General features: G+C 39.8%; 47 protein-coding genes, 2 tRNA genes and 1 pseudogene. 33 read left to right on the top strand and 17 right to left on the bottom strand.

Features of this window, described 5'->3' with window-relative positions; translation table 11 throughout:
• The 10 genes from NO346_RS03120 to rpoC form a co-directional block, all read left to right on the top strand.
• The coding region (locus NO346_RS03120) for an EF-Tu/IF-2/RF-3 family GTPase (protein ID WP_256414202.1) at nucleotides 1–489 on the top strand (489 nt) is incomplete at its 5' end.
• 54 nt (nucleotides 490–543) lie between these two features.
• Nucleotides 544–619 (top strand) — tRNA-Trp (locus NO346_RS03125).
• Nucleotides 620–695: 76 nt separating this feature from the next.
• Nucleotides 696–1136: a preprotein translocase subunit SecE gene (gene secE, locus NO346_RS03130; protein ID WP_256414203.1), complete on the top strand. Its 441-nt coding sequence runs from the start codon at nucleotides 696–698 to the stop codon at nucleotides 1134–1136.
• A 7-nt stretch (nucleotides 1137–1143) separates the two neighbouring features.
• Entirely contained in the window at nucleotides 1144–1677 is a 534-nt protein-coding gene (nusG, locus tag NO346_RS03135; RefSeq protein ID WP_004659359.1) for a transcription termination/antitermination protein NusG, read from the top strand.
• Between the two features lie 112 nt (nucleotides 1678–1789).
• The gene (gene rplK / locus NO346_RS03140) at nucleotides 1790–2218 is read left to right on the top strand and encodes a 50S ribosomal protein L11 (RefSeq protein ID WP_004637639.1); all 429 of its coding nucleotides are present in this window, start codon (nucleotides 1790–1792) and stop codon (nucleotides 2216–2218) included.
• A 3-nt stretch (nucleotides 2219–2221) separates the two neighbouring features.
• Nucleotides 2222–2917, top strand: coding sequence for a 50S ribosomal protein L1 (gene rplA, locus NO346_RS03145; protein WP_005163060.1), 696 nt, complete (start codon nucleotides 2222–2224; stop codon nucleotides 2915–2917).
• Nucleotides 2918–3205: 288 nt separating this feature from the next.
• Nucleotides 3206–3712, top strand: a complete 507-nt coding sequence (gene rplJ / locus NO346_RS03150) for a 50S ribosomal protein L10 (protein WP_005163057.1) — start codon at nucleotides 3206–3208, stop codon at nucleotides 3710–3712.
• A gap of 42 nt (nucleotides 3713–3754) precedes the next feature.
• Nucleotides 3755–4123, top strand: a complete 369-nt coding sequence (gene rplL / locus NO346_RS03155; protein WP_087543097.1) for a 50S ribosomal protein L7/L12 — start codon at nucleotides 3755–3757, stop codon at nucleotides 4121–4123.
• A 309-nt stretch (nucleotides 4124–4432) separates the two neighbouring features.
• A complete protein-coding gene (gene rpoB, locus NO346_RS03160) occupies nucleotides 4433–8521 on the top strand; it encodes a DNA-directed RNA polymerase subunit beta (RefSeq protein WP_087543096.1) in 4089 nt (1362 codons plus the stop codon).
• Between the two features lie 141 nt (nucleotides 8522–8662).
• The gene (gene rpoC, locus NO346_RS03165; protein WP_256414204.1) at nucleotides 8663–12856 is read left to right on the top strand and encodes a DNA-directed RNA polymerase subunit beta'; all 4194 of its coding nucleotides are present in this window, start codon (nucleotides 8663–8665) and stop codon (nucleotides 12854–12856) included.
• 103 nt (nucleotides 12857–12959) lie between these two features.
• Here rpoC and NO346_RS03170 read toward each other — a convergent pair whose 3' ends face one another.
• Complete coding sequence (locus NO346_RS03170; RefSeq protein ID WP_256414205.1) at nucleotides 12960–13811, bottom strand: alpha/beta hydrolase; 852 nt, start codon at nucleotides 13809–13811, stop codon at nucleotides 12960–12962.
• A gap of 254 nt (nucleotides 13812–14065) precedes the next feature.
• On the opposite strand from NO346_RS03170, the gene NO346_RS03175 reads away from it, so the two are divergent.
• The gene (locus NO346_RS03175; protein WP_005163042.1) at nucleotides 14066–14425 is read left to right on the top strand and encodes a YMGG-like glycine zipper-containing protein; all 360 of its coding nucleotides are present in this window, start codon (nucleotides 14066–14068) and stop codon (nucleotides 14423–14425) included.
• Nucleotides 14426–14481: 56 nt separating this feature from the next.
• On the opposite strand, the gene NO346_RS03180 is transcribed toward NO346_RS03175, so the two are convergent.
• Nucleotides 14482–14988: a DUF4442 domain-containing protein gene (locus NO346_RS03180; RefSeq protein WP_005163039.1), complete on the bottom strand. Its 507-nt coding sequence runs from the start codon at nucleotides 14986–14988 to the stop codon at nucleotides 14482–14484.
• A gap of 93 nt (nucleotides 14989–15081) precedes the next feature.
• Between NO346_RS03180 and NO346_RS03185 the strand changes: the two genes are divergently transcribed.
• From NO346_RS03185 to htpG, 5 genes are all read left to right on the top strand, one after another.
• On the top strand, nucleotides 15082–15957 hold the full coding sequence (locus tag NO346_RS03185) for an alpha/beta fold hydrolase (RefSeq protein ID WP_256414206.1): 876 nt from the start codon (nucleotides 15082–15084) through the stop codon (nucleotides 15955–15957).
• A gap of 123 nt (nucleotides 15958–16080) precedes the next feature.
• On the top strand, nucleotides 16081–17502 hold the full coding sequence (locus tag NO346_RS03190; RefSeq protein ID WP_256414207.1) for a Na+/H+ antiporter family protein: 1422 nt from the start codon (nucleotides 16081–16083) through the stop codon (nucleotides 17500–17502).
• 501 nt (nucleotides 17503–18003) lie between these two features.
• A complete protein-coding gene (locus NO346_RS03195; RefSeq protein WP_178882925.1) occupies nucleotides 18004–18588 on the top strand; it encodes an OmpW family protein in 585 nt (194 codons plus the stop codon).
• A 132-nt stretch (nucleotides 18589–18720) separates the two neighbouring features.
• A complete protein-coding gene (locus NO346_RS03200; protein WP_050042044.1) occupies nucleotides 18721–19071 on the top strand; it encodes a lysozyme inhibitor LprI family protein in 351 nt (116 codons plus the stop codon).
• A 116-nt stretch (nucleotides 19072–19187) separates the two neighbouring features.
• The gene (gene htpG, locus NO346_RS03205; RefSeq protein WP_256414208.1) at nucleotides 19188–21107 is read left to right on the top strand and encodes a molecular chaperone HtpG; all 1920 of its coding nucleotides are present in this window, start codon (nucleotides 19188–19190) and stop codon (nucleotides 21105–21107) included.
• Between the two features lie 90 nt (nucleotides 21108–21197).
• On the opposite strand, the gene NO346_RS03210 is transcribed toward htpG, so the two are convergent.
• From NO346_RS03210 to NO346_RS03225, 4 genes are all read right to left on the bottom strand, one after another.
• Nucleotides 21198–22328, bottom strand: coding sequence for a hypothetical protein (locus NO346_RS03210; protein WP_256414209.1), 1131 nt, complete (start codon nucleotides 22326–22328; stop codon nucleotides 21198–21200).
• 194 nt (nucleotides 22329–22522) lie between these two features.
• The gene (locus NO346_RS03215; protein WP_256414210.1) at nucleotides 22523–23965 is read right to left on the bottom strand and encodes a hypothetical protein; all 1443 of its coding nucleotides are present in this window, start codon (nucleotides 23963–23965) and stop codon (nucleotides 22523–22525) included.
• Between the two features lie 11 nt (nucleotides 23966–23976).
• Nucleotides 23977–24162 (bottom strand): hypothetical protein, encoded by a 186-nt coding sequence (locus NO346_RS03220; RefSeq protein WP_004659320.1) that lies wholly within the window; start codon nucleotides 24160–24162, stop codon nucleotides 23977–23979.
• Between the two features lie 392 nt (nucleotides 24163–24554).
• A complete protein-coding gene (locus NO346_RS03225) occupies nucleotides 24555–25253 on the bottom strand; it encodes a DsbA family oxidoreductase (RefSeq protein ID WP_256414211.1) in 699 nt (232 codons plus the stop codon).
• A 176-nt stretch (nucleotides 25254–25429) separates the two neighbouring features.
• On the opposite strand from NO346_RS03225, the gene NO346_RS03230 reads away from it, so the two are divergent.
• Nucleotides 25430–26179, top strand: coding sequence for a hypothetical protein (locus NO346_RS03230; protein ID WP_256414212.1), 750 nt, complete (start codon nucleotides 25430–25432; stop codon nucleotides 26177–26179).
• 52 nt (nucleotides 26180–26231) lie between these two features.
• Here NO346_RS03230 and NO346_RS03235 read toward each other — a convergent pair whose 3' ends face one another.
• On the bottom strand, nucleotides 26232–26930 hold the full coding sequence (locus NO346_RS03235) for a hypothetical protein (protein ID WP_087537426.1): 699 nt from the start codon (nucleotides 26928–26930) through the stop codon (nucleotides 26232–26234).
• Nucleotides 26931–27219: 289 nt separating this feature from the next.
• On the opposite strand from NO346_RS03235, the gene NO346_RS03240 reads away from it, so the two are divergent.
• Nucleotides 27220–27720, top strand: coding sequence for a hypothetical protein (locus tag NO346_RS03240; RefSeq protein WP_087537427.1), 501 nt, complete (start codon nucleotides 27220–27222; stop codon nucleotides 27718–27720).
• A gap of 62 nt (nucleotides 27721–27782) precedes the next feature.
• On the opposite strand, the gene fadA is transcribed toward NO346_RS03240, so the two are convergent.
• On the bottom strand, nucleotides 27783–28955 hold the full coding sequence (fadA, locus tag NO346_RS03245) for an acetyl-CoA C-acyltransferase FadA (protein ID WP_256414213.1): 1173 nt from the start codon (nucleotides 28953–28955) through the stop codon (nucleotides 27783–27785).
• 12 nt (nucleotides 28956–28967) lie between these two features.
• Nucleotides 28968–31121, bottom strand: a complete 2154-nt coding sequence (gene fadB, locus NO346_RS03250; RefSeq protein WP_256414214.1) for a fatty acid oxidation complex subunit alpha FadB — start codon at nucleotides 31119–31121, stop codon at nucleotides 28968–28970.
• A gap of 469 nt (nucleotides 31122–31590) precedes the next feature.
• Between fadB and NO346_RS03255 the strand changes: the two genes are divergently transcribed.
• From NO346_RS03255 to pgsA, 6 genes and pseudogenes are all read left to right on the top strand, one after another.
• Complete coding sequence (locus tag NO346_RS03255) at nucleotides 31591–32562, top strand: hypothetical protein (protein WP_256414215.1); 972 nt, start codon at nucleotides 31591–31593, stop codon at nucleotides 32560–32562.
• A 311-nt stretch (nucleotides 32563–32873) separates the two neighbouring features.
• A complete protein-coding gene (gene lpxO / locus NO346_RS03260) occupies nucleotides 32874–33788 on the top strand; it encodes a lipid A hydroxylase LpxO (RefSeq protein ID WP_256414216.1) in 915 nt (304 codons plus the stop codon).
• A 71-nt stretch (nucleotides 33789–33859) separates the two neighbouring features.
• Nucleotides 33860–34180, top strand: a pseudogene (locus tag NO346_RS03265) (hypothetical protein); the annotation flags it as partial.
• Between the two features lie 106 nt (nucleotides 34181–34286).
• A complete protein-coding gene (gene uvrC, locus NO346_RS03270) occupies nucleotides 34287–36086 on the top strand; it encodes an excinuclease ABC subunit UvrC (protein WP_256414218.1) in 1800 nt (599 codons plus the stop codon).
• A 104-nt stretch (nucleotides 36087–36190) separates the two neighbouring features.
• Complete coding sequence (locus tag NO346_RS03275; RefSeq protein ID WP_256414219.1) at nucleotides 36191–36988, top strand: thioesterase family protein; 798 nt, start codon at nucleotides 36191–36193, stop codon at nucleotides 36986–36988.
• Nucleotides 36989–37093: 105 nt separating this feature from the next.
• Nucleotides 37094–37681, top strand: a complete 588-nt coding sequence (pgsA, locus tag NO346_RS03280; RefSeq protein WP_004674390.1) for a CDP-diacylglycerol--glycerol-3-phosphate 3-phosphatidyltransferase — start codon at nucleotides 37094–37096, stop codon at nucleotides 37679–37681.
• Between the two features lie 226 nt (nucleotides 37682–37907).
• Here pgsA and NO346_RS03285 read toward each other — a convergent pair whose 3' ends face one another.
• On the bottom strand, nucleotides 37908–38681 hold the full coding sequence (locus NO346_RS03285) for an IclR family transcriptional regulator (RefSeq protein ID WP_256414220.1): 774 nt from the start codon (nucleotides 38679–38681) through the stop codon (nucleotides 37908–37910).
• 416 nt (nucleotides 38682–39097) lie between these two features.
• On the opposite strand from NO346_RS03285, the gene NO346_RS03290 reads away from it, so the two are divergent.
• Genes NO346_RS03290 through NO346_RS03300 form a run of 3 tightly spaced genes read left to right on the top strand, consistent with a single transcriptional unit; the run spans nucleotide 39098 to nucleotide 42454 of the window.
• Nucleotides 39098–41191 (top strand): FUSC family protein, encoded by a 2094-nt coding sequence (locus NO346_RS03290; RefSeq protein ID WP_256414221.1) that lies wholly within the window; start codon nucleotides 39098–39100, stop codon nucleotides 41189–41191.
• Nucleotides 41184–41399: a DUF1656 domain-containing protein gene (locus tag NO346_RS03295; RefSeq protein ID WP_256414222.1), complete on the top strand. Its 216-nt coding sequence runs from the start codon at nucleotides 41184–41186 to the stop codon at nucleotides 41397–41399. The genes NO346_RS03290 and NO346_RS03295 overlap by 8 nt, the downstream gene beginning before the upstream one ends.
• 53 nt (nucleotides 41400–41452) lie before the next feature.
• Nucleotides 41453–42454, top strand: a complete 1002-nt coding sequence (locus tag NO346_RS03300) for an HlyD family secretion protein (protein WP_256414223.1) — start codon at nucleotides 41453–41455, stop codon at nucleotides 42452–42454.
• 166 nt (nucleotides 42455–42620) lie between these two features.
• Here the strand turns inward: NO346_RS03300 and ruvX are convergent, their stop codons facing one another.
• From ruvX to recN, 3 genes are all read right to left on the bottom strand, one after another.
• Nucleotides 42621–43064 (bottom strand): Holliday junction resolvase RuvX, encoded by a 444-nt coding sequence (ruvX, locus tag NO346_RS03305; protein ID WP_178882915.1) that lies wholly within the window; start codon nucleotides 43062–43064, stop codon nucleotides 42621–42623.
• Nucleotides 43057–43611 (bottom strand): YqgE/AlgH family protein, encoded by a 555-nt coding sequence (locus NO346_RS03310; RefSeq protein ID WP_004659294.1) that lies wholly within the window; start codon nucleotides 43609–43611, stop codon nucleotides 43057–43059. The genes ruvX and NO346_RS03310 overlap by 8 nt, the downstream gene beginning before the upstream one ends.
• Nucleotides 43612–43726: 115 nt before the next feature.
• Nucleotides 43727–45385: a DNA repair protein RecN gene (recN, locus tag NO346_RS03315; RefSeq protein ID WP_087547947.1), complete on the bottom strand. Its 1659-nt coding sequence runs from the start codon at nucleotides 45383–45385 to the stop codon at nucleotides 43727–43729.
• Nucleotides 45386–45727: 342 nt separating this feature from the next.
• Between recN and NO346_RS03320 the strand changes: the two genes are divergently transcribed.
• The 3 genes from NO346_RS03320 to NO346_RS03330 all read left to right on the top strand — a co-directional run bounded on the left by NO346_RS03320 (nucleotide 45728) and on the right by NO346_RS03330 (nucleotide 47928).
• Nucleotides 45728–46054, top strand: a complete 327-nt coding sequence (locus tag NO346_RS03320) for a pyrimidine/purine nucleoside phosphorylase (protein ID WP_004659291.1) — start codon at nucleotides 45728–45730, stop codon at nucleotides 46052–46054.
• Between the two features lie 182 nt (nucleotides 46055–46236).
• A complete protein-coding gene (gene rlmB / locus NO346_RS03325; protein WP_256414224.1) occupies nucleotides 46237–46986 on the top strand; it encodes a 23S rRNA (guanosine(2251)-2'-O)-methyltransferase RlmB in 750 nt (249 codons plus the stop codon).
• Nucleotides 46987–47016: 30 nt separating this feature from the next.
• Nucleotides 47017–47928, top strand: coding sequence for a DMT family transporter (locus tag NO346_RS03330; protein ID WP_256414225.1), 912 nt, complete (start codon nucleotides 47017–47019; stop codon nucleotides 47926–47928).
• Here NO346_RS03330 and coaE read toward each other — a convergent pair.
• Genes coaE through pilB form a run of 4 tightly spaced genes read right to left on the bottom strand, consistent with a single transcriptional unit; the run spans nucleotide 47925 to nucleotide 52358 of the window.
• Nucleotides 47925–48530, bottom strand: a complete 606-nt coding sequence (gene coaE, locus NO346_RS03335; RefSeq protein WP_256414226.1) for a dephospho-CoA kinase — start codon at nucleotides 48528–48530, stop codon at nucleotides 47925–47927. The genes NO346_RS03330 and coaE overlap by 4 nt on opposite strands.
• Before the next feature lies 1 nt (nucleotide 48531).
• Nucleotides 48532–49392, bottom strand: coding sequence for an A24 family peptidase (locus tag NO346_RS03340; RefSeq protein WP_256414227.1), 861 nt, complete (start codon nucleotides 49390–49392; stop codon nucleotides 48532–48534).
• The gene (locus NO346_RS03345) at nucleotides 49392–50618 is read right to left on the bottom strand and encodes a type II secretion system F family protein (protein WP_004659280.1); all 1227 of its coding nucleotides are present in this window, start codon (nucleotides 50616–50618) and stop codon (nucleotides 49392–49394) included. The genes NO346_RS03340 and NO346_RS03345 overlap by 1 nt, the downstream gene beginning before the upstream one ends.
• 24 nt (nucleotides 50619–50642) lie before the next feature.
• A complete protein-coding gene (gene pilB / locus NO346_RS03350; protein WP_087547941.1) occupies nucleotides 50643–52358 on the bottom strand; it encodes a type IV-A pilus assembly ATPase PilB in 1716 nt (571 codons plus the stop codon).
• 342 nt (nucleotides 52359–52700) lie between these two features.
• On the opposite strand from pilB, the gene tpiA reads away from it, so the two are divergent.
• The 3 genes from tpiA (at nucleotide 52701) to NO346_RS03365 (ending at nucleotide 53976) form a co-directional block, all read left to right on the top strand.
• Nucleotides 52701–53492, top strand: a complete 792-nt coding sequence (gene tpiA, locus NO346_RS03355) for a triose-phosphate isomerase (RefSeq protein WP_256414228.1) — start codon at nucleotides 52701–52703, stop codon at nucleotides 53490–53492.
• Nucleotides 53493–53504: 12 nt separating this feature from the next.
• Complete coding sequence (gene secG, locus NO346_RS03360) at nucleotides 53505–53834, top strand: preprotein translocase subunit SecG (RefSeq protein ID WP_005162938.1); 330 nt, start codon at nucleotides 53505–53507, stop codon at nucleotides 53832–53834.
• Between the two features lie 57 nt (nucleotides 53835–53891).
• Nucleotides 53892–53976: transfer RNA gene (locus tag NO346_RS03365), tRNA-Leu, on the top strand.
• Nucleotides 53977–54091: the final 115 nt, after the last annotated feature.

Below are 54091 nucleotides of genomic sequence, written 5' to 3' on the forward strand. Positions count from 1 at the left end.
GAATCTGGTATCGTTAAAGTTGGCGAATCAGTTGAAATCGTTGGTATCCGTGACACAGTTGTAACGACTGTAACTGGTGTAGAAATGTTCCGTAAACTTCTTGACGAAGGTCGTGCGGGCGAGAACTGTGGTGTTCTTCTACGTGGTACTAAGCGTGAAGACGTACAACGTGGTCAAGTACTTGCTAAACCAGGTACAATCAAGCCACACACTAAATTCGATGCGGAAGTATATGTACTTTCTAAAGAAGAAGGTGGTCGTCATACTCCATTCCTTAACGGTTACCGTCCACAGTTCTACTTCCGTACAACTGACGTAACTGGCGCAATCAAGTTACAAGAAGGCGTAGAAATGGTTATGCCTGGTGACAACGTTGAGATGTCAGTAGAGTTAATCCATCCGATCGCAATGGACCCAGGTCTACGTTTTGCGATCCGTGAAGGTGGTCGTACTGTAGGTGCTGGTGTTGTTGCTAAAGTAACTGCATAAGCCCAATATTATATTACATTCAAATCGAAAGCTTCGGCTTTCGATTTGCTTCATAGGCTAGTAGTTCAATTGGTAGAGCGTCGGTCTCCAAAACCGAATGTTGGGGGTTCGAGTCCCTCCTGGCCTGCCACTTTTTTTAAATAAAAAAGCTTAATTCTGGCTAAGTTGTCATATAATAATTCGCGAATTCTACGACGAGTAAAAAAATGTCGAATGATAAATCGCGTGACGCATTAAGCGACGCGCCAATCCCTCAAAGAAATAATGCTGCAGAAGTTATAAATGCAAATTCTCCACTTGATATTGTCTTGTGGTTAATTGCAATTGTTTTGTTAGTTGGTTCAGCATTGGTAAATCAACATTTACCAGCCTATTGGGCACCTGCAAATGATATTTGGGTGCGCGTTGGGGTAATTTTGGCTTGTGTCGTCGTCGCTTTAGGTTTATTATACGCCACCCATCAAGGCAAAGGCTTTGTGCGTTTGTTGCAAGATGCGCGAATTGAACTGCGTCGAGTGACTTGGCCAACAAAACAAGAGACGATCACGACATCGTGGCAGGTACTTTTGGTTGTGGTTGTTGCATCATTGGTTTTATGGTGTTTCGATTACGGGTTAGGTTGGTTTATTAAGTTAATTATCGGGTAAGAGTGCGATGAAACGTTGGTATATTATTCATGCCTATTCAGGTTTTGAAAAACAAGTGATGCGTTCACTTAATGACCGAATCCAGCGCAGCACTGTTGCTGATAGTTTTGGTGAAGTCCTTGTCCCTACTGAAGAAGTAGTGGAAATGAAGGATGGTAAGAAGCGTAAGTCTGAGCGTAAATTTTTTCCTGGCTATGTATTAGTCGAAATGGAAATGAATGATGATACTTGGCACATCGTTAAAGAGTGTCCAAAGGTTCTAGGTTTTATTGGTGGCACACCAGAAAAACCAGCGCCAATTTCTCAACGTGAAGCTGATGCAATTCTTGCGCGTGTACGTAATACAGGTGAAGCACCTCGTCCTAAGACAATGTTTGAGCCTGGTGAAGAATTACTCGTAGTTGATGGTCCGTTCACTGACTTTAAAGGGGTCGTGGAGGAAGTGCAATACGAAAAGTCACGTTTAACGTTGACGATTAATGTATTTAATCGACCAACGCAAGTTGAACTCGAGTTTCGACAAGTCGAAAAAACGATTTAATTTGAGTTGGTTGGTCAGCGCCCGATTTGATCGGGCATTGTTGTTCTAACACTTCGGTGTTGTTTAATTTTTTGGGGAGCCTGACGGCGTTTGTACCCAGAGGTAATTTTCAATGGCTAAGAAGATTGACGGCTATATCAAGCTGCAAGTTCCAGCTGGTAAAGCAAATCCATCTCCACCAATTGGTCCTGCTTTAGGTCAACGTGGTGTAAACATCATGGCATTCTGTAAAGAATTCAATGCTGCTACACAAAAACTTGAAGTTGGCTTGCCAATTCCTGTCGTGATCACTGTGTACAACGATAAGTCGTTCACATTCATCATGAAAACTCCACCTGCATCTATTCTTCTTAAGAAAGCTGCTGGTATTCAAAAGGGTTCTTCTGTACCTAACAAAACTAAAGTTGGTAAGTTGACTCGTGCTCAATTAGAAGAAATTGCGACGACTAAAGAACCAGATTTAACTGGTGCTGATTTAGACGCTCGTGTGCGTACCATTGCTGGTTCTGCACGTTCTATGGGCTTGGAAGTGGAGCTATAAGACATGGCAAAGTTAACTAAACGTCAAAAAGCCATTGCTGCTGCTGTAGAAGCAAACAAAGTTTATACTTTGGAAGAAGCAGTACAAGTTCTTAACAGCCTTCCAGCTGCGAAGTTCAAAGAATCATTAGACATCTCTGTAAACCTTGGTGTTGATCCACGTAAATCTGATCAGGTTGTTCGTGGTGCGACCACTTTACCTGCAGGTACAGGTAAAACTGTACGTGTAGCAGTATTTGCTCAAGGTGCTGCTGCTGAAGCTGCAAAAGAAGCAGGTGCAGATGTTGTTGGATTTGATGACCTTGCTGAAAGTATTCAAGGTGGAAATCTTGATTTCGACGTGGTTATTGCTGCTCCTGATGCAATGCGCGTTGTTGGTAAGTTAGGTACAATTCTTGGTCCACGTGGCTTAATGCCAAACCCTAAAGTGGGTACAGTGACTCCAGATGTTGCTAATGCAGTTAAAAATGCTAAATCTGGTCAGGCACGTTACCGTGTAGACAAAGCGGGTATCATCCACGCTGCAATCGGTCAACTTGGCTTTAGCGAAGAAGCTGTACGTCAAAACGTTGAGACTTTAATTGCAGATTTAAAACGTTTAAAACCTGCAACTTCTAAAGGTGTATACGTTAAGAAGATTACTTTAAGCTCGACTATGGGCCCAGGTCTTACTGTTGACGTAAACAACGTTTCTAAGTAATTAGACAGAATTTTAAAGCCCTGAGTAAAAATCAAAGTGCTGCTTTGATTTTTATGCAAGAAACGCGTTGTCGTATTTTGCGAACTTAGGCAAACTTTGAATTGGTAAATGAATATTTATCAGCGTCAAAGACCTCAGGCGAGAAGTGTTTTCGGACACTTTTCTTAAAAATCCAGTCTGAGTAGACGTGGTGGTGTGATTTGTTCCTCCTCCACGTGTAAGTCGAAAGGCTTACGAATTGGGAGTGTGCCTGTATAGGTGCATAAATCACCGTTAGGAGGTTTTACAATGGCTCTTCTTATCGAAGGCAAAAAACAGATCGTTGCAGAAGTAAGCGAAGTTGCTTCTAAAGCGTTTTCTGTTGTTGTGGCTAACTATCAAGGTTCAAGCGTAGAGCAGTTGACACAACTTCGTGTTGAAGCTCGTAAGTTGGGTGTTACAACGCGTATCGTACGTAACACTTTGGCTAAGCGCGCATTAGAAGGTACTCAATTCGATATCTTAAATGACAACCTTGTTGGCCCAACCATTCTCGGTTTCTCAACTTCTGAAGATGACATGGGTGCAGCTGCACGCTTGTTCGAAGAATTTGCGAAAACTAACAAAGCATTTGAACTTAAAGCTGCCGCATTTGACGGTAAGGTTTATCAAGGTGCTGACGTTAGCGTAATTGCAAACCTTCCGAACCAAGAAAAAGCGCTTACTATGCTCGCGTCTGTTCTTCAAGCTCCTATTTCGAAATTGGGTCGCCTCATTACGGCACTCAAAGAGAAAAACGAGTCAGAAGCGGCTTAATCCTATTTTCACACCATTCAATATCCATTTGGAGTTATTCTCATGGCTTTAACAAACGAAGAAATCTTAAACGCAGTTGCTGAAAAAACTGTTCTTGAACTTGTTGAATTAATCTCTGCTTTCGAAGAGAAATTTAACGTATCTGCTGCTGCTGTTGCTGTTGCTGCTGCTCCAGGCGCTGCTGCTGCTGTTGAAGAACAAACTGAATTCAACGTTGAGTTGACTTCTTTTGGCGCGAACAAAGTTGCTGTAATTAAAGCAGTTCGTGAAGCAACTGGTCTTGGTCTTAAAGAAGCGAAAGATCTTGTTGAAGGCGCTCCTGCTGTTCTTAAAGAAGGCGTTTCTAAAGAAGAAGGCGAAGAACTTAAGAAGAAGCTTGAAGAAGCTGGTGCTACAGTTACACTTAAGTAATGCTGTAGGGAGTCGATTTTTTCAAAATCGGCTCCAAAAAATGGCTGATGGCTCTTGGGTCATCAGCCTTTTTGCGTTACAATAATCGGCTCGTTTTTTGATAGTTTTACGCTTATTGTGCGTATTATTTAAACAAAATTCATGAAATCAAACGCTTACCAATATTTTTTTGCTTATAAAAATATTGTTAAGCGTTTTAATACCACTAAAAATTGCAGCATTTGTAAACAGTGGTGGCCATATCGGCCTGCGTAATTCCTTCTAGACCCGTTCTGCAGGCGGGTTTAGTTTACTTTCCGAGGACTCCAGATGGCATACTCATATACCGAAAAGAAACGGATCCGTAAGAATTTTGGTAAATTGCCCCACGTAATGGAAGCACCGTACTTACTGTCGATTCAGGTCGATTCGTACCGTACATTCTTACAAGGCGGTAAAACTCCAAAAAATCGCGAAGATATCGGTCTCCAAGCCGCATTTCGTTCAGTTTTTCCTATTGAAAGTTATTCTGGCAATGCTGCTTTAGAATTTGTTGAGTATAGCCTTGGTAAGCCTGAGTTTGACGTGCGTGAATGTATTTTACGTGGTTCAACTTATGCAGCACCAATGCGCGTAAAAATTCGTTTGATCATTAAAGATCGTGAAACGAAATCAATTAAAGACGTTCGTGAACAAGAAGTTTACATGGGTGAAATGCCACTCATGACCGATAACGGTACTTTCGTTATCAATGGTACTGAGCGTGTCATCGTATCTCAATTACACCGTTCACCAGGTGTATTCTTTGATCATGATAAGGGTAAAACTCACTCAAGTGGTAAAGTGTTGTATTCAGCACGTATTATCCCTTACCGTGGTTCATGGTTAGATTTTGAATTTGATGCTAAAGATTTAGTATACGTACGTATTGACCGTCGTCGTAAGCTGCTTGCAACGGTGATTCTGCGTGCCTTGAATTACAGCAATGAACAAATCTTGAATTTGTTCTATGAAAAAGTACCTGTATATCTTGATATGGGTAGCTATCAGATTGATCTTGTTCCAGATCGCTTACGTGGTGAAATGGCACAATTTGATATCTTAGACAATGATGGTAAAGCGATCGTTGAACAAGGTAAACGTATTAATGCACGTCATGTACGTCAAATGGAAGCTGCGAACTTAGCCAAGCTTTCTGTACCTGATGAATATTTATATGAGCGTATTACAGCTGAAGATATCACACTGAAAAGTGGTGATGTGATTCCTGCGAATACCGTACTTAGCCATGACATCATGGTGAAGATCGCTGAAGGTGGTGTTAAACAGTTTAACATCCTGTTCACGAACGACATCGATCGTGGTCCTTTCGTTGCAGATACATTGCGTGCGGATACAACAACAGGTCGTGAAGAAGCACTTGTTGAAATCTATAAAGTCATGCGTCCAGGCGAACCACCAACGAAAGAAGCTGCTGAGAACTTATTCAACAACTTATTCTTCTCTTCTGAGCGTTATGACCTTTCTCCAGTGGGTCGTATGAAGTTCAACCGTCGTTTGGGTCGTCCTTATGAAGTGGGTACTGACCAGAAGTCACGTGAAGTTGAAGGAATTCTGTCACACGACGATATTATTGATGTATTACGTACATTAGTAGAAATTCGTAATGGTAAAGGTGAAGTCGACGATATCGATCACTTAGGTAACCGTCGTGTACGTTCTGTTGGTGAAATGACAGAAAACCAATTCCGTGTTGGTTTAGTTCGTGTTGAACGTGCTGTTAAAGAGCGTTTAAGCCAAGCAGAAACAGATAACTTGTCTCCACAAGATTTGATCAACGCAAAACCTGTTGCTGCTGCAATCAAAGAATTCTTTGGCTCAAGCCAATTGTCTCAATTCATGGACCAAAACAATCCATTGTCTGAGATTACACACAAACGTCGTGTATCTGCGCTTGGCCCTGGTGGTTTGACACGTGAACGTGCGGGCTTCGAAGTACGTGACGTACATCAAACTCACTACGGTCGTGTTTGTCCAATTGAAACGCCTGAAGGTCCAAACATTGGTTTGATCAACTCGCTTTCTGTCTATGCAAAAGCGAATGACTTCGGTTTCTTGGAAACACCATACCGTAAAGTTGTAGATGGTCGTGTAACTGATGAAGTTGAATATTTATCTGCAATTGAAGAAGTAGGGACTGTCATTGCACAGGCTGACTCCGCTGTTGATAAAGATGGCAACCTGACTGAAGAAATGGTTTCTGTCCGTCATCAAGGTGAATTCGTACGTATGTCGCCTGAGCGTGTCACACATATGGACGTTTCTGCACAGCAGGTTGTTTCAGTTGCGGCATCATTGATTCCATTCCTTGAACACGATGACGCGAACCGTGCATTAATGGGTTCGAACATGCAACGTCAGGCTGTTCCTACATTGCGTGCTGACAAGCCGCTTGTTGGTACAGGTATGGAAGCAAACGTAGCACGCGACTCAGGTGTGTGTGTGATCGCAAACCGTGGCGGTGCGATTGAATATGTTGATGCATCTCGTATCGTTATTCGTGTCAACGAAGATGAAATGATCGCAGGTGAGGCGGGTGTAGATATCTACAACCTGATCAAATATACACGTTCAAACCAGAATACCTGTATTAACCAAAATGTTATCGTGAAATTAGGCGACAAAGTTGCTCGCGGTGATATCTTGGCTGACGGTCCATCGACTGACATGGGTGAACTTGCGCTTGGTCAAAACATGCGTGTCGCGTTCATGACATGGAATGGTTATAACTACGAAGACTCGATCTTATTATCTGAGCGTGTACTTCAAGAAGACCGTTTAACGTCAATTCACATTCAAGAATTGTCATGTGTCGCACGTGATACTAAGTTAGGTGCGGAAGAGATCACAGCGGATATCCCGAATGTGGGTGAAGCTGCTCTGTCTAAGCTTGATGAATCAGGTATCGTATATATCGGTGCTGAAGTGACTGCTGGCGATATCCTTGTAGGTAAAGTAACGCCTAAAGGTGAAACTCAGTTAACACCTGAAGAAAAACTACTTCGTGCAATCTTTGGTGAAAAAGCAGCGGACGTAAAAGACTCATCTTTACGTGTTCCATCAGGTACGAAAGGTACAGTGATTGACGTTCAAGTCTTCACGCGTGATGGTTTGGAAAAAGATGAACGTGCACAAGCAATTGAAAAAGCTCAGCTTGATGCATACCGTAAAGACTTGAAAGAAGAATACAAAATCTTCGAAGAAGCAGCACGTGAACGTATTGTTCGTTTGTTGAAAGGTCAAGAATCTAACGGTGGTGGTTCAACTAAACGCGGCGATAAACTTTCTGAAGACGTATTGTCTGGTTTAGAGCTTGTTGATTTACTCGAAATCCAGCCAAATGATGAAGCAATTGCTGAACGTTTAACTCAAATTCAAGTGTTCTTGAAAGAGAAGAGTTACGAGATTGACGAGAAGTTTGCTGAGAAGAAGCGTAAACTTTCTACAGGTGATGAATTAACAACTGGCGTATTGAAAGTTGTTAAGGTTTACCTTGCAGTTAAACGTCGTATCCAGCCTGGTGATAAGATGGCGGGTCGTCACGGTAACAAGGGTGTTGTATCAAACATCTTACCAGTTGAAGACATGCCACATGATGCGAATGGTGTACCAGTCGACATCGTATTGAACCCATTAGGTGTACCGTCACGTATGAATGTGGGTCAGATTCTTGAGACTCACTTGGGTATGGCGGCGAAAGGTCTTGGCGATAAGATCGAAAAAATGTTGAAAGAACAACGTACAGTGATTGAACTGCGTGAATTCTTAGACAAGATTTATAACAAGGTTGGTGGTGAGCAGGAAGAGCTTGATAGCTTGACTGACGCAGAAATCTTGGCGCTTTCAGGTAACTTGCGTGCGGGTGTTCCATTAGCGACCCCTGTATTTGATGGTGCTGAAGAAAGTCAGATCAAAGACTTACTTGAATTGGCAGACATTTCTCGTACAGGTCAAACAGTATTGTTTGATGGTCGTACAGGTGAACAGTTTGACCGTCCTGTAACTGTAGGTTACATGTACATGCTCAAATTGAACCACTTGGTTGATGACAAGATGCATGCGCGTTCAACAGGTTCTTACTCACTTGTTACCCAACAGCCGCTTGGTGGTAAAGCACAATTCGGTGGTCAGCGTTTCGGTGAGATGGAAGTATGGGCACTTGAAGCATACGGTGCAGCATATACGCTCCAAGAAATGCTTACAGTGAAGTCGGATGACGTCGAAGGTCGTACACGCATCTATAAGAATATTGTAGATGGTAACCATTATATGGATCCGGGTATGCCTGAATCGTTCAACGTATTGACCAAAGAGATCCGTTCTTTAGGTATCAACATTGAACTGAAAAATGGTGACTAAATCCCCCTCGATTCCCCTTTATTAAAGGGGGAAGTTCTCCTCTTTGTTAAAGAGGGGTTAGGGGAGATTCCAAATTTCAGTAAAAACAATATTTGTGACCCAGTCGGAAGAGCGTAGCTCCCCGACACACGGAGAAAAAAATTGAAAGACTTGCTCGATATCATGCGTAAGAAAACGGATTCAGAAGGTCATGCACCTGTTGAATTTGACCGTATCCGTATTGGTCTTGCGTCACCAGAGATGATTAAGTCATGGTCTCACGGTGAAGTTAAAAAGCCTGAAACCATTAACTACCGTACTTTTAAACCTGAACGTGACGGTTTGTTCTGTGCCAAAATCTTTGGTCCAGTAAAAGATTATGAATGCTTGTGTGGTAAATACAAGCGTATGAAATACAAAGGCGTCATTTGTGAAAAATGTGGCGTTGAAGTAACAACTGCAAAAGTTCGTCGTGAGCGTATGGGTCACATTGAACTTGCTTCTCCAGTTGCACACATTTGGTTTTTGAAATCATTACCAAGCCGTATTGGTTTACTGCTTGATATGACATTACGTGATATCGAACGTGTATTGTATTTCGAATCTTATGTTGTTACTGATCCTGGTATGACTCCGTTTGAAAAGTATCAACTTTTAACAGACGAAGAATACTACAATGCACTTGAAGAACACGGTGATGAATTCACTGCGAAAATGGGTGCAGAAGCAGTTCAGGATTTATTAAAAGATATCGATCTTGAAGCTGAGATTGCGCGTTTACGTGAAGAAATTCCACAAACAACGTCTGAGACGAAACTTAAAAAAGCGTCTAAGCGTTTGAAATTGATGGAAGCATTCAAAGATTCAAACAATAAGCCTGAATGGATGGTGATGAACGTACTTCCTGTACTTCCACCAGACTTACGTCCGCTTGTACCACTTGAAGGTGGTCGTTTCGCGACTTCAGACTTGAACGATTTATATCGTCGTGTGATCAACCGTAACAACCGTTTGAAGCGTCTTCTTGACCTTGCTGCGCCAGACATCATCGTACGTAACGAAAAACGTATGTTACAAGAGTCTGTTGATGCGTTGCTTGATAACGGTCGTCGTGGTCGTGCAATTACAGGTTCGAACAAACGTCCATTGAAATCTTTGGCAGATATGATCAAAGGTAAACAAGGTCGTTTCCGTCAAAACTTACTTGGTAAGCGTGTTGACTATTCTGGTCGTTCGGTCATTACCGTAGGTCCTACTTTACGTCTTCACCAATGCGGTCTTCCGAAGAAGATGGCACTTGAATTATTCAAGCCATTTATTTTCGCGAAACTACAAGCATCTGGCCAAGCAACAACCATTAAAGCTGCGAAGAAAATGGTTGAGCGCGAAACGCCAGAAGTTTGGGACGTTCTAGCTTCTGTCATTCGTCAACATCCAGTCATGTTGAACCGTGCGCCAACACTTCACCGTCTAGGTCTTCAAGCATTTGAACCTATTCTGATCGAAGGTAAGGCAATCCGTCTTCACCCACTCGTATGTGCTGCGTTTAACGCCGACTTCGATGGTGACCAAATGGCGGTACACGTTCCATTGACATTGGAAGCACAGTTAGAAGCACGTGCGTTGATGATGTCGACCAACAACATCTTGTCACCTGCAAATGGTGAGCCGATCATCGTTCCTTCTCAGGACGTTGTCTTGGGTCTTTACTACATCACACGTGATGCAGTAAATGCCAAAGGTGAAGGCATGGTGTTTGCCGATACTCACGAAGTTAACCGTGCATTAGCAACGGGTAAAGTTGCGATCCATGCACGTGTAAAAGTACGTGTACATCAAACTGTAATTGATGAAAACGGTAACCGTGAAAATCAAACAATTATTGTTGATACAACACCTGGTCGTTGCTTGTTATGGGAAGTCGTTCCACAAGGTTTAAGCTTCGATATGATCAACCTTGAGATGACTAAGAAAAACATCTCTAAGTTAATCAACTCTTGCTACCGCAAACTTGGTTTGAAAGATACTGTTATCTTCGCTGACCAATTGATGTATTTGGGCTTCCGTCAAGCGACGCGTTCAGGTGTATCTGTTGGTATGGAAGACATGTTGATTCCACCAACCAAGCATACGATTATCGATAAAGCTGAAACCGAAGTTCGTGAAATCGAACAACAGTTTGAGCAAGGTTTCGTCACTGCAGGTGAGCGTTATAACAAAGTTGTCGATATTTGGGCGCGTACTAACGACCAAGTTGCGAAAGCGATGATGGATAACTTGTCTTATACCCTTGTTAAAAACAAACAAGGTGAAGATGAGAAACAGAAATCATTCAACTCGATTTATATGATGTCTGACTCGGGTGCCCGTGGTAGTGCGGCGCAGATCCGTCAGCTTGCTGGTATGCGTGGTTTGATGGCGAAGCCAGATGGCTCGATCATTGAGACCCCAATTAAAGCAAACTTCCGTGAAGGTTTGACGGTACTTCAGTACTTCATTTCAACACACGGTGCGCGTAAAGGTTTGGCCGATACCGCATTGAAAACTGCGAACTCGGGTTACTTGACACGTCGTCTTGTAGACGTAGCACAAGATTTGGTGATTACTGAATCTGACTGTGGTACAGCGGGTGGCCTAGTGATGACACCATTCATTCAAGGTGGTGACGTTATTGAACCATTACGCGATCGCGTATTAGGTCGTGTAACTGCTGAAGATGTACGTCGTGCATCTGATGATGAAGTTGTACTTCCACGTGGTACGTTAATTGACGAGAAAATTGCTGCTCAGCTTGAAGAAGCGGGTGTCGATGAAGTCAAAGTACGTTCAGTGATTGCATGTGAATCTACATTCGGTGTATGTGCGCGTTGTTATGGTCGTGACCTTGCACGTGGTCACTTGGTGAACCCAGGTGAATCAGTGGGTGTTATGGCTGCACAATCAATTGGTGAGCCAGGTACACAGTTAACGATGCGTACGTTCCACGTGGGTGGTGCTGCGAGCCGAACGTCTGCTGCAAACAGTGTTCAAGTCCGTAACAAAGGTACTGTACGTTTCCACAACGTGAAAACTGTACAACATGCCAAAGGTCACTTGGTGTCAGTTTCACGTTCAGGTGAAATTGGTATTGCGGATGAATTAGGTCGTGAGCGTGAGCGTTATAAACTTCCTTACGGTGCAACCATCTTGTTGAAAGATGGTGAAGCTGTAGAAGCGGGCGGTATCGTGGCGACTTGGGATCCACATACACATCCACTTGTTACCGAAGTTGCTGGTAAAGCGCGTTTCAGCCAGATCGCTGATGGCGTAACTGCAACATCGAAAACTGATGATGCAACGGGTATGACCACTGTTGAAATCTTGCCTGTAACAGCTCGTCCTGCTTCTGGTAAAGATTTACGTCCTGCAATTGTGTTGGATACAACAGATGGTGGCGAACAATTCTACTTCTTACCACAAAATACGATTGTAACCGTTCGTGATGGCGCAACGATTGGTGTGGGTGATGTACTTGGTCGTGTACCACAAGAAACTTCACGTACCCGTGATATTACCGGTGGTCTTCCACGCGTAGCTGACTTGTTCGAAGCACGTAAACCGAAAGAACATGCGATCTTGGCAGAAGTGTCTGGTATCGTGAGCTTTGGTAAAGAGACCAAAGGTAAGAACCGTTTAGTGATCACACCTGATGATGGTTCAGAGATCTACGAAGAATTGATTCCAAAATGGCGTCAAATCAACGTGTTCGAGGGTGAGCATGTCAACCGTGGTGAAACCATTTCAGATGGTCCACAAAACCCACATGACATCTTGCGTTTGAAAGGTGAAGTAGCATTAACTAACTACATCGTGAACGAAGTTCAAGACGTTTACCGTCTCCAAGGTGTAAAAATCAACGATAAGCACATCGAAGTTGTTGTACGTCAAATGTTGCGTAAAGTTGATATCACCGATGGCGGTGATACAAGCTTCATCAAAGGCGAGCAAGTGGATTACATCCGCGTTGTTCAAGAGAACCAAGCTGTCTTGGCTCAGAACAAGTTCCCAGCGAAGTTTGAACGTCAATTGATGGGTATCACCAAAGCGTCGCTTTCTACTGACTCATTCATTTCTGCTGCATCGTTCCAGGAAACAACACGCGTGTTAACTGAAGCGGCTGTAACAGGTAAAGAAGATGATTTACGTGGTTTGAAAGAAAACGTTGTTGTGGGTCGCTTGATCCCAGCGGGTACAGGTCTTGCATATCACTTAGAGCGTCGTCGTCAAGAAGCAGAAGCTGCTGAATTTGAACTTCATAACGATTTCAGTGAAGTTGACCAAGCATTTAGTCAAGCGTTGAACTCAGACCAGTTCTAAGTCTTAACGAATTAAAAAAGGCACCTTTGGGTGCCTTTTTTATGTTTGAAAATAGCAAAATGATTGTATTTAGAAAACTAAACTCAGTTTTCATAGATATAAATTAGTGTGATTGTATAAATTGATTCACTTGTTGGGTATATGCATTATCTTCTCCTAAAGATCTATTTATTTCACGATGTGAAAGTGGGAGTGATAATAATTGTGCGGATGTCCCAAGTTTTTGTGCTTGGTGAATAAATTGTTGAGCCTGTATACAGGGTTGATCAGGGCGAGTGGTTGAGCAAACAGCGAGAAATGCAGGTAAACTTTGATGTAGTTGTAAGATCGGAGATAGAGCTTTCCAGTTCTCAGGTTGTTGGCCAAAGGCTCGATCATAAAATCGAGCGTGCCGATTTTGCATTATTTTTTCGATATCGTAAGCAGCACTATCTAAGGCAATGGTTGCTCGCCAAGGTTGCGGTTGTGGAGTTAACCACGAGGGCCGTACTGTAACTAAGCTGACTAAATGTGCACCAGCAGAATGCCCTATCAAAATAAGCCGTTTTGAGTTTGCATGCCAATCATTTGCATGTTTTTGAATATAGAGTAAAGCATTTGATATATCTTGAGTCTGTTGCTGTACGGTTGCATTTGGAACTAATCGGTAATTAACGGAGATCAAAAGCCACCCACGTTTACCCCAATAATCGACTTTATTTTTTACTACTGCAGCATTATTTTTATCACCTATACTCCAAGTACCACCATGTACCATAACGATGATTGGGGCTAGATTATTATCAGTGTGTGGTTTAGATGGGAAATAGATATCCATTATTTGTTGGGAATCATGACCATAAGCAATATTTTTATGTGATTCTACTTTTGCTAATGTTTGGAACTTGAAAAAATTTGCCTGAGTTGCTGAATTCAAACTCATCAAGATCAACATGGATAGCATAAATCTTGTCATTTTTTCGCCCCTGTTAAATTATATTTTACATTGAGCCACACATTTTGTTTTCATGCTGATTAGATTGGAACTTTGACTTCATTTCCAATAACATAATTCAATCAACAGTGTAGTATTGTATTGATCAAAGATTCTTCCATTTAGTTTATTTTATTACAAAAAGAAAAGAATGCACTTAGAGCAATTACATAATCTGATTATTTTCTAACAAAAATCAGATTATGCTTAGACTATAAAGTTGAGGAGTTTTGGACATGAAAAAAACAATGGGTTTAATTTCAACATTAGTATTATCTACTTTGATGTTTACAGGTTGCCAAAACATGAGCGCATCTGATCAGCGTATTGGTGCAGCAGCATTGGGTGGTGCAGTTGGTGGTGGTGTTGGTAATCATGTAGGTGGCGGCTTAGGAGCGGGTGTAGGTGCAGCAGCAGGTGCTGGTGTAGGTGCAAATGCCAAGGGTGGTAGTAGTAATTCAACCACAAGTAGTGCAATTGGCGCAGGGATTGGTTCTGTGATTGGTAAGTCTATTTTTGGTGGTGATACTGGTGCAGCGATTGGTGGTGCAATCGGTGGTGGCGCAGGTGCTGCAATCCAAGAGAAGAAAAGATAATTTCTCAGATTCAAAAATGCCTGCAAAACCTTGCAGGCATTTTTATATGCGTAAAATTAAGCACTGACTTTGGGCTTTTTCAGACGGATATACAGAACCTTTTCAACTTCTGCAATTCGCGTTCCTGCATCATCCACAATATTCAATGTATAGTTTCGAAACACAGGTTCATGATTTTCAGCCAGTTGCTTAATTTCCGCAATTTCAGTGGCACTGAGCTGTATATCCGCATAGACGGAGCTGCGACCAGGTGACAGGAAATTAATAGAAGCACTTTTGTCCCAAACAATATATTTATGTCCTAAATGATGCATGAGAATCAGCATATAAAAGGGATCAACCATCGAATATAAACTGCCCCCAAAATGTGTTCCGACGATATTACGATTTTTTCTAGTCAGCGGCATTTTGACACGAATGAAGTAACGATCAAGATCAAATGTTTCGATTGCAATGCCTGCCCCACGATAAGGGGAATAATGATTGAGCATAAATTTAGAAATCGCTGGAATGGTTCGAATTTTTTTGAAAAAGTCTTTCATGGTCAATTTTTTTTCTTGCAACGCTATTCATACTCCATAAGTATCATTTTTAGTGCATCGCTGGCAATGGCTGTTTTATAACCAAGCCGATAGAAAACAAAATGGGAAAGAATTATGCAAGAACAAGTAAAAACAGTAACCACTTCTGACCAACAAAGCCTCTGTGTCAAAACATGGGGTGATGAAAAGAAAACACCATTGGTGTTAGTACATGGTTATCCCGATAATCAAGAAGTATGGGAACCAATTATCGAGCAATTGGTTGATGACTATTATGTCGTTACTTACGATGTTCGTGGTGCAGGTTTGTCATCAATTCCAAAGCGTATTAAAGACTATCGATTACCGCGTTTATCTTTGGATTTACAAGAAGTGGTTGATCAAGTGTTACCCAACCGCAATTTCCATATGGCAGCGCATGACTGGGGTTCTTTACAGTCTTGGGAGTCAGCAACTGAACCTAAGTTAAAAGGCCGTTTACTATCTTATACAACAATCTCAGGCCCTTGCTTGGATCATGCTTCCTTATATTTGCGTGAAAAGTTTAAATCTACACCAAGTAATGTACTGAAAATGCTGACTAAATCTTGGTATATTGGTGCTTTCCATTTGCCATTGGTTGCTCCAACCGTATGGACTTTCTTTAGTCCAGAAAAGTGGGGTAAGATTTTAAGTGGCTTAGAGAAAAAACAAAATTTGCCATTAAATGCAAATATTATGTCAGATGGTAAATACGGTATTAATTTGTATCGTGCTAACTTTATTCCTTCACTGGCTCAACCACGCCAACGCTATGCTCAATGTCCTGTACAGGCGATTGTATTAAAACGCGATGCATTTGTTAGCCCTGAGTATATTACCGAATCAATGCCAAAATGGGTCGAAAACTTTGAATATGTTGAACTTGATGCCAATCACTGGGCGGTTCTAAGTCAGCCAACTAAAATTGCTGAACTAATCCGTCATTTTGTAAAACGCCAGACTGTTTAAGGCTTTAGCGGATTAATCAAAATAAAAATCACTTAAAACAGATTGCAATTTGGCGACATTTTCAGCTTCTATACAATGAATCTGCTAGAATGTCGCCTTTCTTTTTGCTCCTAAATTTTGTCCATGAATGCTGTCGTAATTGCGATTGCCGTGATGTTTATTTTGTCACTGGCACGTGTTTCTGTTGTTCTCACTTTGGTCATATCAGCCATTATTGGTGGTTTGGTTGCTGGACTGAGCCTTTCTCAAACTGTAGAAGCTTTTAATGCAGGACTGGGAGATGGTGCTGAAGTCGCTTTGGCTTATGCTGTTCTAGGTGCTTTTGCCTTAGCATTATCTAAATCTGGTTTACCAGATTTACTTGCACATAAACTGATTGGTTTATTAGGAATGGAAGCCAGTAAAAATCAAGAAAAAAAAGTGAAATATCTTTTATTAACGATTTTACTCATCGCTGCAATTTTCTCTCAAAATCTAATCCCAGTTCATATTGCTTTTATTCCTGTATTGGTTCCGCCATTGTTAAAAGTGATGAATCACCTCAAGCTTGATCGACGTGCGGCAGCATGTGTACTGACGTTGGGTTTAGTTGGAACATATATCTTCTTACCTGTGGGCTTTGGTGCCATTTTCCTTGAACAAATTTTGATGGGGAATATCAATAAAATTGGGGCTGCATATGGTTTGCATGTAGAACGTAGCATGATGCCTATGGGCATGGCGATACCTGTTTTGGGTATGGTTTTAGGTACTTTAGTCGCTGTGTTTATTAGTTATCGTAAGCCCCGTGAATATGTTGATCGATCAATTTCACCTGTTACAAGCATTGATTTGGATAAACCACTACGAGCAAAAACACAAGCTGAATATGACCTCAAGGCGGATGCTGAAGAGTTGAAGCATGAAGCTGAAAATGTACCTTATATTTCCAAAAAAACCATGCTTATGGCGTTACTTGCAATCGGTTTAACCTTAGTTGCGCAGTTGTATTCAGGTTCGATGATTTTAGGTGGCCTTGTTGGTTTTGCTGTGTTATCCGCTTCTGGCATCTTTAAATGGCAAGAAGCTGATGATGTGTTTGTGCAAGGGATGCGGATGATGGCCTTAGTTGGTTTTATCATGATTTCTGCGGCAGGTTTTGCTTCAGTCATGACGCATACAGGCGACATTACTCATTTAGTGAATGGTGTTGTACATATCATTGGTGATAATCATGCTTTAGCTGCGTTCTTGATGCTATTTATTGGCTTGTTTGTCACGATCGGTATTGGTTCATCTTTCTCAAGTGTGCCTGTGCTGGCAGTGATTTATGTGCCACTCTGCGTACAATTTGGATTCTCACCTTTGGCGACAATTGCATTGATTGGTACTGCTGCTGCATTAGGTGATGCAGGTTCGCCTGCCTCAGATTCAACATTAGGACCTACAGCAGGACTAGGTGTAGATGGTCAACATGATCATATTTGGGATACTGTAGTGCCAACATTTATACATTTTAATATCCCGCTACTTATTTTTGGTTGGATCGCAGCAATGGTTTTATAATGAATAGAGAATGGTTCCATAAGGAACCATTTTTTATATTAAGAAATAATAAAATATCATTTATATTAAATATAATAATTATGCTTATTAAATAATAACTATATTTATTTTAAACCACCTTGATATGAATAGTTGCTATTTATTTATCATGGAATAAATAAAGTGAATTTTTTTGTCTTTTTATTCCTGTTTATTATATTAAGTTCTCATTCTATTTTGTAATAAAACTAAATTTATTTAGTGTATACTTTAAAAGATTTAATTTAAATATATATTTAAGCTGGTTAATTCTTATAAAAACACTTGGTTTTCAATTGGTTAATCATAGTAAATTAGTTTGATTTATAAATAATTACATATCTTTACAAATTTATATTGTTGTTAATCAGATATTTGTAAAAATAATTAAATTGGTCGGAATTAATATGTATTGCATAAAATAAAAAGACATGATTATTATTAAATACAGGTTGAAATTTTGATTAAAGAGGTTTTTTTTAAATGCTAAAAAAATTATTAGTTATTACATTATTGGGGTTGTCTTCAACTGCGTTTGCAGGTGGTTTTCAGGTTAAGGTCGGTGGTAGTGTTATTGCGCCAACTGCAGATACAACAGTAGCTCCAGGTGCTGTAGTTAAAGGTGATCATGAATTCGCATTTACACCTTCAGTAGAATATTTCTTTGGTGATACGCCTTTTTCAGCTGAGGTTTTGCTTGCTAACCCAATTAATCACGATGTTCTATTAAATGGTGAGAAAGTTGCAAGTGTTCGTCAATTACCACCGACAATCACAGCAAAATATAACTTTAAGAATTCAACTCGATTTACTCCATATATTGGTGTTGGTGGTACAGCCTTCATTGCATGGCACGAAAAGGGCTTAGCTGATGACGTGAAAAATACTTATGGTTTTGCTGGTCAGTTAGGTTTTAATTTCCAACCTGCTGACGCTAAAAACTGGGGTGTATATATGGATGTTCGATATGCAGATCTTAGCCCTGAAGTTAAGTTGGTTAATGGTACGAAGTTTGATTTAGACCTAAATCCTATGGTCTATACTTTGGGCTATAGCTATAAGTTCTAAGACGATTTAGATTTAAAGAAACCTCACAAATCGTGAGGTTTTTTATTTTGCAATCGTAATATAAAACAGATACAAGCCTAAAAAGAGCGTGCGGTAAGCTAAGAACTAGTTTTTAATAAGTTGTGATCGGTGATGAAAAAATTATTAAGCTCAGCATTATTTCTTATGTCATTACTCATTTTATCTCAAACCCATGCCGCCAGTTTCTCATGCAAAGCTGCAAAATTGAAATCGGAACAACAGATTTGTAATGATCGTGGTTTAAATGATGCGGATGTAAAACTGGCAACAACTTACCAGATTATTTTGCACGCACTACCTATGGGAGGACGTGATGCAGAAAAAGATAAGCAATTCCAATGGTTGAAACAGCGTAATTCATGTGCAGCAAATACTTCTTGTCTTCGCCGTGCATATGCACAAAGACAACAGCAATTGGATCAACTTCTACAAACACGTATATTGAGCCAAGGACCATTCTAATTGTTCTTTTGTGCATTTTTTAACTGAAAAAATAAAACACAAGGATTGAAATATTCAAGATATGCACCATTCATAAATCATTCCAAATATATAAGCCTCAAGATAAGGAGTGATTTATGAGTGAACAAGTCGCACAAAATTATAGTTTCCAAGCTGAAGTTGCTCAGTTATTACATTTGGTGACGCATTCCCTGTATTCCAATCCTGAAATTTTCCTGCGTGAATTGATTTCCAATGCATCGGATGCCTGCGATAAGCTGCGTTTTGAAGGGATTAATCACCCTGAATATTATGAAAATGATGCAAACTTACATGTTCGTGTGAGCTTGAATAAAGAAAATAAAACTTTAACTATTTCCGATAATGGTATTGGTCTGAGCCAACAAGAGGCGATAGAGAATCTTGGTACGATTGCAAAATCGGGCACTAAAGATTTTATGTCAAAGTTAAGTGGTGATCAGAAAGCCGACGCACAGTTAATTGGTCAATTTGGTGTTGGTTTTTATTCTGGCTTTATTGTTGCCGATAAAATCACGGTGGAGTCGCGCCGTGCAGGTCTGGATGCTGCCGAAGGTGTGCGTTGGATCAGTGGTGGAACGGGCGAGTTCGAAGTTCAAACAATTGAGAAAGAAACCCGTGGTACCGATATCATCTTGCATTTACGTGATGATGCACTTGACTATTTAGAGTCGTGGAAAGTTAAACAAATCATCAATAAGTATTCAGATCACATCAGCTTGCCAATCGAAATGCAAAAAGAAATCTGGCAAGAAGAGGAAGTCGCTGAAGGTGAAGAGCCTAAAGGCGGTCAGATGGTGAAGACGGATGAATGGGAAGCCATTAACTCTGCTAGCGCATTATGGACACGTAGTAAGAGCGAAATCACTGATGAGCAATACATCGACTTTTATAAAAATCTCAGTCATGACTTTTCAGAACCTCTAGCATGGGCACATAACCGTGTCGAGGGTAGTACTGAATATACGCAATTATTGTATATCCCAAGTCAAGCCAAACAAGATCTGTTTACACGTGAAGCAAAAGCGGGCATCAAATTGTATGTGAAGCGTGTATTCATTTTGGATGAAGCAGACAACCTCATTCCAAACTATTTACGTTTTGTACAAGGCGTGGTCGATAGTGCTGATTTACCATTAAATGTCAGTCGTGAATTACTTCAAGAAAGCCGTGATGTGAAAACCATTCGTGAAGGCAATGCGCGTCGTGTCTTGACTTTATTGGATGGTTTAGCAAAGTCGGAAGATGAAAAAGACCAAGAGAAATTTAAAGCTTTCTACACTGAGTTTGGTTCGGTATTAAAAGAAGGTTTAGGTGAAGACACGGGTAATCGTGAACGTATCTTAAAATTATTACGTTATGCAACTTCTAGCAATGATGAGATCAGTACTTCTTTTGCTGATTATAAGTCACGCATGAAAGAAGGGCAGAAAGCGATTTATTACGTGACTGCGGATAATTTAACGGCTGCGAAAAACTCACCACAACTTGAAGTATTCAAGAAGAAAGGCATTGAAGTTTTACTCATGGCAGATCGTGTTGATGAGTGGGCAATGAATTTTGTCTTTGAGTTTGATGGTACGCCATTACAGAACGTGTCTAAAGGTGCAGTTGATCTTGGTGATCTACAGGATGCGGATGAGAAAAAGGCGCTTGAGCAAGCGGCTGAACAATTTAAACCTGTGGTGGAGCGTTTAAGCAGCTCATTGAAAGACAAAACCAAAGAAGTGCGAGTAACGACACGTTTGGTGGATTCACCAGCATGTTTGGTAACGAGTGAGGGTGAGCTTTCTCCGCAATTGATTCGCATGTTGAAACAGGCAGGTCAGGCTGTTCCTGAAAGCAAGCCAACGCTGGAAATTAACCCTGAACATCCATTGGTAAGAAAACTAGAAAACTCAGCACAGTTTGATGATCTCGCGAATGTGATCTTCGATCAGGCGGTAATTGCTGAAGGTGGCTTACCAGAAGATCCTGCGGCTTATGTCAAACGTATCAACAGCTTGTTATTACAATAAGTGATTTAACCTAAAAACCTCTGCTTCGGCAGAGGTTTTGTATATCTATGGATAACATTTAAGTTATCCACAGTTGTGTTGATATTTTCATCAGAACAACGTTTCAAGACGAACGAAAGTACTCACGTAATGATTTCGATCCTCGCGATGATCATTGAAATAGTTGAGATCACCTTGTACATAGAACCACTCACGCCATAAAGGTTGTCTCCAAGAAACAAAAGGACCCCAACTGTTTAGACGTAAGTCATTATTGTTGTAATAGCCACCCGTATAGAGACCGTAATTAAAATTGTTATGTGCAAAGAATTGGTGTTGGCGGAAAATGCGATTGTCCCATAACAAATCATCATTTTGCTTGTCAGCGTAAGTTAAACTGAATTGATTTGAAAGAAAAGGTTGGTTGGGGCGAGCATGTATCAATTCTAAATTTGTACGCAAATAGTTCTCACTTTGACTACCATATCGATAGATTTGTTCAGCATTAAAGTGGAAATCATTGTGCAAATCCCAATGCTTCTCAGCTCTTAGACGTAAGTAAACATCATCACCAGAACGAATACCAATATCTGCATCTGTATCAAATGGTAGTTTTTTGGAGAAATTAGACCAACGTAATGCAATAGAGCCATTACTATCTCGTGTCTGTTTGGAATCAAACTTCTTATCTGGATCTTGATTTGGTTGTGTATTGGTATTGGCAATATTGTTTTTAAATTCGTCATCTAGAGAATCATCACCAAAAACTACGCTAAATTTTTTTTCTAAAGTTGGAAGTTTGATTTTTCCTCGAATACGAGGTTTAACTTCATAGTTATCATATTCATTCCAATAATTGTCCAACATAAAACGAATCGTTGCTGAAGCTGGTTTTTCAGGGTCGACATCACCAAACCAGTCATCAATCTTAACCGATGTTCGATCAGCCCAGTTGCGAATATCACGCTGTTTACGATCAACCCAAGTTTTATTCTCAGTTTCAGCGGTTGAAGGAACAATAGATTGATCAGATTGTTCAGGAAGAACGGCGGGGCTCGCATCTACCCATTTAGGAATATAGTCTAAGAAATTTTCTTGATTTGATATTTCCGCTTTGGGAATATTATTCTCAGTTTGTTCAACCGATTCAGTTGCAGCATTGACAGTTGTTGATAAACCGAATGGAAGTGCAATGAGCGTATATAAAATATATGATGGTACTGTTTGATTTAAAGTCGTCATAGTTAAAACTTATATATTGTTCTTCATTTAACTTTTGATTATTCAAGCAATAAAATCAAGCTAAAGACACAAAAAACAGCAATTTAACAATGCGTTTGAAAATTTGAATGAGTATTTATGAAAATCCACCATGAAACTTGCAATAAGCAATCACAAGTTTGATGGTGGATTAGAGGTATCTTAAAAATGGATATTTAGGTCGCTGAAACATCCGCATTTTCGAGTGCTTGATAGAGATCATGAACTGAAATTGGTTGAGGTAGGCGGCTAATCACTTGACGTATTAATTGCCATGTATAGCCGTCTGCACGATCTAACAATAGATACGGATAAGCTTGATCTTCGCTCGATAATTTTACGCGTTCTGCGCCGTGTAGCACTCTGATTTTTTGACGCTCTTTGAGTAGGATGACTGGCGTCAAAAAAGTCGCTGTTGTTTCTTCAAAAGGAATAAACTTTTGCGTGTTAATAAAGGCAGCAGGAATATAAGGGTAAGATCGCTCACTACGCTGCCAAACTTGATTACCATTCATGATACATTCATTAAATAGTGTTTCATGTTGGTGGTAATGTTGTTTAAAAATAACCCAGTCTGTTTGATGAATCGAGCTTGTTTGAGTATGACGTTTGTCTGTATAAGCTTGTAAGATTGTTGCAGCATATTCGACACTATGAGTACCAATAAGGACGACATAATGTGAAAACTGTCCTTGAGCATAAAGCTGTTCAGCAACAAAGATTTGAGCTGTTTCCCAAATAGGTTGAACGTCATTCTCAGCTTTTAAATATAACCAATCAATTTTAATATTTTGATTAATCTCATCGTGTAGCTCTACACGATATAAAGATGGAAATGTTTTAGGATCGATACGCTCTAAGCGACATACGAGTCCATCTAAATTAAAATCTTTTAGTGCAACAGGTTTCGCTTTATTTAGATTTGCAACAGGACGCACATTTTGTCTAAAACTTGGTTTAGGCTTTGCGACCGTTGGAATACTTGGTGTTGGAGTATTGGGTACAGATTGAATTCTTTCCTGAATAATTGCTTCGAGTTGTGCTTCAAAATTCGCAGTTTCTTCTCTCATAGCAGATAATCTGTCCTTGTGAATTGTCTGATTTGAATCTAATGATAAATTTGTTGAAGTTTGATGAATTGGATCTAAAACAGGAATAAGACTTTTGAGTTCATCATCTGTTTTTATATAATCACTTGTACTCGTTTGAATCCATTCAAGTGCTTGTCGAGTAGATGTAAACCAAGGGCTCTTTATAAAAGACAATGCAGGACGAATAACCCAAATTTGCCAATGCTGTGACTGACGTAAAGCTGCCCATCCCATGTCGCCTGATGCAAATAAAGCATGTTCAACACGCCCCATAAATTTAAATGTTCCGCGATAAGTGAGTGCATACCCAAAGCTTTCTAATTCTTCAGCCGAAAATTCTTCTTGTTGAATAAATTCTTTAAATGGAGTGAGTTGTTCTTGAAACAATGGATCGTCACAAGAAGCACAAATATCCTTAATACGTTGCTTTGATTTTGCGATCTCAAAAAGTGAGTTTTTATCGTTGTTTAGCCCAACAATCAGATGTTTGAGCTCATCAACCAATAATGCTTTCTCTAATACGTCCATTGATAGTTTCCTTAGAGATAGGCTTGAGCCTGTTTTAAATAATGAATAAGTACAATATTCACAGCATCATCTAACAGTTTGTATTCAGGTGTATTCGTCAAATTATGCTGTCTAGCCAAGGCTACAAGTTGCTCAATACATATTTGTTCGGGTTGAATCTGACCATTTATTAGGGCTTGTAACTCTTGAATTTTCATAACAAAAGAATGTCACTTTATGACGATTATAGAAGAAAAATATGCAAAATCTATAGACTGCAAGTTAGTAAAAAATCTCATTTAGTTATTCCAAATAGAGATTTTGATCATGTTTTGGCTTTCAAAGTATCAACATTTTAAAACAATAAATCGGATAAATAGATCGCACTGGGAAAGTATATCTATAAATCTATCTCTTTAGTGTGATTTTAATCACATTTTTTTAGTTAAAAATTGATCAATAAAATACTTAGTTTGTTACAGAATTTACCACTACAGATAAACGGTATGCTTTTTAAGATAATAGGTGACGTAACTATCACATCTAGTTTGAATAGTTCGCTGCACACAAGCTTCAGACAGTTGCTGAAGCTTGTATTTTAGCTAGCTTGTTAGGGCGGCTTAATTTCGCATTGATCATCGCTACATTGAGCCGCATCTGTTTGCTGAATTTCTTCTGTAGAAGCGGATTGAGCTTGTTGTAATGCCTGTAAGAAAATTTCACGCGGTTGTGCGCCTGAAAGTGCTAGTTTTTGATCAAAAACAAAAAAGGGTACACCCGTTACATTTAATTGCTCATGTGCAATTTTTTCATCATGGCGAACAAAATCTGCCAGTTCATCTGAATTCAATACATACTCGACTTCAGCATGATCCAAACCAATCCGTGAAGCGATTTCTTCAACCACTTCACGTTCACCAATTGCAAGACCTTCAGTCATATAAGCATGAAAAAAAGCTTCTTTTGCTTCGTTACCCAAACCTTTGCTTTGAGCCAAATGGATAATACGGTGTGCATTAAAGCTGTTGCCTGAATTGGCTTTTTGCCATTGAAAATCAATGCCTTCAGTCGCTGCCATAGCCGCAACATTACGTTCCATTTCTTCCATGTCAGCAAAGCTACGCCCATATTTCTTTGCTAAGCGTTCCGTATTCGAAGTCTCATGTTTGGCAGGTGCATCTGGATTGAGTTCAAAGCTATGCCAATGAATATCAAGCTCAATTCCTGCTTGTTCAGCAACATGTTCAAGACGCTTTTTCCCAATATAACAAAAAGGGCAAACGACATCTGACCAAATATCTACGCGCATGGCATATCTCTACAATTTCAGTTGATTTGATAATAGGGGCGAAAGTACGAAATTTAAAGCGATGAAAATGTAATGCTCCGTTACGAAAAATGAAATAAAAATCAATTAACAGTCTGTGTTTGACTGATTAAACTTAAAGTCAAAACATAAAAAATATAAATATACTTGGAGGCTGTATGCGCCGTTTTTTATTATTTTTAACTGTCGTCGTGATTTGTTTGGGCACATTCTTTTTCTATCAATATCGCTTAAAGCAAAATGCAGCCAATACAGAACAAATGTTTGAAATTGTTATGGCTGAAAAAATGCGTGGGCTCTATGATCAAGCGCAGGATTGGAGCAAGCCTATACAACTCAATGTGCATGATGATCGTTTATCTGGTGATTATAAGTTGATGTCCGAGTTTCTACTTAGTTATTGGATGCAAAATGTTGAGGCAAGAAACGCTTATTTAAGGCAACTCAAAGCAGCAAATTGGGATACTTTTTTAGATGTCGAACGTTTAGATCAAGACCGTCAAAAAGGTTATTTTGAGACTGAAAAAATGCTTCATGATGTGCGAAAAATCTCGACTGAATATGGAATAAAGAGACAGAAAATACAGGCAGATTCACTTGAACAAGCAAAAAATCTCGCCATTCATCATGAAATGAGAAAATCCTTACAAGAAAAACTGCAAAATAACCTGAAAACAGACAAGGCACATGACATTTTTCCGATTGAACAACAAGTTATTGAGAAAGCACAAGCGATGTTTGATATGTTAAAAACTTACCCTTGGCAAAGAGAAGATAACAAGATTCTTTTTAAGGAAACAGCACAAGTCAAAAAGTTTAATGCACTTTATCAAGATGTGCTCAGATTAAATCAGAAGATGGATAAAATTAAGCAAAACAATGTTGCAGTATTAGATGAAGAATTATGATTTTGTGATGCAATGATGCCTTGTATACATCATTGCATGACTGAGTTCGAGCTTAATCAAAGATCTTTTCTGCTGCTTGGAAAGGTAGACTTACCACATCAATCGCCACGGCAAAAGGGAGCAATACCAGTTTTTCCAAAGGATTCATACCTGATTTTGATTTATAACTTTCTTCTTTATTGGTATAGATAGAGATTTGGTAAGGCTTACTTAATGCTTTGAGCGAACTTAGATTATTTGCAGTAGGATAAACAACACCAGCGAGTTTGATATCGAAACAGAAGCGTTGAGCTTGCATACGTTCATCACTTGAAGAAGAACATTCTCTCGCACCATTCTCAATGAAAAACTCTAAATCTTTTTTGCTCAAGTCTTCTTTTAGTTTTATATATGAAAGGGGTAGTGTGCCTGAAAAATTGCCATCATTTTTTTCAGAATAAAAGCTTAGCTCACGTGTAATTTGAATATTTTTGGGGTCGAGTTTTGTGATTAAGCTCACAAATTGAGATCCACCTTGGGTGAGGATATAGCTATTCTTTTGCCCTGCGATTACGAGACTATCTTTAGGTAAATTTGCAGATTGTTGAGCAGGTCTTCCAAATGCAATGACACTATCTTCAACCAAAGTAACCTTGGTTGTGCGAATATAAGCTTTACTGTCTTTGGTAATAAGGGTTTTGGTTGCACAACCTGCTAAACATAATCCTGTAATCGATATTGCTGTAGTCATTTTAATTAGAGTTGAAATCATCCATTTCTCCTAATCGCTTTTTAAAGTATATAAAATAATCAATATTTATAAATTCACTCGAGCACAGTAATCAAAAAAATGAGCTTATGCGAGATTTTTTCCTCTTTTATCTATTCATTTTACAAAGATCAGACACATTGTTTGATTCGCTCATTTTATCTTACGTTCAAAAAAATAATCCTATTTACCGTTTATCAGAGTGATACAGAATTCAATATCACTTTATTGTAGGCTTAATTTATAGCTATTTTTATTCAATGTTTATGGTGAATGATTTTTGGAGCAAGTGATGAACTTTCTAAAACGATCAGCGCTGATGATGGCATTTACTTTGGTTGGATTTTCAGCAGTACATGCCGAAGAGGTTGAAACTTTACCAACCATTCGTATTATGGCTGAATCTGAATTACGTGAAGAAGTTGTAGGACCTACTCCATTTCAAGAAGATAAAAAAGTACGTCAAGCACTTCAGCATCGTATTTATAAAACTCATACTGATATGCAGAATGCAGAAATTCCTGAGAATATTAGTGCAGTTGAATTTGAACCAAAGGTGCAGTCAGGCTTATCTCAAGTTTCACCTGGGTTACAAGAGTATATTCTAGCGGTGGCCTCAGGTTTTCAATCATCTGATCCAACTAATGGTGTATTTAAAATATTAGAGCCACTTAATATAAATCGAAACAATATTGATGGCATTCGTGATGGTTCGATTAAAGTCAATTTGAATGATATTTTGCTATTACAGCAGCAAATTCAAAATGGTTTAAAAGATTTTAGACAACCATAGCTTATATCATTGATTAAGATAAAAATCCCCGCATATAGCGGGGATTTTTATCTCAGTGTCGATTAAACACGTTCGATAATGGTCGCGATACCTTGACCAAGACCGATACACATGGTCGCAAGACCGATTTGCGTATCTTGTTGTTCCATCACGTTCAACAATGTTGTTGTGATACGAGCACCAGAACAGCCCAATGGGTGACCTAATGCAATCGCACCACCATTCAAGTTGATGATGTCTTGTTTGTCATAAACGCCTAAGCCTTTCATGACTGATAAGCCTTGAGCAGCAAATGCTTCGTTTAATTCGATCGTTTGGATATCCGCCATCGTTAAACCAGCACGTTTAAGCGCTTTTTGAGTTGCTGGAACTGGACCATAACCCATGATCGCAGCATCACAACCTGCAATCGCCATAGAGCGAATCACAGCACGAGGTTTTAAACCTAAAGATGCAGCACGTTCAGCTGACATCAACAACATTGCAGATGCACCGTCAGAAAGAGCAGAAGAAGTTGCTGCTGTTACTGAACCACCTTTAGGATCGAAAACAGGTTTCAATGCTTTGAATGCTTCAAGGTTTGCATCAGGACGAATGACTTCATCGATGTCGCAAAGGATTTTGAAGCCATTAGCATCGTGACCTTCAACACCCACGATTTCGTTTTTGAAACGACCTTCTTGTGTTGCAGCCCAAGCACGACGGTGAGATTCAACACCGAAAGCATCTTGTTCTTCACGAGAGATACCGTTCATACGACCTAACATTTCAGCAGTTAAGCCCATCATGTTCGATGCTTTTGCATAGTGTTTAGATGCTTCAGGGTTAAGGTCGATGCCGTGCATCATACCTACGTGACCCATATGCTCTACACCACCGATGATGAAGATGTCACCTTGGTTGGTCGCAATCTGTGCAGCAGCTGTGTGGATTGCTTGCATTGAAGAACCACAGAGACGGTTTACTGTTTGACCGCCAGCAGTTTTTGGAATGTCAGCCAATAAACCAATATTACGAGCAATGTTCATACCTTGCTCTAAAGTTTGGTTTACACAACCCCAAATGATGTCTTCAACTTCATTGGTATCAAACTGGTTACGAGCAACAAGTGCACGTACTAATTCAGCAGATAAACTGTCGGCACGAACATTGCGGAACATACCGTTACGTGATTTGCCCATGGCAGAACGAACGCCATCAACAATCACAACGTCACGTGGATTTAAAGTAGCCATTCACGTCGCTCCTTAACCGTAGAATTTTTTGTTGTTAGCAGCCATGTCACGCAACATTTGTGGCGCTTCATAAGCTTTACCTAAATGTGCATATTTGTCGCAAAGCGCAACGTATTCAGCAACACCTGTTTGGTCGATGTAACGGCATGGACCACCACGGAATGGAGGGAAACCTACACCCATGATCATCGCCATATCTGCTTCAGAAGCAGTTGCAACGATGTTGTCTTCTAAGCAACGAACTGTTTCGTTACAGAACGCCAACATCATACGGTCAATGATTTCTTGTGGATCAAATTCACGTTTTTCGCCAGTCACGAAAGGCGCAATGATTTCGTAAGCTGTTGGGTCAACAGTTTTCGCTTTCTTACCTTTCTTGTCTAACACATATTTGTAGAAACCAACATCGTTCTTTTGACCAAGACGTTTTGCTTCGTACATCGCTTGGATCGAACCTTTGTAATCTGGCTTCATACGGTCAGGGAAACCTTCAGCCATCACTTCTGCGCCATGTACACCTGTATCGATACCAACAACGTCGATCAAGTATGCAGGACCCATAGGCCAACCGAATTTCGCCATTACATTATCAACTTGCTGGAAGTCAGCACCGTCTTTAACGAGTAGGTCGAATGCACCAAAGTAAGGGAACAGTACACGGTTAACTAAGAAACCTGGGCAGTCGTTCACAACGATTGGTGTTTTACCCATTTTCTGAGCAAGAACAACAGTAGTTGCAATCGCTTCATCAGATGTCTTCTCACCACGGATCACTTCTACTAATGGCATCATGTGTACTGGGTTAAAGAAGTGCATACCAACGAAGTTTTCAGGACGTTGTAATGCTTTCGCCAAACGCGTAATTGAAATCGTAGACGTGTTAGAAGCAATAATCGTGTTTTCACGAACATTCTTCTCAGTGTCTGCAAGTACGATTTCTTTTACTTTTGGATTTTCAGTCACTGCTTCGATCACGATATCCACTTCTTTAAACTCATCGTAGCTTAAAGTTGGACGAATGCGAGCAAGTGTTTCACCCATTTGCGCAGGTTTCATTTTCTTGCGTTCAACTTGCTTAGTCAGTAAGCCGTTCGCTTCTTTCATACCCAATGCAAGTTGTGGGTTACCAATGTCTTTCATGATGATTGGTGTGCCTTTGCTAGCCGTTTGGTAAGCAATACCACCACCCATGATACCCGCACCTAATACAGCTGCTTGGTTTACAGGGTGAGCACCTTTCTCATATTTCTTCGCAGTTTTCTTCACAACTTGGTCATTGATGAATAAACCAATCAATGCACCTGCTTGTGGAGTAATTGCTGCTTTAGCAAAACCTTGAGCTTCTGCTTTTAATGCATCATTACGTGTAAGGCTTGCACCTGCTTGTAATGAGTCAAGTAACAATTTTGGCGCAGGGTATTGTGCAGGGTTTGCTTTTGCAAGTACCGCACCTTTTGCTGTATTGAATGCCATCATTTGTTCAAGTGGATTCAATTTAATTGCGTCTAATTTTTCTTGACGTTTTGCTTTCCAGTTCAAACGACCAGCAATGGCTTGTTTAACTAAGTCAACAGCAGCTTCTTGAAGTTTGTCAGCAGCAACAACCGCATCTACAGCACCATCTTTCAGTGCAGCAGCTGGCTTCTTAGGATTCGCCATTGCCATCCATTCAACGGCATTGTCGATACCGATTAAACGGCTTAAACGTACGCTACCACCAAAACCAGGATAGATACCGAGTTTGATTTCTGGTAAGCCAACTTGAGCTTGCTCAGACATGACACGGTAGTCACACACTAAGCACATTTCAAAACCACCACCAAGCGCTGTACCATTAATCGCAGCAACTTTAGGGATGTCTAAATCTTCAAAGCTATTGAAGACGTCATGTACAGGCATAAGCCAATCAACAATTGCTTGTTCACCAGCAGCGAAGTTGTCGCCAAATTCAGTAATATCTGCACCAACGATAAATGTTGATTTACCAGAGGTAACAACTAAGCCTTTAATGTCGTTATTGGCTTTCACTGCAGCAATCGCTGCTTGGAAGTCTTCGATGGTTGCACGGTTAAATTTATTAACCGACTCACCTTGTAAGTCAAAGCGGAATTCTGCAATTCCGTCCGCAAGCATTTGGACGGTAATGGCATTGCCAGCGTGGATCATGCCTGATCTCCCTTGTTGTGGAGGATTCTGAGTTGATGTCATAAAGCGTGTGTGCGCTTAAGCACACAAAAAATGCTTCGCTAATCTTACGATAACTATATCCAAAAAGGACATAACAAGTTGTATCAAGCCGTGACGCTAGGGTCATCAATTGTTTGTAAATAATTTTTTTAGTCTTATCTATATGAAAAATATCTATTTAATGTGGTTTTTTGCTTGCTGGAGAATTGTGCAAGATCAAGTTGGAGGAGATATCCGCTCGTTGGGCTGATAGCTAAAGAAACAGCGAAATACTAAGTGAGTGGGAGTAAATCTCATCCATGTTAAATAATAAAGATAGCGGTTAATCCCATTTTTTAAACAAGTCATAAAAAGTAGAATTATTTGTGAAATGTTAGACAGAAAGTATTGTCTATTTTTTATTTTTGGATAAACTTCATGTTATAAAAATGTTTAAGAAAGTAATATTATGTTAAAAAATAAATTTATAGTTTTGGCAATCCTTCCTTTTCTGTTGAGTGCATGTGGAGGGGGTGGTGGTTCTGGTGCTGAATCAAGTTCAAAAGATGGCAATAACACAACGACACCTATTCAAGAAAAAGTGACAGTAGATTTATATAATGTAGACACTGAAACTTTATATGCAAAAAAATATTCGTATGTTGACAATGTCATTAAAGGAACAACCTATTATACGCCTTTAAGTGAAGATGAGTTTTTGTTGACAGCAGATCAACTTTTTACAAATACTTGGGTTTATTCTGATACTAAAGCCATCAACGCTTTAAAATTCTATTTTAGCGATGCACCTAAAACAGGGTATTACCATACCTTTAAAAAGATTGATCTTTCAGGTGAAAACGTTTTTGATCGTTTTTATCCGGGTTATAAAGTAATGTTTGATAAATTTGGAGTACCTTCTCAGTTGGAAGAAATCAAGGCTGCTCAAGCTTATAACCGTGGCAGTCCCTTATTTTTTCCACAAGGCTCTTACTGCTATCAAATTCAAGAAGAGAATGTTGACAAGCCTTATCTTACTTTTTCTAAAGAAGGGATGACTGGGGCAAACTATGCAGAGGTTATTTCAAGAGTTGAAAATGACTTTAAAGCGAAAGTGAAAGAATTTGGGCATACCTTAAAAATTGATAGCGGTAAATGGAAAGATTATTCATGGCGCTATTATCGTGAATACGATGCATATGGCATGGTGAGCGAAAGTGCTGTGATCAATTATAATGGTGAATTGGTATTTGGTGATATGAACAATTTTGAAGATATTCGCTTGAATGACATAATTAATCAACATACTCGACGTTTAAGCACGATTAGCGAAAGCTCAGCTCCTCAAGACTACTATATGCAAAAATCTATTTTAGAAGAGCTTAAGAAAAGTTGTAATTGGTTTAATAATACTGCAGCCGAAACGATTAAAAAGCTCTAAGTGAACTAGTTTTTGACTTTATCATAATGTCTAATTGCTGATGTGGATTCGCGCATCAGCAAGTTTTTCATATCTGTTCATGGTCTTGTTTGCAAAGTTTATCTCAAGAATAATGTTGTTGATACTTGGATTGGCAGCATAAACTCAGCCTTAAGAAAATTTGAAAACTGAAATCGTTTTTATAATAAGATATTGATAATATTGATTTAATTTTTATAAAAAATAAGAAAGGGATGAATTAAGTAAAAGAGTATAGAAATTATAGGGGATGGTGTTAAAATTTGCCGATTAGTTTTTTTGTGTCGATTTCAATGATTAAATGGATCATATTAGCGATTTTTATCATTTCGGCTTTGTATATTCAGCGCCGTGGGAAGGTAAAGCATTCGTTTTATCGTCAGTTTTTTGACCATTCGACGATTCTTGCACCCATTAACTTTTTGATGTACATGTTTTCTAGAGTGCCGAATCAGCCGTATATCGACACCCAGCATTTTCAGGACTTAAAAGTTCTGGATGAAAATTGGGAAATGATTCGTGATGAAGCCAAAGCGCTGTACGAGAAAGGTGGCATTAAAGCATCTAGCAGCTATGATGACTTGGGCTTTAACTCATTCTTTAAAACAGGTTGGAAGCGATTCTATCTGAAATGGTACGACTCAGCACATCCATCAGCAGCTGAACTTTGCCCAAAAACAACCGCATTATTAAAAACGCTTCCAACAATTAAAGCTGCGATGTTTACTGAGTTAGCACCAGATAGCCGTTTAGTTCGCCATCGTGATCCTTATGCGGGTTCATTGCGTTACCATTTAGGTTTGATTACACCAAATGATGATCGCTGTTTTATTGATGTTGATGGTCAGCGATATTCGTGGCGTGATGGTGAAAGTGTGGTGTTTGATGAAACCTATATCCATTATGCGGAAAACACGACGAACCAGAATCGTATTATCTTTTTCGCTGATGTAGAACGCCCATTAAAAACCCGTTTTATGGAAAAGTTTAACCACTGGTTTGGAAAAAGTGTCATGACCGCAGCTAGTTCACCTAATGAGGCAGGCGATCAAACAGGTGGCTTAAATAAAGTCTTTGGTTATGTTTATCAGTTTCGTATCAAGGCCAAAGCGCTAAAGGCTAAAAATCGTCAGCTTTACTATTTCCTGAAATGGTTCATCATGTTAGGGCTATTTTTCTTAATTTTTATTCGACCTTATGTATTTTAAGTCTGAATGAGATCAACGCCCGAAAGGGCGTTTTTTTATAACGATGATTTAGTTATTTATTTGTTTATTAATGTTGGCAAAAACAAGTTCAGTTGAGTACTTAAGATTATATTGAATCTTATCCAACCCAAAATCTGTCACATGTAAGTGTAGGAAGTAATATTATCCGTCAAGATATTTGGCAAAATGCAGCTTGGACTGCATTTCAACCTAATACTGAGTTTAATTTAGCAGACACTCGCATTCGCCATTAGTCTCGTGAATATTGGGGTTTTTAGCATACAGCTAGAGAAGTTAATCCAATCGCTCCAACGAATGAACTAGCCTGTGATTTCTTTCATGAGTCTGCATTTAAGAGCGCTGATCAAGTATTGAGTCGAGTTTTTAAATGATAGGTGTTATTTGAGTTATTGAATTGATGCATTTTGGCTCAATTGACTTGAAATTGATTTATGCAGACTACATCATCGAAAGCATTACTGATGATGAAAGTCTGCTGTGAATCCAAACGCGCGTGAACATATTGAAAAAATCCTGACTCATATGACTCAATTGCCTGGTGTTTATAAAATGCTCGGCAAAGATGGAGAGTTACTGTATGTCGGAAAAGCCAAAAACTTAAAGAATCGTGTATCCAGCTATTTTGTTAAAACGATTGACCATCCTAAGACACAGGCTTTAGTTGCGCGAATTTATGACATCGAAAGTTTAGTTGTTCGTTCTGAAACAGAAGCATTATTACTTGAACAAAATCTGATTAAATTACATCGTCCGCCATACAATATTATGTTGCGCGATGATAAGTCGTATGTGTATATCTTTGTCTCGGCAGACAAGCCCTATCCCCGCATTGCCAGTGGGCGTGGCAAGGGCAAGCATCAGGTCGGCAAGTTTTTTGGGCCTTATCCCAGTGCCTATAGTGCACGAGATACCTTACTGGTTTTACAAAAATTATTTAATGTCCGCCAATGTGAAAACAGTTATTTTTCACAACGTAAACGCCCTTGTTTACAGTATCAGATTAAACGTTGTACAGCGCCTTGTGTCGGTCTGATTAGCCCTCAGGACTATAAGGAAGATGTGGACAATTCAATTCGTTTTTTACAAGGTGATACCAAAGAACTCAATCAAGAGCTGATTGGAAAAATGGAACAGGCTGCCGAAGCTCTTGAGTTTGAAAAAGCCGTATTTTATCGTGATCGTCTCGCGTTATTGCGCGAGGTTCAAGCACAACAAGCAGTATTTAAGATCAAAGGCGAAGCCGATATTTTGGCGATTGCTTACCAAGCGGGTGTGACTTGTGTACAAATCATGCATGTTCGTAATGGACGTATGCTTGGCGGAAAAAGTTATTTTCCAGATATGTTGGGAGATGATTTGGCGCAAATGCTGAATGATTTTATGGCGAATTTCTATTTCCAAGTGGCGGATGAAGTGCCATCAGAATTGATTGTAAATGTAGATATTCCCGATCAAAAACAATTAGAAGAAGCATTACAGCAAAGCTTCAATAAGAAAATTCAAATCAAGCATAAAGTGCGAGAAACTCGGGCTGAATGGCTAGAACTGGCGCAAATGAATGTGCAACATGCGATTAAAGGCAAACTGAGTAATCACTTGGAATTAAACGAGCGTTTTCATCAACTTGAACAAGTGGTTGGGCGTCCGATTGATCGGATTGAATGTTTTGATATCAGTCATACCATGGGTGAAGCACCGATTGCTTCTTGTGTAGTCTTTGATCAGGGCGGTGCAAGAAAGCGAGATTATCGTCAGTTTGCGATTCAGGATATTACGGGCGGTGATGATTATGCGGCGATGCGCCAAGCGTTGATACGCCGTTATAAAAAAAATATGTTACCTGATCTACTCTTGATTGATGGTGGTAAAGGGCAGTTGCATATGGCGATGGAGGTCATGCAAGAATTAGCGCTTGATGCTTTTATGATTGGTGTTTCTAAAGGTGAGGGACGTAAACCGGGATTAGAAACGCTGCATTTTACTGATGGCACTAAGATTCAATTACCCGAAGACCATAAAGCTTTACACCTCATCCAACAAGTGCGAGATGAAGCACATCGTTTCGCCATTACCAAACATCGGGCTAAGCGTGATAAACGCCGTAGTAGTTCAGTTTTAGAGGCTATTCCAGGGCTAGGGCCAAAACGCCGTCGTGATCTACTCACTCATTTTGGTGGTATACAAGGTGTTTTAAAAGCGTCAGAAAAAGAGTTGATGCTTGTACCCGGTTTGGGTGAAGTCATGGCGAGAACGATTTATAAAATTTTGCATGAATAACTTGACCGATTGGCTCAAACTTTCAATGACTGATGCGTCAATGATCATTCACAAACAGAGAAAAACATTTGAAGATAAGATGGTTTGACGATTAAGGAAAGATAATGTCACTGCTTCCGCTGTATCAACAGGTTGAACATCAAGAGTGGATTGATATTCCATCAGGATGGTTACAAGGTCGCACCGTATTTGGCGGTTTAGTTGCAGGATTATTAATCCAAAAGGCGCAGAGCGTGGTTCATGATACAACAAAGCAGTTATTGAGTTGTAATGTCACCTTTGTTGGTCCTGTGCAAGAAGGGCAGGCTAAACTCACGGCGGAGGTGTTGCGAGAGGGTAAATCGGTTACAACCTTAGAAGTGCGGTTATGGCAAGCAGATACTGTACAAAGTATTTTAATAGCAAGTTTTGGTTCGCAGCGTGAATCTCGGATTCATGTGCAAAATCTACCGCAAATTCCTGATTATCCATTGCCTGCGCAGTTGGAAAAAACGGCTTATATTGAAGGCTTAATGCCACAATGTTTTCAACAGTTTGAACTATGTTGGGCTGAAGGTAATTATCCAATGGCTGGCAGCAAAGTGCCTGACTTTGGTGGATGGTGTCGTTTTATTCCTCAGTTGCATCCAAATCGCGAAATGAAATTGGCAGATCTATTTGGATTGATGGATGTGTGGCCACCGGGTGTGTTACCAATGTTTAAAACCCCTGCACCTGCAAGCTCATTAACTTGGCAGATTACCTATTTGCAGCCGATTGCTCATCAAGTACAGGATTGGTTCAAATACAAAGTAGTGACTGAATATGCTGAACATGGTTATTCAACCGAGTATGCCTATCTTTGGGATGATGAAAATCGACTGATTGCGATACTTCGACAAACAGTTGCCGTTTTTGCCTAGTCGACACTGCCGTGCATTTCGTATAAAGTTGCTTACACATGGATACAATCTCGGCACATCCTTTGTGCGACATGCATATTTGATGCGAACAACATGGCGGTGTTTATGAGCACAGGGCGAATCCTGAACATTCCTAATATTTTAACTTTGGCGCGTATTGCCCTTATTCCCGTGTTTCTGGCAATTGCCTATTGGCCGCCTGCCATTGGGATTGCTGAGCATCATGGGGGAATGATGCGACATCTGATATTGACTGCAATCTTTGTTCTTGCAGCAGTGACAGATTGGTTCGATGGTTATTTAGCTCGGACTTTGAATCAGACTTCTGCTTTCGGGCGTTTCCTTGATCCAGTCGCCGATAAGCTTATGGTTGCAGCCGCATTGATTGTATTGGTGCAATGGCAACCGACGATCTCAATGGCTTTTGCTGCAATTGTGATTATTTCGCGTGAAATTACCGTTTCGGCATTGCGTGAATGGATGGCTGAGTTAGGTGCACGTACGAGCGTTGCAGTTTCTACGGTAGGAAAGTACAAAACAGCATTTCAAATGATTGCGATTAGTGTGTTCCTGTTGAACTGGAAACCACTGGAAATGTGGGCCTACGCTTTGCTTTATGCGGCAGTGATTTTGACGCTGTGGTCGATGTTTATTTATATGAAAGCTGCTTGGCCTTATCTGAAGCAGCCCTAACGATTTTTTGTATAGTCATATAAATGAAAGCCTTTCCTTTGAAAGGCTTTTTTATGCCTTTCGATAAGAACTGGTCAAGAAAAAAGCCCATAACAAAGATGGGCTTAGTTCTCTGAGGAAAGTCATACTCTTTTTAGGAGGGTATGCTGAAGAACATAATCATAATATGAGAATATATTGCTATTTACAACGGATAAAAATGTAAATATTTTTTAAAATTCTCAATTCAGTTTGGCTGATTTTCGGAAAGTGTTGCAAATTTATGTTCAATTTGCGCTGCATTATTTTGCAAGATCTCGATCAGTTTTTGAATATTCAAGAAATCAAAACGATTTTTTGATGCTACTAGCGTGAGTGCAATCGGTGCTTCTTTAGTAGAAAAGCGAATTGGCACGGAAAGGCCACATACCATTGGATCAATCTCACCCTGCGATAAATAAAAGCCTTGTTTTTTAATTGTTCGCATTTGCTGCATGAATTCGTCGAGGCTATGGGCAAAGCCTACCTGAGAGAGTTCCTGAGTAAACTGCTGATAGTAGGCCTGAATCCGTTGCTTGGTTAAATGGGCAATCACGATTTTTGGAGAGGCTCCCACATATACAGGTCGCGGACAGCCCCTGCCGTATGAGATGAGTTCTGCTTCTTTAAAGGTTTCATGATGTAGATCAATACAATAATCATGGTTTAAATAGGTTAATAAACAACAGAGTTCAGTACGATCTACGATATCACGCATAAAAGGAATACTGATCTGAACCAATGGATCGGTACTATGAGAAATATAATCAAGAACGGCAATTTTAGAACCTAAAGTGTAGTCTCCTGATGTACCACTAATGCGTTTTAAAATATCTGTTGAAACAAGTTCTTTAAGATAACGATAGGCTGTGGGTTTTGAGAGACCAAGCTCATCACAAATGATATCGACATTGATAATCGGACGTGAAACTGAAAATAAATCCAGCACGGTGAGAATTTTACCAAAACTCGAAATTGCCATGATGCGTTGTCTACTCCTTAAAAATAACGTGAAAATCGAACTTTTATTGCTTTATAACAGAAAAGCCTGAGATCGTGTATGGACTTTTAGGTCGGAATATTTTTGCTCGACCAATTAAGCCTTGAATTGAGAAAAAATATGGCTTTTATTGAAAATATTTTAAATTAAAATGAAAAATTATCAAATAGTGATAATTTATGTTGACTAATTTGCTTTGTTTTGAAAAAATTATAGATGTAGTGTCTTCATTGGATAATGAAATTCGTTAAATTATCTCCATTTGCTCTAGACACTATGCCTTGCTCGCCATAATCAGCTTTTTCTTGTCAACTGATTTGATACTCCAAATCGGTGTAACTTCGTGCCACATTGTTATGTGTCATTAGATCAGGCTGACTTAGAATTGAGACATATTCATGTTACTTAAACAGCTGTTAGCTTTCAGACCAAGCCGACTTGATCTTATTTTTGCTTGTAAAACCTTTGTAGCAGGCATGCTGGCACTGTTTATTTCTTTTGAATTAGATTTGATTAATCCGATGTGGTCGATTGGAACGGTCATGATTATTGCCAATCCTTATTCAGGAATGGTGTCTTCGAAATGTGTGTATCGTTTGATTGGAACTGTTGCAGGGGCAGTCATAGCACTGTTATTGACCCCACATTTTATTAATACGCCGTGGCTATTTACGGTTATTTTATCTCTCTGGGTGGGCTTTGCTTTATATGTGTCATTACTAGACCGCACGCCGCGTAGCTACGTATTTATGTTGGCAGGATATTCAACGGCCATGATTGTTTACAATGCAATTACCTATATCGATACCTACAATATTTTTGATATCGCTGTTGCACGTGTACTTGAAATCTCAGTTGGGGTGGTCTCTTCTGCCGTTGTTTCGGCAACTTTTTTTCCAGTTCATGTTGGCGCAATGATCAAGCAACGTGTCAATAAAACCTTAAACGATCTAGAAGCAACTTTTGAAAAATTGATTGCAGTTCAAGAAACACCTGAAAATTACACGCAAGTTTTATCTGTGATTACTCGTGATGCCTCTGATATTCATGCTTTAGCTGTACATTTGGCTTATGAGAAAGGTGAGTTGAAAGGCATGACCAAGCCTTTACAAGAAATGCTACATCAAGTGTCATTGGTGGTTGCGAATTTGGTTGCATTGTCTCAACGTGTGAAACAACTCGAACATTTGCACTTGGTTAATCTTGTTTCGCATTTGGATATGATTCGTCAGCATACTGTGACATTTTTAAAACAAGAGAAAAGTTTAGTACCTGCTGATTTACAGACTTTGCCGATTGGATTTGAAGAGGATTTCGCTGAGCTGATTTCTAAAGCAACGTCTGAACAGAAAGTTGTATTGGCTGCATTAAAGATGGATGTGCGTCATTTTATAGCCAATATCTTGGCAGTAAAGCTGCTGTGGCAACAGATTCAGCAAGGTAATAAAGAGATTCCAATAGAAATTACAGCCATTACGACGAAATATCCAAGTTTACATCGTGATCATGGTATTGCGATACGAGGTGGAATTAGTGCGGTACTGATTACTTTTATTGTCACTGCAGCTTGGATTCTGTCAGGTTGGAAGGCGGGTTTTATGATGGCGCAAATGGGTGCAATTACGGCGTGTATCTTAACTGCTCTGGATAACCCAGTACCTGTGCTACGGATTTTTATTTGGGGCAGTATTGTATCCGCAGGCTTAGTATTCTTATATGCATTTGGTATTTTTCCGCATGTGACTCATTTTTGGCAATTGGCTTTGGTGCTATTTCCTGTGTTTTTAGTGGCTGTCACCATGATGGCCAATCAAATGTTAATGCCTGTAGGAATGGTACTTGGGATTAACACCATGATGGGATTGAATCTGCACAATAAATACAGCATGGATGCTGTTTCTTACTTAGATAGTTCATTTGCAATGGTTCTGGGTGTATTGGTTTCACTCATTGTGATTGATTTAGTTCGAGCTGTTTCACCTGATACCAGTGCAACGCGAATTTTAACTTTACATTATCAGGCGATGCGTCAGGCATTAAATCTATCTTATGGTAGTGAGTTCAAAATTCATCTACGCAGTATGTTGGACCGAGTTGGAGTATTGAATACCAAAATGGTTCAAAATCCTGAAGTTAAGATTTCGATTCAGAATGCTTTGATTGAAAGTAGTTCAATTATTGACTTAGTCCGATTGCAAGAAATCAGCCAAAAACTCCCCCAATTGGTCAGTTTGAAAAATGAAGTCAATGTGCTGCAACAGCAACTGACAGAATATTTTCAAATGCAAGAGAAACAACTTTCTCTGAACCATTTTCCAATTCGAATTGTACAGCAGATTGATCTATTAGAGCGGATTGCACTGCAAATCGAAGATGAGCAACTCGCTCAAAGAATGTTGATTTCTCTGAATAATATTTGTGAAAGCATCGGGCATGTCTCAACACAAAAGATGGATTCAGAAACATATGATTTAGGTGTATTGCATGGGTGAGATTAACGTTTATGGAATCTATATTCCAATTCTTTTGGTGCAAGCCATCATCGCCTACGTGCTCTTTAAGCTGATAAGTCCACTGATCGATCGTTTAGTTATGAATGGTTGGATTGTACTACCAAATATTTTCAACTTGTGTTTGTACTTGGGATTGTTGCTGTGTATGCATTGGTTATGTCTTTATTTACAAGGTACAAGCCTGTAAGTAACTCTCTCCGAAATTTAATGATTTAAAAACATGTGGTAAAGGTGATGAACATGAATGCATTTGATGTACGAAAAGTCATACGTCCAATTGTATTAGTACTTTCGGTTTTGATTGCGATATATGCAGTCGTGCATTTATGGAATTACTACAATGCCGCACCGTGGACACGTGATGGTCGTGTGCGTGGTGATGTGGTTCAAGTGGCTTCGGATGTTAATGGATTAGTAACTGAGGTGCTGGTACAGGACAATCAGACGGTAAAGAAAGGACAAGTTCTTTTCAAGATTGATGTAGAACGTCAAGCACTTGACGTTGAACAAGCTAAATCTGATTTAGCTAAAGCCAATGCCGGTTTGGCTCAGGCGCGTGCAAACTTAGTCGGTTCAAAGGCAAATTTGGTCAAGACTGAAGCTAATATGAAATTGGCTGAGAAGAATGCAGCACGTTATGCGAGTTTGATGGATGGTGCAATCTCTAAGCAAGAGCAAGATCAGGTTTTTGCTACACGCGATCAGGCGATTGCGGAAAAAGAGCAGCTAGCAGCGAGTATCGAACAGGCTGAGGCTGCCATTCAACAACAGCAAGCTTTGATCGAAGTAGCGAACAGCAATTTACATTTAGCTCAGCTTAATATGAATCGTTCGGCAGTCGTTGCACCTGCGGATGGAACCTTAGCTAACTTTGATTTACGTGTTGGTAATTATGTTAAGGTTGGGCAAGCGGTTGCTGCGCTGCTAGATCGCCATCAGCTTTATGTCGTGGGTTATTTTGAAGAAACCAAATTGAATCGTATTCATGTCGGTGATTCGGCAACCGTACAGTTGATGGGGGATCATCAATTCATTCGTGGGCATGTTCAAGGTATTGCAACAGGGATCGAAGATCGTGAGCGTTCTGGTAGTTCTAATCTATTGGCAAATGTAAACCCTACTTTTAGTTGGGTACGTTTAGCGCAACGTGTGCCTGTAAAAATTATTTTAGATGAACAGCCTCAGAATCCATTGGCTTTTGTTTCGGGGCGAACTGCAACGGTGAGAATTATTGAGAAATAATCAGACGTAGTCTGAGCTGATTTATTTTTTAAGAATTGCATTCTAAATTTTATGCAAATGGTTTGGGTTGTAGACATGCTAAAGCAGTTATTTTCATGGTCTGGATCTGATTTTATCACGGTACATCAGTGTGCTATACCGTGATAAAGCGCTTAAATATAAATAATTAAGGTGTTATTCCATTAGGATCACGATACCAACTTTGAATGAGTAGTGCGGCTGCGAAACTATCAGCCGATAAGCGTTTTGCTCGGCCTTTATTTTGATAAGACTCAAGTTCTTCTCTCGCTTCGCGTGTAGTCAAACGCTCATCCACCATCCACGTTTCAATATTGGTTTGATGACGCAAACGTCGTGCAAATTTTCGTGCGCGAGCAGAGAGTTCAGATTCACTATCATCCATATTTAATGGCAAACCGACTAAAAAAAGATTGGGTTGCCACTCTTTCACGAGTTTTAATAGTTGGTTCCAGTCAGGGATACCATCTTTCATCACGAATAATGGTAAAGGATTGGCACTCTCGATAGTTGATTGACCAATTGCGATCCCCATTTTCTGAGTACCAAAATCAAAGGCCATAATGGATTGCGAAGTTTTAAAATCAGGCATGACCAATCTCTGAAGCAAACCATGTACGGTCTACCCCAATTTTTTTGTATGCCGCATCCCAACGATCGCCATAAGGTAGATTAAAGATTAAATCCATGTCTGAGTCACAAATCAGCCAGTCACCACGTGCCATTTCTTCTTCAAGCTGATTTTTGCCCCAGCTGGCATAGCCTAGAGCAATTTGGTAACGACCGACACCTTCGTTATGTGCAATTGCATCCAAAATATCTTTACTGGTGGTAATGCAAACATTTTCACCTACTGCGATTGATGAATGCCAAGTAGGTTGACCTGTGTGTAGGACAAAACCTGCTTCTGGGCGTAATGGTCCACCTTGCAACACAGCATGAGGTTGTACATTATCTGCATCAATCTCTAAATCGTTCAGTAATTCTTTGATCTGTAATTCAGAAGGGCGATTGATAATAATGCCTTGTGCACCATCTTCATCATGGCGTGCCACATAGATAACAGTATTGGCAAAGAAGTCATCTGTTATGTCTGGTGGAGCGATGAGACAACGGTGAGTTAGATATTGTTTCGTCACCTAGGCGATTCTCCATCAAAAATATTATGCTGATCTATCTATATAGGTTCTTCTTATCAACATACAAGAGTTAATCGGATTTCGCCAATCTTTTTCTCACATTTTGTTATGCGTTTTAAGCTGATTGGAATTTTAGTTGACGCAGTTGTTTGGCATGTTGCAAGGTAGTTTCGCTAATCTCGACGCCGCCAGACATACGTGCTAGTTCTAGAATGCGTTGTTCCTCATTTAACTCAATAATGGTACTGCTTGCTGGATCTGTTTGTTGTTTTTTGACCAATAAGTGTTGGTCAGACTGTGCAGCAACCTGAGCTTGGTGAGTGATACAGAGTAGTTGTACATGCTGAGCTAGATCGGCGAGTAAACGACCAACCACTTCGGCCGTACCACCACTAATTCCGACATCAATTTCGTCAAAGACCAAAACTTCAGATTCTGTTTTTTCGGCATTCATCACTTGCATGACCAGTGCAATACGAGAGAGTTCACCGCCAGATGCAACGCGAGCCAGCGGTTGTGGTGGAATGCCTTTATTGGCAGTGAAAAGAAGCTGAATAAAGCTGAGACCTTCGGCATTTGCTTCCATTGGCTCGAACTTAAATTCAAAATATGCTTCAGGTAGAGCAAGCGGCTTCACTTGTTCAGTCAATTGCTTCGCCAGAGGAACTGCGGCTGTACGACGAATCTGATCTAGGTGTTCAGCTTTTTGCATAAAAATTTGATAAGAAATTTCTACCTGTTCAGCTAAGGTTTCAGGATCTTCTAATAGATGTAATTGCTCTAATTCCTGTTGCCAAGTTTCATATTCTTGTTTAAGTAATTCAGGCTGGGTACGGTGTTTGCGTGCGAGACGATGGAAAATTTCTAAGGTTGTATTGAGCTGTTCCATTCTTTCAGGATCAAAACTTTGGCGATCAATAAATTGACGTAAACTCGCGGTTGCATCTTCAATCTCACTTTGCGCATTGAGTAACGAATTATAAATATTTGATAACTGTTCACTGCGCCCTGCATGAGACTCTAAACGACGAATGATTGAAGCAACTTCTTGAGTGATATTTTGTTCAGCCTCATCCAAGACATTTAGACTGTAACTACAGTCTTGCATAATATGTTCATGATGGCTGAGACGATCAAACTCTTGTTCAATCTCTCGATAATCCGTTTGGACAATCTCTTCAAGTTCTTCTATTTGGGATTCTAAATTTTGTATTTTTTGAATACGCGTGGCTTGCGCATCCAAAGCGGCTTGATGCTGGCGAATGTTTTTTTGCCATGTGCTATACGCTTCACGTACTTCATTTGCTGGTTCGGCAAAATTATGATAACGATCTAACCAGTGCTTCGGATAAGGGGGCTCAAGTAATTGCTGTTGGCTATGCTGGCTATAAAGTTGTACCAATAAGCGTCCAATTTCTTTTAACTCCGACAAACTACTTGGGCGTCCATTGATCCATGCTTTGCTTCGGCCTGTCGCAAATATGACACGTCTTAAATGAATTTCACCAGAATCATCATCTAGTTCATGTTCTGTAAGCCATTTTGCTTCCGCACTTTCAGCTTGATAACTAAAGACAGCAGTGACATCTGCTTTATCTGCACCATAACGGACATAGTTGGTATCGGTACGTTCACCCAAGCACGCAGACAGTGCATCTAACAATAACGATTTTCCTGCACCAGTTTCTCCAGTCAAAACATTGAAACCTTGTTCAATATCTAAAGCTAAATGGTCTGCAAGTGCAAAATTAATTAAAGTTAAATGGGTGAGCATATATGCATCCAGTGCACGCAATCTTTTGCATAAAGATAGAGAAATTTTGCTAATCGAACAAGAGGATCAGCGTTGTGTTGATGAAATCATGTTTTATTTCTGGAGTTGTTTTGAATAATTTAGTGATGTAAAACTTGTCTATCGATTTATAAGATTTTTTCTATCGTCGTTTAGATCGGATGCTTTGATTTAAAAGCGCTTATGAGTTGAACATAACTTTAGTAGAAAGGCATAAAAATTGCTGTTAAAGCATGATAAAAATGGATTGATTAGTGACGCAGGCACAATTAAACTACGTCCATCATAACCTAATATAAATGCTGCATTATTTGGAGAGTATGCATGAGTTCAGTGCAGTTTGATCATGTTACGGTCATTAAAAAGTCAAATGTATATTTTGGTGGGGCATGTATCAGCCATACTGTACAATTTGAAGATGGTACTAAAAAGACATTAGGTGTGATTTTACCTACTGAACAGGCATTAACTTTTGAAACACATGTGCCAGAACGTATGGAAATCATTTCTGGTGAATGTCGTGTAAAAATTGCAGACAGTACAGAAAGTGAGTTATTCCGTGCAGGTCAGTCTTTTTATGTCCCAGGAAATAGTGTTTTCCACATCGAGACTGATGAAGTGCTTGATTATGTATGTCATTTAGAAGGTTAACTGATCGCTTCCTAAATCGGGTACACTATACCTAAAGAGAATCCTGTAAATTCATTTTGCAGGATTTTTTTATTAAATTCCCTTGCGGAGCTATTCGCTCCTCACCTGTAAAGCTACTTTGCAGGATTTTTATTTTTTCAAAATCTCCCTTTATAGATCGGGAATACTGCAAGAGGTCGTTCATGGCAAAACCTGAATATTATTATGGCGTTCATTCGGTTGAGTCATTATTAGAGTTAGAGCCTGAACGCGTTTTGACTTTATTTACCTTAAAAGGTCGTGATGACCAGCGATTACAAAAGATTTTGCAACTTGCCGAACCTTTTGGGATTAGCGTCCAAAAGGCGAGTCGGGATAGTTTGGAAAAGCTTGCAGGCTTACCTTTTCATCAAGGTGTAGTGGCTGCAGTTCGACCACATCCAACCTTAAATGAAAAAGATTTAGACGAATTGATGCAGCAGTCACCAGATGCTTTGTTATTGGCATTAGATCAAGTGACGGATCCGCATAATCTCGGTGCATGTATTCGTACCGCAGCTGCAATGGGGGTTCAGGCGGTGATTGTACCGCGTGATCGTTCGGCTAGTTTAACTCCGACGGCACGTAAGGTTGCCGCAGGTGGTGCTGAGAAAGTGAAGTTTATTCAGGTCACCAATTTGGCCCGAACATTGGCACATCTTAAAGAGACTACACATAGCCGTGTGATTGGCACTATGCTGGACGAAAAGGCATTGCCTATTCAACAGTGTGATTTTAATGGTCCCGTGGTGATTGTCATGGGTGCGGAAGATACAGGCTTAAGACCGATCACCCAGTCGCAATGTGACCAAACCGTGTATATCCCCATGTCTGGTGATTTACAAAGTTTAAACGTCAGTGTGGCAACAGGCATGGCACTTTATGAGGCATGCCGTCAGCGTAATGCTGTATAATTCACACAATTATCGTCAATGTAATTAAAAATGACTGCTCGCACGCAAGGCTATCTGTTGGTCTGTATCACCATGTGCATCTGGGGTGGTTTTACCATTCTCTCCCGTTTAAATCTGCACTGGCATGTCAGTGCCTGGGACTTGGTGGCCATGCGTTTTGCGATTGCTTTTATCATTCTCATGCCTGTGCTGGTGTATAAAAAAGATTTGGCATTTCTGTGGCATCCACGTCCAGTCATTTTAGCCTTAACAGGTGGTTTAGCTTACTGTCTGACCGTTTATACTGCTTTTTTGCAAGCACCAGCAGCCCATGCTGCAATTTTCTTAAATGGCTGTATTCCTCTATGTACGGCAGTTGCTGCTTATTTGTTGTTTAGACAACCTTTTGATAAACATACTTGGTTGAGTCTTAGCATCATGTCAAGTGCGCTTGTATTGATGAGCTATCTGATGCTGCGTGATCAAGCGACCGCTTTTGGCTTAGGCGATTTACTTTTTTTTATCAGCGCTGTTTGGTGGGGAATTTTTACGGTATTGCTTAAACAATGGAAATTATCGGCTTGGCATTCCATGGCAAGCGTGGCAATTTGGTCAGCGATTATTTATTTACCTGCCTATGTTTTATTTGTTCCAAAACATTTTCAAGAAGCAGAACCCATTCATTTAGTCATTCAAGGTTTATTTCATGGTGTATTGGTCGTAATTATTGCGACATTGACCTATGTTGCTGCGATTGAGCGTTTAGGTGCCTTTAAAACGGGGAGTATTGTTACTTTGGCACCTTTTATTGCAGCTGTGATTGCTGTTCCACTGCTTGATGAGCCTCTAAATGCAGCGATTGTTTGTGGTTTAGTCGGAATGGGTTTTGGTGCATTACAGCCGTGGCGCTGGTTTAAAAAAGACACGCTGAGTGAACGACTGGCGCAACAGAAGCAGGATTAAAATGCTTGCTCAGCGCTTTGTAGATATTTTAGATGTAATGGTTTTAGTTGGTGGTGAAGGTGCTCAAGTAAACCATCATTCATAACAATATCATTTGCGAGTAATTGCTTTTGGGTACGAGGCATTTGTACCGAGATAATTTTTCGGATTTGTTCTTCATTTTGTCCATCTCTTTGACTTGCACGTTGTAGTTGTGTTTGTTCATTTGCATCGATGAGTAAGGTGTGATGCACAAGTTCATGCTGATTAGTTTCAAAGAGAAGAGGTGAAACTAAAATGACATAAGGGCTTTCTGCCTGTTGTAACTGCTGGATAATGGATTGGCGTATAGCAGGGTGAGTGATCTTTTCGAGTGTTTCTCGCGCTTCTGGAAACTGGAATATGTGTTCACGAAGTGCACGTCGATTCAGATTGCCATCTTCTAGTAACACCCAGTCTCCAAAAGAAAGTTGAATTTCTTTCAAAGCAGGTTGGCCTAGTTCAACCACTTCACGAGCTACAATATCTGCATCGACTACAACAATTCCTTGGGATTCAAACCATTGCGTAGCTGCTGATTTGCCACTACCAATGCCACCAGTAATGCCCAAGATAAAACTCATATTATCCACCTAGATATATTTTCATAATTTGATTTCCCCATAAAAATGCAATCCAACCAGCAATTGCAATATAAGGACCAAATGCAAATGGTTGGTTTTCACCACGCATTTTTATCAAAATAATACCAATAATTGCACCAACAACTGAAGAGAGTAGCACAATTAGAGGTAGCATCATTGGCCCCATCCAAGCCCCGAGTGCGGCTAAAAGCTTGAAATCACCATAGCCCATGCCTTCCTTGCCTGTGACGAGTTTAAAGATATAGTAAACCACCCATAAGCATAGAAAACCAATCAAATAGCCCCAAATCGCTGAACTGGCAGTTGTGTAGAGTACAAAGCTGTTAATTCCCAAGCCGAGTGCTGCCAATGGCAGCGTGAAGCGGTCAGGAAGGAGTTGTGTATCAAAGTCAATAAAGGTGAGTGTAATGAGTACCCAGGTTAGAATCAGGCCAAAGAGCATCTGAATGGTTGCACCAAATACCGCCACAACGATTAATGAACAAACCATGGTGAGAAGTTCAACCAATGGATAGCGAATACTAATTGGATTCTGGCAGGAACCACATTTTCCACGAAGTATTAACCAACTCATTACAGGAATATTTTGATACCAGCGAATAGGAGATTTACATTTTGGACATGTAGATGGTGGGGTGCTTAAGGTTAATTTTGTTTCGTCTATTATGGGTTGTTCTGGGTGTAATAATATTTGGCATTCATGATGCCATTCTTGTTCCATCATCTTTGGTGTTCTATAGATGACGACATTTAAAAAACTACCAATGCATAAACTTAAAAGTCCAACTGCGACGTATAATGCAGTTGGATTTTGGATAAAATAAGAAATGATCTCTAGCATTATACGACAGAACCCATTTGGAAAATTGGGAGATACATTGCAATGACTAGACCACCAACAAGTACACCTAAAATTGCCATAATTAAAGGTTCCATCATTGAAGTAAGACCATCGACTGCATTATCAACTTCATTTTCAAAATGAGTTGCTACTTTATCTAACATGCTATCAAGAGCACCAGATTCTTCACCGATTGCAACCATTTGGATTGCCATAGCTGGAAAGCGATTGGAAACTCGCATTGCAAATTGTAGTTGTTGTCCTGTTGCCACATCTTCACGAATTTTCATGACAGCATTTTCATAAATAACATTATTGGTTGCACCTGCTGTAGATTCTAGAGCATCAATTAAAGGTACACCTGCTGCAAAAGTAGTAGCAAGTGTTCGACTATAACGCGCAATAATTGCTTTATAGACTAGGTCACCAAATATTGGAAGCTTAAGAGCTAGATGGTCCAAACCATCTCGAAATTTTTTGCTGCGCTTTTTTGCTTCTAGGAAGCAAGTAATAATTGCCCCAATTATAATAATTAGAATAAACCAATATTTTTGCATCCAATTGGACATATTTACAACCATTTTTGTGAATGCTGGTAAATCAGCTCCAAAGGATGAAAAGACACTTTCGAATACAGGAACAACTTTAACCATGAGAATAATAGTTACAATTACTGCAACACAGATAACAGTGATTGGATATTTCATAGCTTTTTTAATTTTTTGTTTTAAAAGTTCGCTTTTTTCTTTATAAATCGCAACACGATCTAACATTGTTTCAAGCGCACCTGATTGTTCACCAGATTCAACTAATGAGCAAAAAAGATTGTCAAAATAAAGTGGATACTTGCGTAAAGCACCTGCAAAAGTATTACCACCTTCTACTTCACCTTTGATACCAAGTACAACCTCACGCATTGCTGGATTTTCTAAACCCTCTGCAACAATCTCAAAACCTTGGACGAGAGGTACCCCTGCTTTCATCATGGTTGCTAATTGACGAGTAAAGACCGTAATATCTAAGGTCGTTACTTTCTTCTTCATCAAACCCTCAAGAATATTTTTGCGTTTTTCTCGAATGGTTTTAATTGTGACCCCTTGTTTGCGTAATGTGACCTTTGCTAAGGCCATGTTGCGTGCTGGTAATTCCCCTTTAATTTTGGCGCCTTTTCGATCTACCCCTTCATAAGCAAAAGTAGGCATCATTTGCGCTTTTTTCGCTGCCATGATTCTTAATCCTTTTTATTGATTTTATTCACTTGTTACTCGGTTAATTTCTTGCAAAGAAGTAATACCTTGCATCACTTTTTTTAGACCTGAACGACGCAGATTGTCAAAACCAGCTTGTTCTGATGCTGCTGCAATTTGCAGTGCGTTACCATCTTCCATGATGATTTGAGAAATTGCAGGGGTGACTTTCATCACCTCATAGATACCTACACGTCCTTTGTACCCTTCTCGACATTCCGCACAGCCAATCGGTTGAAAGATCTGTAAATCTGGATTGGCTAAGTCTTGTTCAGTAAATCCAAGTTCAATGAGACTTTGCTTAGGTATATCAACTGGTGCTTTACATTGTGAGCATAAACGTCGTGCTAAACGTTGTGCAATGACAAGATTGACTGAGGTTGCAATATTGAATGAGGGTACCCCCATATTACGCAAACGAGTTAAAGTTTCAGGTGCGCTGTTGGTGTGTAATGTTGACATTACCATATGACCTGTCTGAGCTGCTTTAATTGCAATTTCAGCAGTTTCAAGGTCACGAATCTCACCGACCATGATTACATCTGGATCTTGACGTAGAAAAGCTTTCAGTGCAGCAGAGAAAGTTAACCCCGTTTTGGGATTCACGTTGACTTGGTTGATGCCTTCTAAGTTAATTTCAACAGGATCTTCCGCTGTTGAAATATTAGTATCCTCAGTGTTTAGAATATTTAAACCAGTATATAGCGATACGGTTTTACCCGAACCTGTTGGACCTGTAATCAGTAGCATTCCTTGAGGCTTTTCAAGTGCTTCCATGAATAATGCTTTTTGATCATCTTCATAGCCTAATGCTTCAATTCCGAGCATAGCGCTTGATGGATCCAAAATACGTAGTACTAATTTTTCCCCAAACAGTGTGGGTAAAGAGTTTACACGGAAATCGATGGCTTTGGTTTTTGACAATTTGAGTTTAATACGACCATCTTGAGGCATTCGTTTTTCAGAGATATCCATTTGAGACATGACTTTTAAACGAGAAGCTAAGCGGGTTGCCATTTGTAAAGGAGGTGTAGCGATTTGACGGAGCACACCATCAACACGATAACGCACACGGTACATTTTTTCATAGGGCTCAAAATGTAAATCTGATGCGCCCATGCGAATTGCATCAATTAAAAGCTTATTAATATATTTGACAATTGGGGATTCGTCACCTTGCGGTGATGCGTCATCATCTTCTTGAGGTGAATCTTGATTAACATCAATATCTAAGTCGAAGTCCTCACTGTCACCAAAATCGAAACTACTTGAATCACCAAAATGTTGTTCGATTAACTTTTCAAGTTTAGTATGCTCAACAATAATTGGTTCAATATTAAGTTTGGTATTGAAACGAATTGCATCTAATGCATCAATATTGGTTGGATTGCTCGTAGCAACATACAAAATTTGTCCACGTTGTGTTAACGGAACAACACGATGTTTTTGTATGAGTTTATTGTCGGTTAATTCTCGAGGTAATAATCCAACATCGTAAACCGCCAAATCAAAAAGTGGTTCGCCAAATTCTACAGAGATGCTTTCTGCAATGGTAAGTGGAGAAAGACGATGTTGTTCGATTAAATGAGCAACAATATCTTGTTTGGCTTTCTTGGCTGCATCAATTGCATTCTGCATATTTGCAGCAGTCATATGACCATCTTCAACTAAACGTCGAATGAACCCCGAAAACTTTGGAGACGTATGTAATCCTGACATCTGTCCGCCTTACTCACAATATGGTTATAATAGCTATTCTCAAAATTATACTTTTGTTACGTAAAAATACTACTATAGAAAGTGTTGTTTTTTACTTGGTTCATATTGAAAAACTTGAACTGATCGATTTTTTTACAAATTAATTTCAGATTTAAAGAGTAGCCTTCGTTAGAAATAAAGCAAACGATTGTAAAAAATCGACATATATATGTAAAAGAGACGAGAATTTTTAGATCTATTTTTTGTTGGTTGAAACTTAAACTGAAAAGAAAAACTGAATTTTATAAAAATACGTGTAAAATATACAGCATTTTTTATAAATTAGTTGTAGGTGGGCGAAGTATGTCGAATTCGGCGATTACCCCTTGGGTTATTGGCAATTGGAAAATGAATCCAATGCATGCGAGTGCTTTCCAATTAATAGAAGAATTTAAGCAGTTACTACAACAGGACAATATTTCTCCTGAGCAATGTCATATTGGTGTAGCGCCCGTGACGATTGCCTTGAGTGGTGTTCATGCTCAGTTAAAAGATGCAACTAGAGCCATTTATACTGTGGCTCAGGATCTTTCTCGTGTGGCAGGTACTGGTGCTTACACAGGTGAGGTAAGTGCGGAGCTATTAAAAGATAGCCAGGTTGAATATGTGTTGATTGGACACTCTGAGCGCCGTGAATTGTTTGGTGATAACGTCAATATTTTAAAAGCAAAACTGCAAAATGCATTAAATGCAGGTTTGACGGTGATCTATTGCGTTGGCGAAAGCTTAGAGCAGCGTGAGCAAGGCGCTGCTGAGCAAGTGGTATTACAACAAATTTGTGATATTGCATCCGTCGTTAAAGCTGAACAATGGCAAAATATTGTGATAGCGTATGAGCCGATTTGGGCAATTGGAACAGGGAAGACAGCTTCACCTGCGGATGCTCAAGCAATGCATGCAAAAATACGTGAAGGCTTAAAACAAATTACATCATTCGGTACAAACATGGCTATATTGTATGGCGGTAGTGTCAAAGCCGAAAATGCTGTTGAGTTGGCTGCATGTCCTGATATTAATGGCGCTTTGGTTGGAGGTGCATCACTCAATGCACAATCTTTTTATCAAATTGCAAAAGCATTTGCTCAAAGCAAATAATAGGAAGTAGAAATGTATAGTTTTATACTCGTTGTACATATCATTTTAGCAATTATGATTATTGGATTGGTTTTAGTGCAACAAGGTAAGGGTGCTGAGGCAGGGGCGTCGTTTGGTGGCGGTGGTGCTGCTACGGTATTTGGTGCCTCGGGAGCGGGTAACTTTTTAACTCGTTTAACTGCAATTTTTACAGCCTTGTTTTTTGCTACGAGTTTAACTTTGGCTGTTTTTGCAAAAAAACAAACAGCTGATGCGTATAGCTTGAAATCTGCTCAAACCACGACCTCTGCACCAGTAACATCGCCTGAAACTTCATCAAACGCACCTAAAACAACTCAATAAGTTGAATTAGCACTTTCCTTTTTATAGTTAAAGTAATAGAATGCGTCCCACAAAGCTGCGGTGGTGGTGGAATTGGTAGACACGCTACCTTGAGGTGGTAGTGCTTTCGGGCGTGGGGGTTCAAGTCCCCCCTTCCGCACCAAGCTTAATAACCAGTAAGTTTGGTGTATGCAGTGATGTTGTTGATGCGGGATGGAGCAGTCTGGTAGCTCGTCGGGCTCATAACCCGAAGGTCGTTGGTTCAAATCCAGCTCCCG

It is taken from the genome of Acinetobacter sp. 5862 (assembly GCF_024494585.1).
GTDB lineage: Bacteria > Pseudomonadota > Gammaproteobacteria > Pseudomonadales > Moraxellaceae > Acinetobacter.

What these genes read in the sequence shown, in the direction of transcription:
- secE (WP_256414203.1), top strand. Translation starts at nt 696, where the DNA reads ATGTCGAATGATAAATCGCGTGACGCATTAAGCGACGCGCCAATCCCT.
- nusG (WP_004659359.1), top strand. Translation starts at nt 1,144, where the DNA reads ATGAAACGTTGGTATATTATTCATGCCTATTCAGGTTTTGAAAAACAA.
- rplK (WP_004637639.1), top strand. Translation starts at nt 1,790, where the DNA reads ATGGCTAAGAAGATTGACGGCTATATCAAGCTGCAAGTTCCAGCTGGT.
- rplA (WP_005163060.1), top strand. Translation starts at nt 2,222, where the DNA reads ATGGCAAAGTTAACTAAACGTCAAAAAGCCATTGCTGCTGCTGTAGAA.
- rplJ (WP_005163057.1), top strand. Translation starts at nt 3,206, where the DNA reads ATGGCTCTTCTTATCGAAGGCAAAAAACAGATCGTTGCAGAAGTAAGC.
- rplL (WP_087543097.1), top strand. Translation starts at nt 3,755, where the DNA reads ATGGCTTTAACAAACGAAGAAATCTTAAACGCAGTTGCTGAAAAAACT.
- rpoB (WP_087543096.1), top strand. Translation starts at nt 4,433, where the DNA reads ATGGCATACTCATATACCGAAAAGAAACGGATCCGTAAGAATTTTGGT.
- NO346_RS03170 (WP_256414205.1), bottom strand. Translation starts at nt 13,811, where the DNA reads ATGACAAGATTTATGCTATCCATGTTGATCTTGATGAGTTTGAATTCA.
- NO346_RS03175 (WP_005163042.1), top strand. Translation starts at nt 14,066, where the DNA reads ATGAAAAAAACAATGGGTTTAATTTCAACATTAGTATTATCTACTTTG.
- NO346_RS03185 (WP_256414206.1), top strand. Translation starts at nt 15,082, where the DNA reads ATGCAAGAACAAGTAAAAACAGTAACCACTTCTGACCAACAAAGCCTC.
- NO346_RS03190 (WP_256414207.1), top strand. Translation starts at nt 16,081, where the DNA reads ATGAATGCTGTCGTAATTGCGATTGCCGTGATGTTTATTTTGTCACTG.
- NO346_RS03195 (WP_178882925.1), top strand. Translation starts at nt 18,004, where the DNA reads ATGCTAAAAAAATTATTAGTTATTACATTATTGGGGTTGTCTTCAACT.
- NO346_RS03200 (WP_050042044.1), top strand. Translation starts at nt 18,721, where the DNA reads ATGAAAAAATTATTAAGCTCAGCATTATTTCTTATGTCATTACTCATT.
- htpG (WP_256414208.1), top strand. Translation starts at nt 19,188, where the DNA reads ATGAGTGAACAAGTCGCACAAAATTATAGTTTCCAAGCTGAAGTTGCT.
- NO346_RS03210 (WP_256414209.1), bottom strand. Translation starts at nt 22,328, where the DNA reads ATGACGACTTTAAATCAAACAGTACCATCATATATTTTATATACGCTC.
- NO346_RS03215 (WP_256414210.1), bottom strand. Translation starts at nt 23,965, where the DNA reads ATGGACGTATTAGAGAAAGCATTATTGGTTGATGAGCTCAAACATCTG.
- NO346_RS03220 (WP_004659320.1), bottom strand. Translation starts at nt 24,162, where the DNA reads ATGAAAATTCAAGAGTTACAAGCCCTAATAAATGGTCAGATTCAACCC.
- NO346_RS03225 (WP_256414211.1), bottom strand. Translation starts at nt 25,253, where the DNA reads ATGCGCGTAGATATTTGGTCAGATGTCGTTTGCCCTTTTTGTTATATT.
- NO346_RS03230 (WP_256414212.1), top strand. Translation starts at nt 25,430, where the DNA reads ATGCGCCGTTTTTTATTATTTTTAACTGTCGTCGTGATTTGTTTGGGC.
- NO346_RS03235 (WP_087537426.1), bottom strand. Translation starts at nt 26,930, where the DNA reads ATGATTTCAACTCTAATTAAAATGACTACAGCAATATCGATTACAGGA.
- NO346_RS03240 (WP_087537427.1), top strand. Translation starts at nt 27,220, where the DNA reads ATGAACTTTCTAAAACGATCAGCGCTGATGATGGCATTTACTTTGGTT.
- fadA (WP_256414213.1), bottom strand. Translation starts at nt 28,955, where the DNA reads ATGGCTACTTTAAATCCACGTGACGTTGTGATTGTTGATGGCGTTCGT.
- fadB (WP_256414214.1), bottom strand. Translation starts at nt 31,121, where the DNA reads ATGATCCACGCTGGCAATGCCATTACCGTCCAAATGCTTGCGGACGGA.
- NO346_RS03255 (WP_256414215.1), top strand. Translation starts at nt 31,591, where the DNA reads ATGTTAAAAAATAAATTTATAGTTTTGGCAATCCTTCCTTTTCTGTTG.
- lpxO (WP_256414216.1), top strand. Translation starts at nt 32,874, where the DNA reads ATGATTAAATGGATCATATTAGCGATTTTTATCATTTCGGCTTTGTAT.
- NO346_RS03275 (WP_256414219.1), top strand. Translation starts at nt 36,191, where the DNA reads ATGTCACTGCTTCCGCTGTATCAACAGGTTGAACATCAAGAGTGGATT.
- pgsA (WP_004674390.1), top strand. Translation starts at nt 37,094, where the DNA reads ATGAGCACAGGGCGAATCCTGAACATTCCTAATATTTTAACTTTGGCG.
- NO346_RS03285 (WP_256414220.1), bottom strand. Translation starts at nt 38,681, where the DNA reads ATGGCAATTTCGAGTTTTGGTAAAATTCTCACCGTGCTGGATTTATTT.
- NO346_RS03290 (WP_256414221.1), top strand. Translation starts at nt 39,098, where the DNA reads ATGTTACTTAAACAGCTGTTAGCTTTCAGACCAAGCCGACTTGATCTT.
- NO346_RS03295 (WP_256414222.1), top strand. Translation starts at nt 41,184, where the DNA reads ATGGGTGAGATTAACGTTTATGGAATCTATATTCCAATTCTTTTGGTG.
- NO346_RS03300 (WP_256414223.1), top strand. Translation starts at nt 41,453, where the DNA reads ATGAATGCATTTGATGTACGAAAAGTCATACGTCCAATTGTATTAGTA.
- ruvX (WP_178882915.1), bottom strand. Translation starts at nt 43,064, where the DNA reads ATGCCTGATTTTAAAACTTCGCAATCCATTATGGCCTTTGATTTTGGT.
- recN (WP_087547947.1), bottom strand. Translation starts at nt 45,385, where the DNA reads ATGCTCACCCATTTAACTTTAATTAATTTTGCACTTGCAGACCATTTA.
- NO346_RS03320 (WP_004659291.1), top strand. Translation starts at nt 45,728, where the DNA reads ATGAGTTCAGTGCAGTTTGATCATGTTACGGTCATTAAAAAGTCAAAT.
- rlmB (WP_256414224.1), top strand. Translation starts at nt 46,237, where the DNA reads ATGGCAAAACCTGAATATTATTATGGCGTTCATTCGGTTGAGTCATTA.
- NO346_RS03330 (WP_256414225.1), top strand. Translation starts at nt 47,017, where the DNA reads ATGACTGCTCGCACGCAAGGCTATCTGTTGGTCTGTATCACCATGTGC.
- coaE (WP_256414226.1), bottom strand. Translation starts at nt 48,530, where the DNA reads ATGAGTTTTATCTTGGGCATTACTGGTGGCATTGGTAGTGGCAAATCA.
- NO346_RS03340 (WP_256414227.1), bottom strand. Translation starts at nt 49,392, where the DNA reads ATGCTAGAGATCATTTCTTATTTTATCCAAAATCCAACTGCATTATAC.
- NO346_RS03345 (WP_004659280.1), bottom strand. Translation starts at nt 50,618, where the DNA reads ATGGCAGCGAAAAAAGCGCAAATGATGCCTACTTTTGCTTATGAAGGG.
- pilB (WP_087547941.1), bottom strand. Translation starts at nt 52,358, where the DNA reads ATGTCAGGATTACATACGTCTCCAAAGTTTTCGGGGTTCATTCGACGT.
- tpiA (WP_256414228.1), top strand. Translation starts at nt 52,701, where the DNA reads ATGTCGAATTCGGCGATTACCCCTTGGGTTATTGGCAATTGGAAAATG.
- secG (WP_005162938.1), top strand. Translation starts at nt 53,505, where the DNA reads ATGTATAGTTTTATACTCGTTGTACATATCATTTTAGCAATTATGATT.